This window comes from Pseudoxanthomonas koreensis, assembly GCF_041890415.1.
Taxonomy (GTDB): Bacteria; Pseudomonadota; Gammaproteobacteria; order Xanthomonadales; family Xanthomonadaceae; genus Pseudoxanthomonas; species Pseudoxanthomonas koreensis_A.
Genome location: NZ_CP169056.1, coordinates 1,064,660 through 1,120,965 on the forward strand (window position 1 = coordinate 1,064,660; position 56,306 = coordinate 1,120,965).

At 69.6% G+C, this 56,306-nt stretch carries 50 protein-coding genes and 1 tRNA gene (1 of these 51 cut by a window edge); 30 read left to right on the top strand and 21 right to left on the bottom strand.

All coding sequences use genetic code 11. The features are described 5' to 3' along the window. On the top strand, positions 1-3,031 hold the 3' portion of the coding sequence (locus ACEJ41_RS04920; RefSeq protein ID WP_374014070.1) for an alpha-2-macroglobulin. 1,940 nt of this gene lie to the left of the window's left edge; only the last 3,031 of its 4,971 coding nucleotides appear in the window; its start codon lies off the left edge, out of view; its stop codon occupies positions 3,029-3,031. Next, complete coding sequence (gene yfcF, locus ACEJ41_RS04925) at positions 3,028-3,660, top strand: glutathione transferase (RefSeq protein WP_374013676.1); 633 nt, start codon at positions 3,028-3,030, stop codon at positions 3,658-3,660. The genes ACEJ41_RS04920 and yfcF overlap by 4 nt, the downstream gene beginning before the upstream one ends. 767 nt (positions 3,661-4,427) lie before the next feature. On the opposite strand, the gene ACEJ41_RS04930 is transcribed toward yfcF, so the two are convergent. From ACEJ41_RS04930 to ACEJ41_RS04950, 5 genes are all read right to left on the bottom strand, one after another. Then, positions 4,428-4,634: a cold-shock protein gene (locus ACEJ41_RS04930; RefSeq protein WP_374013677.1), complete on the bottom strand. Its 207-nt coding sequence runs from the start codon at positions 4,632-4,634 to the stop codon at positions 4,428-4,430. Positions 4,635-4,771: 137 nt separating this feature from the next. Further along, positions 4,772-5,515: an S-methyl-5'-thioinosine phosphorylase gene (locus ACEJ41_RS04935; RefSeq protein ID WP_374013678.1), complete on the bottom strand. Its 744-nt coding sequence runs from the start codon at positions 5,513-5,515 to the stop codon at positions 4,772-4,774. Positions 5,516-5,565: 50 nt separating this feature from the next. Next, positions 5,566-6,150, bottom strand: a complete 585-nt coding sequence (locus tag ACEJ41_RS04940) for a hypoxanthine-guanine phosphoribosyltransferase (protein ID WP_374013679.1) — start codon at positions 6,148-6,150, stop codon at positions 5,566-5,568. A 30-nt stretch (positions 6,151-6,180) separates the two neighbouring features. After that, positions 6,181-7,182, bottom strand: a complete 1,002-nt coding sequence (nagZ, locus tag ACEJ41_RS04945; RefSeq protein WP_374014071.1) for a beta-N-acetylhexosaminidase — start codon at positions 7,180-7,182, stop codon at positions 6,181-6,183. Between the two features lie 120 nt (positions 7,183-7,302). After that, positions 7,303-7,821, bottom strand: a complete 519-nt coding sequence (locus ACEJ41_RS04950; RefSeq protein WP_374013680.1) for a CYTH domain-containing protein — start codon at positions 7,819-7,821, stop codon at positions 7,303-7,305. 147 nt (positions 7,822-7,968) lie between these two features. Here ACEJ41_RS04950 and ACEJ41_RS04955 point away from each other — a divergent pair, with 147 nt between their 5' ends. Beyond that, a complete protein-coding gene (locus tag ACEJ41_RS04955) occupies positions 7,969-10,035 on the top strand; it encodes an EAL domain-containing protein (RefSeq protein ID WP_374013681.1) in 2,067 nt (688 codons plus the stop codon). Positions 10,036-10,107: 72 nt separating this feature from the next. Here ACEJ41_RS04955 and ACEJ41_RS04960 read toward each other — a convergent pair whose 3' ends face one another. After that, on the bottom strand, positions 10,108-10,713 hold the full coding sequence (locus tag ACEJ41_RS04960; protein WP_374013682.1) for an FMN-dependent NADH-azoreductase: 606 nt from the start codon (positions 10,711-10,713) through the stop codon (positions 10,108-10,110). Positions 10,714-10,830: 117 nt separating this feature from the next. On the opposite strand from ACEJ41_RS04960, the gene ACEJ41_RS04965 reads away from it, so the two are divergent. From ACEJ41_RS04965 to ACEJ41_RS04975, 3 genes are all read left to right on the top strand, one after another. Continuing rightward, complete coding sequence (locus tag ACEJ41_RS04965; RefSeq protein WP_374013683.1) at positions 10,831-11,802, top strand: LysR substrate-binding domain-containing protein; 972 nt, start codon at positions 10,831-10,833, stop codon at positions 11,800-11,802. A 71-nt stretch (positions 11,803-11,873) separates the two neighbouring features. After that, positions 11,874-12,101, top strand: a complete 228-nt coding sequence (locus ACEJ41_RS04970) for a hypothetical protein (protein ID WP_374013684.1) — start codon at positions 11,874-11,876, stop codon at positions 12,099-12,101. A 140-nt stretch (positions 12,102-12,241) separates the two neighbouring features. Then, positions 12,242-12,331, top strand: a tRNA-Ser gene (locus tag ACEJ41_RS04975). 167 nt (positions 12,332-12,498) lie between these two features. Here the strand turns inward: ACEJ41_RS04975 and ACEJ41_RS04980 are convergent. From ACEJ41_RS04980 to ACEJ41_RS04995, 4 genes are all read right to left on the bottom strand, one after another. Beyond that, positions 12,499-12,780: a hypothetical protein gene (locus tag ACEJ41_RS04980; protein WP_374013685.1), complete on the bottom strand. Its 282-nt coding sequence runs from the start codon at positions 12,778-12,780 to the stop codon at positions 12,499-12,501. A gap of 495 nt (positions 12,781-13,275) precedes the next feature. Further along, a complete protein-coding gene (locus ACEJ41_RS04985) occupies positions 13,276-13,782 on the bottom strand; it encodes a hypothetical protein (RefSeq protein WP_374013686.1) in 507 nt (168 codons plus the stop codon). Between the two features lie 1,006 nt (positions 13,783-14,788). Continuing rightward, positions 14,789-15,175, bottom strand: a complete 387-nt coding sequence (crcB, locus tag ACEJ41_RS04990) for a fluoride efflux transporter CrcB (RefSeq protein WP_374013687.1) — start codon at positions 15,173-15,175, stop codon at positions 14,789-14,791. A 53-nt stretch (positions 15,176-15,228) separates the two neighbouring features. Then, a complete protein-coding gene (locus ACEJ41_RS04995; protein WP_374013688.1) occupies positions 15,229-16,140 on the bottom strand; it encodes a M28 family peptidase in 912 nt (303 codons plus the stop codon). Between the two features lie 100 nt (positions 16,141-16,240). Here ACEJ41_RS04995 and ACEJ41_RS05000 point away from each other — a divergent pair, with 100 nt between their 5' ends. Further along, positions 16,241-16,888 (top strand): response regulator, encoded by a 648-nt coding sequence (locus ACEJ41_RS05000; protein ID WP_374013689.1) that lies wholly within the window; start codon positions 16,241-16,243, stop codon positions 16,886-16,888. An 87-nt stretch (positions 16,889-16,975) separates the two neighbouring features. Here the strand turns inward: ACEJ41_RS05000 and ACEJ41_RS05005 are convergent, their stop codons facing one another. Beyond that, on the bottom strand, positions 16,976-20,251 hold the full coding sequence (locus tag ACEJ41_RS05005; protein WP_374014072.1) for a ribonuclease E/G: 3,276 nt from the start codon (positions 20,249-20,251) through the stop codon (positions 16,976-16,978). A gap of 431 nt (positions 20,252-20,682) precedes the next feature. Here ACEJ41_RS05005 and ACEJ41_RS05010 point away from each other — a divergent pair, with 431 nt between their 5' ends. Continuing rightward, positions 20,683-21,666 carry an RluA family pseudouridine synthase gene (locus ACEJ41_RS05010; protein WP_374013690.1) on the top strand — a complete coding sequence of 328 codons (984 nt, stop codon included), beginning with the start codon at positions 20,683-20,685 and terminating at the stop codon, positions 21,664-21,666. 544 nt (positions 21,667-22,210) lie between these two features. Here the strand turns inward: ACEJ41_RS05010 and zupT are convergent. The 3 genes from zupT to ACEJ41_RS05025 are packed head-to-tail and all read right to left on the bottom strand — an operon-like array spanning position 22,211 to position 23,837. Continuing rightward, positions 22,211-23,020, bottom strand: a complete 810-nt coding sequence (gene zupT / locus ACEJ41_RS05015; RefSeq protein WP_374013691.1) for a zinc transporter ZupT — start codon at positions 23,018-23,020, stop codon at positions 22,211-22,213. 47 nt (positions 23,021-23,067) lie between these two features. Then, entirely contained in the window at positions 23,068-23,487 is a 420-nt protein-coding gene (locus ACEJ41_RS05020) for an energy transducer TonB (RefSeq protein WP_374013692.1), read from the bottom strand. Positions 23,488-23,492: 5 nt separating this feature from the next. Further along, complete coding sequence (locus tag ACEJ41_RS05025) at positions 23,493-23,837, bottom strand: 4a-hydroxytetrahydrobiopterin dehydratase (RefSeq protein ID WP_374013693.1); 345 nt, start codon at positions 23,835-23,837, stop codon at positions 23,493-23,495. Positions 23,838-23,926: 89 nt separating this feature from the next. Between ACEJ41_RS05025 and ACEJ41_RS05030 the strand changes: the two genes are divergently transcribed. The 6 genes from ACEJ41_RS05030 (at position 23,927) to ACEJ41_RS05055 (ending at position 32,590) form a co-directional block, all read left to right on the top strand. Next, positions 23,927-24,523: an NfuA family Fe-S biogenesis protein gene (locus ACEJ41_RS05030; protein WP_374013694.1), complete on the top strand. Its 597-nt coding sequence runs from the start codon at positions 23,927-23,929 to the stop codon at positions 24,521-24,523. A gap of 16 nt (positions 24,524-24,539) precedes the next feature. Next, the gene (locus ACEJ41_RS05035) at positions 24,540-26,297 is read left to right on the top strand and encodes a hypothetical protein (RefSeq protein ID WP_374013695.1); all 1,758 of its coding nucleotides are present in this window, start codon (positions 24,540-24,542) and stop codon (positions 26,295-26,297) included. Positions 26,298-26,363: 66 nt separating this feature from the next. Then, positions 26,364-27,492 (top strand): peptide chain release factor 2 gene (gene prfB, locus ACEJ41_RS05040; protein ID WP_374013696.1). Its coding sequence is split into 2 segments (ribosomal slippage): positions 26,364-26,438 and positions 26,440-27,492, totalling 1,128 coding nucleotides; the frame shifts between segments, so codons are not numbered across the junction. 128 nt (positions 27,493-27,620) lie between these two features. After that, positions 27,621-29,138 (top strand): lysine--tRNA ligase, encoded by a 1,518-nt coding sequence (gene lysS / locus ACEJ41_RS05045; protein WP_374013697.1) that lies wholly within the window; start codon positions 27,621-27,623, stop codon positions 29,136-29,138. 211 nt (positions 29,139-29,349) lie between these two features. Beyond that, complete coding sequence (locus ACEJ41_RS05050) at positions 29,350-30,417, top strand: HD-GYP domain-containing protein (RefSeq protein ID WP_374013698.1); 1,068 nt, start codon at positions 29,350-29,352, stop codon at positions 30,415-30,417. Beyond that, positions 30,410-32,590 (top strand): response regulator, encoded by a 2,181-nt coding sequence (locus ACEJ41_RS05055; protein ID WP_374013699.1) that lies wholly within the window; start codon positions 30,410-30,412, stop codon positions 32,588-32,590. Before ACEJ41_RS05050 ends, ACEJ41_RS05055 begins: the two co-directional genes overlap by 8 nt. Positions 32,591-32,599: 9 nt before the next feature. On the opposite strand, the gene ACEJ41_RS05060 is transcribed toward ACEJ41_RS05055, so the two are convergent. The 3 genes from ACEJ41_RS05060 to ACEJ41_RS05070 form a co-directional block, all read right to left on the bottom strand. Then, complete coding sequence (locus tag ACEJ41_RS05060) at positions 32,600-33,466, bottom strand: crotonase/enoyl-CoA hydratase family protein (protein WP_374013700.1); 867 nt, start codon at positions 33,464-33,466, stop codon at positions 32,600-32,602. Between the two features lie 177 nt (positions 33,467-33,643). Continuing rightward, positions 33,644-34,492, bottom strand: a complete 849-nt coding sequence (gene asd, locus ACEJ41_RS05065; protein ID WP_374013701.1) for an archaetidylserine decarboxylase — start codon at positions 34,490-34,492, stop codon at positions 33,644-33,646. Then, on the bottom strand, positions 34,489-35,145 hold the full coding sequence (locus ACEJ41_RS05070; protein ID WP_374013702.1) for an SCO family protein: 657 nt from the start codon (positions 35,143-35,145) through the stop codon (positions 34,489-34,491). Before ACEJ41_RS05070 ends, asd begins: the two co-directional genes overlap by 4 nt. 118 nt (positions 35,146-35,263) lie before the next feature. Between ACEJ41_RS05070 and prmB the strand changes: the two genes are divergently transcribed. From prmB to ACEJ41_RS05105, 7 genes are all read left to right on the top strand, one after another. Continuing rightward, positions 35,264-36,196: a 50S ribosomal protein L3 N(5)-glutamine methyltransferase gene (prmB, locus tag ACEJ41_RS05075; RefSeq protein ID WP_374013703.1), complete on the top strand. Its 933-nt coding sequence runs from the start codon at positions 35,264-35,266 to the stop codon at positions 36,194-36,196. A gap of 270 nt (positions 36,197-36,466) precedes the next feature. Continuing rightward, on the top strand, positions 36,467-37,597 hold the full coding sequence (gene aroC, locus ACEJ41_RS05080; protein ID WP_374013704.1) for a chorismate synthase: 1,131 nt from the start codon (positions 36,467-36,469) through the stop codon (positions 37,595-37,597). 3 nt (positions 37,598-37,600) lie between these two features. Further along, positions 37,601-37,795, top strand: a complete 195-nt coding sequence (locus ACEJ41_RS05085; protein ID WP_374013705.1) for a hypothetical protein — start codon at positions 37,601-37,603, stop codon at positions 37,793-37,795. Between the two features lie 121 nt (positions 37,796-37,916). Beyond that, positions 37,917-38,942 carry an aspartate-semialdehyde dehydrogenase gene (locus ACEJ41_RS05090; protein ID WP_374013706.1) on the top strand — a complete coding sequence of 342 codons (1,026 nt, stop codon included), beginning with the start codon at positions 37,917-37,919 and terminating at the stop codon, positions 38,940-38,942. Between the two features lie 85 nt (positions 38,943-39,027). Then, positions 39,028-40,860, top strand: coding sequence for a FimV/HubP family polar landmark protein (locus ACEJ41_RS05095; protein WP_374013707.1), 1,833 nt, complete (start codon positions 39,028-39,030; stop codon positions 40,858-40,860). Positions 40,861-40,880: 20 nt separating this feature from the next. Then, on the top strand, positions 40,881-41,654 hold the full coding sequence (truA, locus tag ACEJ41_RS05100; RefSeq protein ID WP_374013708.1) for a tRNA pseudouridine(38-40) synthase TruA: 774 nt from the start codon (positions 40,881-40,883) through the stop codon (positions 41,652-41,654). Then, positions 41,651-42,307: a phosphoribosylanthranilate isomerase gene (locus tag ACEJ41_RS05105; RefSeq protein ID WP_374013709.1), complete on the top strand. Its 657-nt coding sequence runs from the start codon at positions 41,651-41,653 to the stop codon at positions 42,305-42,307. Before truA ends, ACEJ41_RS05105 begins: the two co-directional genes overlap by 4 nt. A 78-nt stretch (positions 42,308-42,385) precedes the next feature. Here the strand turns inward: ACEJ41_RS05105 and ACEJ41_RS05110 are convergent, their stop codons facing one another. Continuing rightward, the gene (locus tag ACEJ41_RS05110) at positions 42,386-42,772 is read right to left on the bottom strand and encodes a helix-turn-helix transcriptional regulator (protein ID WP_374013710.1); all 387 of its coding nucleotides are present in this window, start codon (positions 42,770-42,772) and stop codon (positions 42,386-42,388) included. A gap of 340 nt (positions 42,773-43,112) precedes the next feature. On the opposite strand from ACEJ41_RS05110, the gene ACEJ41_RS05115 reads away from it, so the two are divergent. From ACEJ41_RS05115 to ACEJ41_RS05140, 6 genes are all read left to right on the top strand, one after another. Further along, positions 43,113-44,378, top strand: a complete 1,266-nt coding sequence (locus tag ACEJ41_RS05115) for an HlyD family secretion protein (protein ID WP_374013711.1) — start codon at positions 43,113-43,115, stop codon at positions 44,376-44,378. A gap of 143 nt (positions 44,379-44,521) precedes the next feature. Next, positions 44,522-46,636 carry a peptidase domain-containing ABC transporter gene (locus ACEJ41_RS05120; protein WP_374013712.1) on the top strand — a complete coding sequence of 705 codons (2,115 nt, stop codon included), beginning with the start codon at positions 44,522-44,524 and terminating at the stop codon, positions 46,634-46,636. Between the two features lie 108 nt (positions 46,637-46,744). Next, complete coding sequence (locus ACEJ41_RS05125; RefSeq protein WP_374013713.1) at positions 46,745-46,897, top strand: hypothetical protein; 153 nt, start codon at positions 46,745-46,747, stop codon at positions 46,895-46,897. Positions 46,898-46,961: 64 nt separating this feature from the next. Next, entirely contained in the window at positions 46,962-47,954 is a 993-nt protein-coding gene (locus ACEJ41_RS05130) for a hypothetical protein (protein ID WP_374013714.1), read from the top strand. After that, the gene (locus ACEJ41_RS05135) at positions 47,951-48,922 is read left to right on the top strand and encodes a hypothetical protein (RefSeq protein WP_374013715.1); all 972 of its coding nucleotides are present in this window, start codon (positions 47,951-47,953) and stop codon (positions 48,920-48,922) included. The genes ACEJ41_RS05130 and ACEJ41_RS05135 overlap by 4 nt, the downstream gene beginning before the upstream one ends. 163 nt (positions 48,923-49,085) lie before the next feature. Then, positions 49,086-50,360 carry a hypothetical protein gene (locus ACEJ41_RS05140; RefSeq protein WP_374013716.1) on the top strand — a complete coding sequence of 425 codons (1,275 nt, stop codon included), beginning with the start codon at positions 49,086-49,088 and terminating at the stop codon, positions 50,358-50,360. 112 nt (positions 50,361-50,472) lie between these two features. Here the strand turns inward: ACEJ41_RS05140 and ACEJ41_RS05145 are convergent, their stop codons facing one another. Then, positions 50,473-51,360, bottom strand: a complete 888-nt coding sequence (locus ACEJ41_RS05145) for a LysR family transcriptional regulator (protein WP_374013717.1) — start codon at positions 51,358-51,360, stop codon at positions 50,473-50,475. 101 nt (positions 51,361-51,461) lie between these two features. Between ACEJ41_RS05145 and trpB the strand changes: the two genes are divergently transcribed. Both trpB and trpA read left to right on the top strand, forming a co-directional pair. Beyond that, positions 51,462-52,673 carry a tryptophan synthase subunit beta gene (gene trpB / locus ACEJ41_RS05150; protein ID WP_374013718.1) on the top strand — a complete coding sequence of 404 codons (1,212 nt, stop codon included), beginning with the start codon at positions 51,462-51,464 and terminating at the stop codon, positions 52,671-52,673. A gap of 26 nt (positions 52,674-52,699) precedes the next feature. Further along, positions 52,700-53,503 carry a tryptophan synthase subunit alpha gene (gene trpA, locus ACEJ41_RS05155; protein WP_374013719.1) on the top strand — a complete coding sequence of 268 codons (804 nt, stop codon included), beginning with the start codon at positions 52,700-52,702 and terminating at the stop codon, positions 53,501-53,503. Positions 53,504-53,540: 37 nt separating this feature from the next. On the opposite strand, the gene ACEJ41_RS05160 is transcribed toward trpA, so the two are convergent. Both ACEJ41_RS05160 and ACEJ41_RS05165 read right to left on the bottom strand, forming a co-directional pair. Then, entirely contained in the window at positions 53,541-54,050 is a 510-nt protein-coding gene (locus tag ACEJ41_RS05160) for a methylated-DNA--[protein]-cysteine S-methyltransferase (protein ID WP_374013720.1), read from the bottom strand. Positions 54,051-54,084: 34 nt separating this feature from the next. Further along, a complete protein-coding gene (locus ACEJ41_RS05165) occupies positions 54,085-55,614 on the bottom strand; it encodes a DNA-3-methyladenine glycosylase 2 family protein (RefSeq protein WP_374013721.1) in 1,530 nt (509 codons plus the stop codon). A 156-nt stretch (positions 55,615-55,770) separates the two neighbouring features. On the opposite strand from ACEJ41_RS05165, the gene ACEJ41_RS05170 reads away from it, so the two are divergent. Then, positions 55,771-56,223, top strand: coding sequence for a hypothetical protein (locus tag ACEJ41_RS05170; RefSeq protein WP_374013722.1), 453 nt, complete (start codon positions 55,771-55,773; stop codon positions 56,221-56,223). Positions 56,224-56,306: the final 83 nt, after the last annotated feature.

The following is a 56,306-nucleotide window of genomic DNA, read 5'->3' on the forward strand; positions in this document are numbered from 1 at the left end:
GGATGCGCAGGGCACGCCGCAGCCGGCAACGGGGCTGAAGGTCACCCTTGTGCGCGAACTGCGCGACTATCACTGGCGCTATGACGACGGCGGCGGCTGGGATTACGACTTCACCCGCCGCTTCGAGAACGTGGACACCCGCACCATCGACGCCGGTGCCACGGCTGCGCGCTTCGACTTCCCGGTGGAGTGGGGCGAGTACCGGGTGGACGTGCTGGACCCGGCCACCGGCCTGACCATGCGCTATCCGTTCCGCGCCGGCTGGAGCTGGGGCGACGACAACCGCGGGCCGGATGCGCGCCCGGACAAGGTCAAGCTGTCCCTGGACCGCACTGGCTACCGTGCCGGCGACACCCTCAAGGTCACCGTGACTCCCCCGCACGCCGGCCGCGGCGTGCTGCTGGTGGAGAGCGACCGGCTGCTGTACGTGCACGACATCGACGTGCGCGGCGCCGACGGCAAGGCCTCCGGCACCTTCGAGATCCCGGTGACCAGCGACTGGGAGCGGCATGACGTGTACGTCACCGCGCTGGTGTTCCGTGGTGGCTCGGCGACCAGCCAGGTGACCCCGGCGCGCGCGGTCGGCGTGGCCCACGTGCCGATGCGGCGCGAGGACCGGCACGTGGCCGTGGGGCTGAAAGTGCCGGCGCAGTCGCGCCCGCAGCAGGACCTGCCGGTCACCGTGAGCGTGCCGCAACTGGCCGGACAGAAGGCACACGTCACCGTGTCGGCGGTGGACGTGGGCATCCTCAACATCACCCGCTTCCCGGTGCCCGACGCTGCCGCGCATTTCTTTGCCCAGCGCCGCCTGGCCACCGATGCCTACGACGTCTATGGCCGCGTGATCGAAAGTTTTGCCGGCGGCAGTGCGCGCCTGCGCTTCGGTGGCGACATGGCGCTGGAACCGCTGCCGCAGGCGCGCCGCCCGACCGCGCGGGTGCAGACGGTGGACCTGTTCTCCGGCCCGGTGGTGCTGGATGCGCAAGGCAACGCGCGGATCAGCCTGCCGCTGCCGGACTTCAACGGCACCCTGCGGCTGTCGGTGCTGGCGTATTCGGACGAGCGCTATGGCAAGCGCGATACCGAAGTGCTGGTACGCGCACCGGTGGTGGCCGAAGCCGGCATGCCGCGGGTGCTGGCCCCGGGCGACCGGGCCACGGTCAGCCTGGATGTGCAGAACTTCAGCGGCAAGGCCGGGCGCTTCCGGGTCCGGGTCGAAGGCGAGGGCCCGCTGGCGGTGGCCGAGGGCGAACGGTCACTGGAACTGGCCGATGGCGCCAAGGCCACCCTCGGCTTCCCGCTGACCGCCCTGCCCGGGCACACGGTGGCAGCAGTGCGCGTGCGCGTGGATGGCGGCGGCTACGCCGTGGACCGCCGCTACGAACTGCCGGTGCGCGCGGCCTGGCCATCGGTGCTGCGCACCCAGACCCGGGTGCTGGAAGGCGGCGCCCCGCTGGTGCTGGACGGGTCGTTGATGGATGGGCTGATCCCGGGCACGGTCAACACCCACCTGCGGATCAGCGCGACACCGCCGATCCCGTTCGCCAGCGCGCTGCGCGGCCTGCTCGAGTATCCCTATGGCTGTGCCGAGCAGACCACCAGCAAGGGCTATGCAGCGCTGGTGCTGGACCCGGACAACGCGCGGCGCCTGGGCGGGCCGGTGCTGGACCCGACCGTGCGCAGGCAGCGCCTGGAAGGCGCCTTCGGCCGCCTGGCCGCGTTGCAGGCCGGCAGTGGCCATTTCTCGATGTGGAGCGGGGACGACAACGAGCCGGCGCTGACGCCGTACATCGTCGACTTCCTGCTCGACGCGCGCGAGGCCGGCTTCGCCGTGCCCGAGGCGATGCTGCAGAAGGCCTTGGACCGCCTGTCCGAGGACCTGCTTTCCGGCGGCCCGCAGTTCTACGGCCATGACCGCCGCGAGCACCTGCGCTTTGCCAACCGTGCCTATGCCGGTTACGTGCTGGCGCGGGTGAACCGCGCGCCGCTGGGGACGCTGCGCGCGCTCTACGACCAGGAAAAGGCCAACAGCCTCACCGGGCTGCCGCTGGTGCAACTGGGCCTGGCCCTGACCCTGCAAGGTGACGGCAAGCGCGGTGCGGCCGCCATCGCCGACGGCTTCGCCCGCGATCCGGACACCCGCCCGGCGTGGCTGGGCGACTACAGCAGCCGGGTCCGCGACGACGCGCTGATGGTCGCCCTGCTGCACGAGCGTGGCCACGCCGACGCCAAGTACGACGCGCGTGCGGTGGATCTGGCGCGCGCACTGCAGACCCGGCGCGACGGCGACGGCCGGCTGTGGCTGAGCACCCAGGAGCAGATGGCGCTGGCGCGGCTGGGGCGCGCGCTGGAGGCCGGCGATGGGCGCAAGGTCAGCGGCCGCTACCTGGCCGGTGGCGAGCCGGAGCAGGTCGAGCCGGCCGGCGTGTTCGCGCGCAGCCTGGATGCCGATGCGCTGGCCGCCGGCGTGCGCTTCGAGCCGGAAGGCGGCCCGTTCTTCGCCAGCGTGGAGGTGGCGGGCATCCCGCGCCAGGCGCCGGTCGAGGACAAGCGCAAGGTCGGCATCGTGCGCGACTGGTTCATGCCCGATGGCAAGCCGTGGCGCGGCGATACCCTCAAGGAAGGGCAGGTGCTGGTGGTGCGGCTGAGCGTGCAGGCGCAGGAATCCATGCCCGACGCGCTGGTCACCGACCTGCTGCCGGCTGGCCTGGAGGCGGAGAACCTCAACCTGGGCGACAGTTCGCAGTGGGACGGCATCGAGATCGAGGGCGTGACCCTGTCCCGGCGTTCCGGCGCGGCCAACGTGCGCTACGAGGAATACCGCGACGACCGCTACGTGGCGGCGCTGTCGCTGCGCGGCGGCACCGCGCGCCTGTTCTACCTGGTGCGTGCGGTCACTCCGGGCAGCTACACGGTGCCGCCGCCGCAGGCCGAGGACATGTACAGGCCGACCCTGCGCGGGACCGGCGCATCGCGTCCGGCGCGGATCACGGTGACGCCGCCGGGGCGGCAAACAGGAGACCAGCCTTGAACCAGACTTCGCTGCGCTTGTATGTCGATTCGCGTTTCCTCAGCCCGTATGCGATGCAGGCGTTCGTCGCCCTGCACGAGAAGGCGCTGGCCTTCGACCTGTCCACCGTGGACCTTGAAGGCGGCGCCCAGCATGCGCCGGACTATACCGAGCGTTCGCTGACCGGGCGGGTGCCGACCCTGGTCCATGACGGGTTTGCGCTGTCGGAGTCCTCGGCCATCACCGAGTACGTGGACGAGGCGTTCCCGGGCACGGCGCTGTATCCGCGCCTGCCGCGCGAGCGTGCGCGGGCGCGCCAGGTGCAGGCATGGCTGCGCAGCGACCTGATGCCGATCCGGCAGGAGCGTTCCACGGAGGTGGTGTTCTGTGCTCCGGTTCCGGCGGCACTTTCGGCGCAGGCGCGGGCGGCGGCGGACAAGTTGTTCTTCGTGGCCGACCGCTTGCTGGATGAGGGCGCGGCAAGCCTGTTCGGTGCATGGAGCATCGTCGACCTGGACCTGGCGATCATGCTCCAGCGGTTGCTGCGCAATGGCGATCCGGTGCCGCCGAAGCTTGGCGACTACGCCCGCGCGCAATGGCAGCGTCCGTCGGTGCGACGCTGGGTGGAGATGGAGCGCGCGGCATCCTGAGCGGCGTTGGGCGCAAGGGCGTAAGGGTGTGCGGCTTCGGGCGACGTCCATCGGTGTATTGATGGCCCGGCTTCGTTTGCGACGGCAACGGCTCCCGCAAACCGCGCGCCCCCAATCACCGACCCGTCCACGTGTAGGAGCCGGTCTTGCCGGCGACCGCGGCGCGGTGTGACGCGACGCGGTGCGTGGACGTGCGGGTGTACCGGGGTTCGGCTTCGGATGGGGCTGCCGTCCGACCGGGGGGATGGTGCACCCCTCGGGCGCACATCCATGTGCGCACTCGGGGCCGTGGCACATCCCTGTGCCACTTGCCCCATCCCCCCGGCCGGGCGACGTCCATCGGTGTATTGATGGCCCGGCTCCGTTTGTGAAGGCAGCGGCGCACGCAAACCGCGCATCCCTTCACCGACGTGTGCTGCACCCGTGTAGGAGCCGGTCTTGCCGGCGACCGCGATGCAGGCTGCGGCATCGCGACACACCGCACCGTGCCGCGGTCGCCGGCAAGACCGGCTCCTACAACGGGGGGACATCGACACGCCGAAGACGTGGACGTGCGGGTGTGTCGTGGCAGCGGCCATGGATGGCCGCGGTAGCGAGTGCGCACATGGATGTGCGCCCGAGCGGTCACGCCACACCCGCACGTCCACGGCTCCCTCCGAAGCCGACCATCACCCCGATCTCGGCCGTCCACGGCTCCCTCCTCGACCGCGATCCAAAAAAAACCCCGCCGTGCGGCGGGGTTCCCCTGATACGACTGTCTGGCGGGATCAGTCGAGCGGGACGATGTTGGAAGCCTGTGCGCCCTTGGGACCCTGGGTCACTTCATAGCTCACACGCTGGCCTTCCTTCAACGAGCGAAAACCCTTCGCATTGATCGCGGAAAAGTGCGCGAACACGTCCGCGCTGCCATCTTCCGGCGAGATGAAGCCGAATCCTTTGGCGTCGTTGAACCACTTGACGGTACCGTTGGCCATGATGCTGCGTAATCCTTGCGTTTGACGGAAAGTGCGGCGGCGGGCCGCGTGGCGAGTATGCAAAGCCGCGCGGCGGCTGACAATCCGTGCTGCGTCATTGCCACCCCAGGTTAGCGCTAACTCGGCCGCGCTCCGGCTCAGCCGGCGGCCAGGTGGGCGATCAGGCCCGGAAGCCCGGACGAGGCGGCGGCCACGTTTTCCAGCACCTCCGCCAGGGTGATCTCGCCGGCGTCGGTGCAGCCGGCCGCCCAGTTGGCCACGATCGCCAGGCAGGCGTATTCCAGGTCCAGTTCGCGCGCAAGGCCGGCCTCGGGCATGCCGGTCATGCCGACCAGGTCGCAGCCGTCGCGGCGCATCCGCGCGATCTCGGCATTGGTCTCCAGCCGCGGGCCCTGGGTGGCGCCATAGCAGCCGCCATCGACCACCGGCACCTGCGCGGCCCGCGCCGCAGCCAGCACCCGGTCGCGCAACGCGGGCGTGTAGGGATGGCCGAAATCCACGTGCAGCGGCTCGCCCTCGCCATCCCAGAAGGTGGATTCGCGGCCCCAGGTGTAGTCGATCAACTGGTCCGGGCAGGCCAGCACGCGCGGGCCGTAGGCCTGCGTGATGCCGCCCACGGTGTTGAGTGCCAGCACCCGGCGCACGCCGGCCTGCTTGAGCGCGTGCAGGTTGGCGCGGTAGTTGACCCGGTGCGGCGGCAGCGCATGGCCCTCGCCGTGGCGGGCCAGGAAGGCCACGCTCGCCTGGCCCAGGCGGCCGACACGCAGCGGGCCGGAGGGCGCGCCCCAGGGCGTGTCGATGTGGCGGGCCTGGGCCTGGTTGAGCTCGGCCAGGCGGTAGATGCCGGTGCCGCCAATGACGGCCAGGTCGATCGCACTCATGCTGCGGGGCTCCGGAAGCGGGCGCGGGGACGGCGGGCGATGCGCCGGCTCTAGTCCTTGAGCGCGTGGATGGCCGGCAGGTTGCGGCCCTGTTCGTGGTAGTCCATGCCGAAGCCGAACACGTAGCGGTCGGGAACCGTCACGCCCACGTAGTCGGCGCGCACGCCCTCCACGCAGCGGTCGTGGTCCTTCACCGCCAGGGTGGCGATGCGCACGTCGGTGGCGCCCTGTTCCAGGCACCAGCGGCGCACTTCCTCCAGGGTGTGGCCTTCGTCGAGGATGTCATCGGCCAGCAGCACCCGGCGGCCGTACAGCGGGGTGGCAGGGCGGTGCTTCCACACCAGCTCGCCGCCCTGGTTCTGGCCGCGGTAGCGGGTGGCATGCAGGTAATCGAACTGCAGGTCCAGGCCGCGCGTGCCCAGCTCCAGCGCCAGTTGCCCGGCGAACGGCAGGCCGCCGTGCATGACCGTCAGGAACACCGGCACGGCGCTGCCGCCCGGGTGGCCGGCCGGCGCATCGCCGATGTAGTCGCGTGCGATCTGGTCGGCGATGCGGGTGATGGCCGCATCCAGCACCGGGCGGTCGATCAGCAGCTCGGACGCTTCGAGGATCTCGGAGATGGAAAGGTTGGGCATGGGACAAAGGTTACCGGAACCAATGGGCGATCAGCAGTCGGCGGGGCCGGGCATGCGCGACTGCACGGCAGCGTGGCGGGCGTCGGCCAGCAGCCCGTCCCAGCCCAGCGCACCACGCCCGATCAGGCCGATCAGCGCAGCGGTGTTGAGTGCGCGGCCTTCGACTGCGCGCAGGGATTGTTCGACCAGCTCCGGGTGGCACACCAGCACCGCGTCGCAACCGGCGTCCAGGTGCGCTTCCACCCGTGCCCTGGCCCCGCCGGCCGAGGACGCGGCGGCCATGCCGATGTCGTCGGAGAACACCACGCCGCGGAAGCCCATCTGCTCGCGCAGCACGGTCTGGATCCAGAACCGCGACTGCCCGGCCGGCTCCGCCGCCACCTGCGGGTAGACCACGTGCGCCATCATCACCGCGTCGGCCCCGGCGTCGATGCCGGCGGCGAACGGGACAAGGTCGGTGCCACGCAGCACGTCCAGCGTGCGCGGATCGATGGCCGCGTCCACATGGGTGTCCTCCAGCACGGTGCCGTGGCCGGGGAAGTGCTTGAGGGTGGCGGCCATGCCGACGGCGTGCATGCCGCGCACATAGGCGCGGGTGAAGTCCGCGACCACCTGCGGGTCGTCGCTGAAGGCGCGGTCGCCGATCGCGCGGTTGCCGCGGTCCAGGTCCACCACCGGTGCGAAGCTCAGGTCCACGCCGCTGGCGCGCACCTCGCTGGCCATCAGCCAGGCGTGTTCCCCGGCCAGGTCCAGCGCGGCCTGGCGGTCGCGCGCGTACAGCTCGCCAAACTGCCGTAGCGGCGGCAGCGCGCTGTAGCCGTCGCGGAAGCGTTGCACCCGTCCGCCCTCCTGGTCCACGCAGACCAGCTGCGGGCGCGGGGCGGCGGCGCGGATCGCGGCGGCCAGCTCGGCAACCTGGTCGCGCGAGGCGACGTTGCGCTTGAACAGGATCACCCCGGCCACCGCGTCGTGCTGCAGCCAGTCGCGCTCCTGCGCGGTCAGTTCGGTGCCGGCCACGCCGATCACGAGCATGCGTTGCATCTCCGCCATTGCGCGGGACCGCGCGTGCGCCATTGTCGCAGATGCGTGCTGGGCGGCCGCGGCTGCGGGCGGCTGCCCGGCAGCAGGCCCGGTCACGCGCGAGCGGCGCTGCTACCGGCGTGCCGCAGGATCGCGCTCGTCGTGGCTCCATTGCGCATAGGGGCGGGTGGCCAGCGCAAGGTTGTAGTAGCGGGGCAGGTCGGTGACCTCGGCGCCAAGCCAGGGCGGGTGCGCAAAGGCCTCGTCCACCGATTCCAGTTCGATCTCGGCCACCACCAGGCCGGTGTTGTCGCCGCCGAACTCATCCACCTCCCACAGGTGGCCGGCGTGGCGCACGTAGTGGCGATGCTTCTGGATCCGGCCGCCGACACACAGCGCCAGCAGCTGCTGCGCATCCTGCACCGGGACCGGGTACTCGAATTCCTGGCGGCTGCGCCCGGGTTCGGCCGACTTGATGTTGAGGAAGGCGGCCGGGCCCTCGATGCGCACCCGTACCGAGGCACGCTGGCTGCCGCGCTCGATCGCGCCGGCATCGTTGAGATAGCCCTGGGCCATGGTTTGCACCCGTTCGGCGGCCGCCCGCCAGCCCTCGCCGCTGACCAGGAACTTGCGCTCGATCTCGATGCCCACGCCTGCCGCCTCCCTCCGTCCAGGCAGGCAATGCTAGCGGAATGCCCTGGCGCCAGCGCTGCCTGCAAAACGGGCCGATCATGGACGCTCCGGCGGCCTTGGTGTATTAACCCTGTTCCCCTTTCATTCACTGTTCCGGCCAGCCGTATGCAGAAAGACACCGCGATCCGCCTGATCATCGTCGATGACCGTGTGGAGGATGCCGAGGCCATCGTCAGCGCCCTGCGCAACGGTGGCATCGCGGTCCGCCCGCTGCGGCCGCAGGATGCCGACGAGCTGGCGCAGATGGTGGCCAGCCAGCCGGTGGACCTGGTGCTGGCGGCCGATTCGTCGGCCATGCCGCTGGACCAGGTGATCGCGCGGGTGACGGCCAGCGGCAAGGACCTGCCGTTGCTGGCGCTGATGGACGTGATCGACGAGGCCGCCGTGCTCGGTGCGCTGGGCGGCGGGGTGCGGGCACTGGTGCTCAAGCACCGCCCCGAGCACGTGCTGGAAAGCGTGCGCCGCGAATGGGCCGACCTCGATGCGCGCCGCGCCCTGCGCCGGCTGGAAGCGCACCTGCGCGAGACCGAGCGCCGCTGCGATGCGCTGATCGCCTCATCGCGCGACCCGATCGCCTACATCCACGAGGGCATGCACATCCGCGCCAACGAGGCGTACCTGGAAATGTTCGGGTTCGAGGACTTCGAGGACGTGGAGGGGATGTCGCTGCTCGACCTGGTCGGCGCGCAGCACATCGAGGATTTCAAGGCCCTGCTCAAGTCGCTGTCAAAGGGCGAGCCGCCGCCGCCGCAATACCTGATGGAGGCGCGCCACGTGGACGGCAGCACCTTCCCGGCGAAGATGGAATTCGTCACCGCCACCTACGAAGGCGAGCCGTGCGTGCAGGTGGTGTTCCGCCGCCGCGAGGAGGTGGACCCGGAACTGGCGCGCGAGGTCGAGGAACTGCGCCAGCGCGACCAGGTCACCGGCCTGCTCAACCGGCCGACCTTCATGCACATGCTGGAAGGCGCGGTGGCCCAGGTCGGGCGCGACGGCGGCCAGTACGGCTTCCTGCTGGTCGAGCCGGACCACTACGCGCGGTTGCTGCCGGACATCGGCCTGGATTCGGCGGATGCGCTGGTGGCCGCACTGGCCGAGCGCGTGCGCGAAACGGTGGATGCCGACGTCAAGGTCGCGCGGTTCGGCGAGCACAACTTCGCCCTGCTGCTGGAAGGCAACCATGACCGCACCAAGGCCGTGGCCGAAGCATTGCGCGATGCCTTCGCCACCCACCTGTTCAACGTGGGTGCGCGCTCTGCGGCGGTCACCGCCAGCATCGGTGGCGTGCAGGTGGGCGAGAAGATCGCCAGCGTGGCCCAGGTCCTGGCGCGGGCCAACCAGTGCCTGCACGCGGCCATCGAGCTGGGCGGCAACACCATCCAGGTGTTCGATCCCGGCGCCGCCGACCGCGCCGAGGAAGAGCGCGTGCAGCGCTGGGTGGAACGCATCGGCCAGGCGCTGTCGGGCGAGGGCTTCGTCCTGCACTACCGCCCCGTGCAGAGCCTGCAGGGCGAGCCGGGCGAGCTGTACGAGGCGCACCTGCGGGTGGATGCCAATGGCGAGCTGGTCTCGCCCTCGGGCTTCCTGGACATCGCCCAGGAACACGGGCTGCTTGGCGAGATCGACAAGTGGGTGGTGCGCCGGGCCATCGCCGTACTCGGCGAGCGCGAGCGTGCCGGCAAGCTGACCCGCCTGATGGTGCGGATCGGGCCCGACTCGTTCGGCAGCGAGGCGATGATCGAGCTGATCCGCACCGAGCTTGCCGCGCACGGGGTGCCCGGCGAGCGTCTGTGGCTGGAGGCACCGGAGGCCAAGGTCTTCACCCACCTGCGCAGCGTCCAGGAGTTCGTGGCGGCGGTATCCCCGCTGGGCTGCCGGGTGGGCCTGGAGGAGTTCGGCTCGGGCCTGGACTCGTTCCAGTTGCTGGCGCACTTCAAGCCGGCCTTCATCAAGATCGACTCGGACCTGACCGAGGAGATGGGCAAGCCGGGCGAAGCCCTGGACAAGGTGCGCGACATCACCGGACGCGCGCAGGGCGAACAGATCATCACCCTGGCCGGCGACGTGGACGACGCGCAGGTGATGAGCCAGCTGTTCAGTGCCGGCGTGGAGTACGTGTGTGGCGATTTCGTCGCACCCGTCGGTGCCGCGATGAACTTCGACTTCGGCTGAGCCGGAAGGCGGGTGCCGCTTGCGCGCGTCCGCTGCCGGCGGCGTGCCCCTCGGCGCGCCGCCCACCCATGCCTATGCGGCCAACGGTTCGGCCACCCGTGCCTGCGGCCGCGGTGCCACCGCCGGGATCGAAGCGTGCGCCGCGGCCAGCGCCTCGGTGCGGTGTTGTGGCGACAGCGCCACGCCCTCGGCGCGGACGAACTGCACCTGCTTGATCCCGAGGAAGGCGAACACCGCCTGCAGGTAGGGTTCCTGGAAATCGGTTGGCGCCCCGGCATGCAGGCCGCCGCGGCCGCTGGCCACGATCACGGTCTTGCCGCCGGCCAGGCCCTGCGGGCCGTCGGCGGTGTAGCGGAAGGTGCGCCCCGCGACCGCAATGCGGTCGATCCAGGCTTTCAGCGTCGAAGGAATGGCGAAGTTGTACATCGGCGCGCCCACCACCACGACATCGGCGTCGAGAAACTGCTGCAGCACCCGTTCATCCTCCTCGGCGCGGGCCGGATCAGCCTTGGCCAGGCTGGCCCCATCCAGGTGGGGCAGGGGATCACGGTCCAGGTCGCGGTACTCCACCTGCAGGCCGTCCACGGCCTCGGACCACCGGGCGACGACGGCCGCCCCCAGTTCGCGGGTGATGGATGCGGCGCCCAGGGCGCTGGAATCGATGTGCAGCAGTTTCATGGCGTGTGCTCCGGATGCGGTGCGGCGGTGCCGCGTCGGGGAACACTATCTGGCGTTGCGGGCGTGGAATAAAGGTGATTGAATGTGCATGTCTGTTCCAAATATGGAAATACAGCCATGCAGGACCTGAACGACCTCTACTACTTCGCCATGGTCGTGGAGCACTCCGGCTTCGCCGCGGCCGAGCGCGCACTGGGCATCCCCAAGTCGCGCCTGAGCCGACGCATCAGCCAGCTGGAAAACGAGCTTGGGGTGCGGCTGCTGCAGCGCTCCACGCGGCGTTTCGCGGTGACCGACGTGGGCATGAGCGTGTATCGCCATGCGCAGACCATGCTGGCCGAGGCGCAGGCCGCGCGCGAGGTGGTGGACCGGCTCAGCGCCGAGCCACGTGGCCTGGTCCGGGTCAGCGTGCCGGTGGCGCTGGCCCAGCAGCAGTTGCCCAAGCTGCTGCCCAAGTTCCTCGACCAGTACCCACAGGTGCGCCTGCAACTGCACATCGGCAATCGCCGGGTGGACCTGATCAACGAGGGCTTCGACTTGGCCTTGCGGGTGCGCGCAAAGCTGGACGATGACGGCAGCCTGGTGATGCGCAGCTTCGGCCACATTCAGGAGCTGCTGGTGGCCAGCCCCAAGTACCTGGACCGCGCCGGCCGCCCCAAGGATCCGTCCGAACTGCCCTCGCACCTGACCCTGAGCATCCACGAGGACGAAGCCCACCAGCGCTGGGAGCTGCATGGCCCCGGTGGCGAAGTGCGGCGCGTGGACCTGCAGCCGCGCGTGTCCGGTTTCGACTTCCCGCTGCTGCAATCCATGGTCAAGGACGGTTTCGGCATCACCATGCTGCCGGAGACGGTGTGCGCCGAGGCCGTGCGCCGCGGCGAGCTGGAAGTGGTGCTGCCGGAGTGGTCGTTGTCGCAGGGCATCTGCCACGTGGTGTTCGCCTCGCGCCGCGGCCTGCTGCCGGCGGTGCGGGTGTTCATCGACTTCCTGGCCGAACACCTGCCGCGCCAGATCGAAGCGTCGCGGCTGGATTGCGGCAGCTGCGGGCACACCGACGCGGCCGTGCCGGCCACCGCCACCGGCAGCTGATCGCAGAACCCGCGCATGCGACAATCGCGCCCGCGTCGAGTGCAAAACCGGCGCCGATGCTTAGCATCGGCATGAAGTACAACGGAGAGATGGCCGAGCGGTTCAAGGCACCGGTCTTGACCCGCAGGCCGGAGGGCGCGTCGGCGGAGCCGGCGCAAAACCGGCGTCCGATGCGTAGCATCGGCATGAAGTACAACGGAGAGATGGCCGAGCGGTTCAAGGCACCGGTCTTGACCCGCAGGCCGCAGGCCGGAGGGCGCGTCGGCGGAGCCGGCGCAAAACCGGCGTCCGATGCGTAGCATCGGCATGAAGTACAACGGAGAGATGGCCGAGCGGTTTAAGGCACCGGTCTTGACCCGCAGGCCGCAGGCCGGAGGGCGCGTCGGCGGAGCCGGCGCAAAACCGGCGTCCGATGCGTAGCATCGGCATGAAGTACAACGGAGAGATGGCCGAGCGGTTTAAGGCACCGGTCTTGAAAACCGGCGTAGTGGCGACACTACCGTGGGTTCGAATCCCACTCTCTCCGCCAATTGACCCATAAATAATGGGGCATTTCGAGGGTATTTGGTTTTAACCCGCCTTTAATCCCCCCTTACGCGGGAGGCTGGTAATTGCACTGGCCGCGGCCAGCGGCGAGGTAAGAGTACCCGTTCCGGGGAGGTGAAATAGAAGGCCGCCCCGAAGGGCGGCCTTTTGTTACCGGACCATCCGCTTGTCAGGCGGATCAGACTCGCGGCGCTGCCGCCACGTCTGCGAACTCCGACTCCACACCACGTCGTCAGGCGTCAGCTCGCGGAATGCTTCAAGGATGCCCTTGTTGATTCCCCAGTTTCGCTGGCGGTTCTTGTAGACGTGATTCTCGCCGAAGGTCATACGGATACCGCGCGCAGCGGAAGACTGCACCAGGCGGTTGTTCCGCCGGTACTGGTCGAGCATCCACTGGGCTACGGTCTTCTCCTCGTCAGTCGAAGAAGCCATGTTTCCTCCAATTCCCGGGAGGCCCAATGTCCGGAATGACGGGAGGCGCCCCGAAGGGCGCTCCCGGGTGCTGCGCTTAGCCCGGAGGGCTGCGCCAATGCTGGCAAACGTACTCCAGACGGCCCTTCCGGACCCGAGTGTATGCGCAGACATGCACCGTCTTCTTCCCGGCCATAAGGCCTCCACAAGACGGGTTGTGAGGGCGATATCACATTCCGGGGCCGGGACGGGGTTATACTCCCGCTGCTGTACCGGGCCTCGGACTACCGGCAGAGGGCTCCCGCTCACTGCCATGCCGTGATGCCGGTGCGGGCGATCCGGACCACCGTTGAGCCCACCTTTGCAGAGGTGAACCTGACGCCGAACCGCACCGCACCAGCGTTTGCCTACCTAGCGCCTCAACTCAAGCCCGTGTCGCAATGGGGAACTTGGGTTGGGGCGTTGCTTTGTCTGGGCCACCCGCGGCGGTAGTCAGAGGGTGGCCGCGACCTAATGTCATGACGCGCCCTCCCCACCATGCTCCGGCTTGCCGCCGTTGAGGTGATCGGCAAGGGCATAGACGCCCTTTTCCATACTCACGAGGTCGCCCTTATTCGCCATCCTGTAGAGGCGGGAATTGACGGTGGTTCGCTTGCTCACGTCCCCGAACTTGCGGAACAGCCCCACCATGATCTCGTTGATCGACAAGGGGCGTCCGGCGAGGCGCAACAGGTGCACCATGCGCACTTCATCGTTGTCGGACTTCGGAATCGTCAGTTCATTGACGAGTTCTTCCGGCAGATCGCTTACGTCGTAGGGGTCGATCCGGAACAGATCGCCTTGGGCAGGGGAGTGCTCGGGCTGCTGGGAACCGCTCAGAGCGGTGACGGCGTCCTTGAACTTGTTGGCCAAGCGGACGTGCTTGTTCTGCCTCTCCGGCTTGAGGTTCGAGCGGGTGGACTGCTTCTCGTGGAAGTCAGCCTGCTCTTGACAGAATTGCCTTACTTCATCGACACTTTTCATCGAAGTTGACCTGCCCGGTTGCTTCACGTGGGTGGCCCGCCGAAGGGCCTTAATGCAAAACCCGATCCCTGAAACGGCCCTGTTAGCGCAGGGCCGTTTCTCTTTGCGCACGGTCACAGTAACCGATGATCGAGGGCAGTGCAAGCGAAAAGATGAGCGAGTTGTTGAGTAGGGATTGTGTAGCCAAATCCCTGCCTTATTGGGGTCGGGCTCAATCGTCAACCACTACATATAGTGGATTTCCTGTGAATAACTTTGTCTCACGCGCTGAGATACGCTAGACCGACTAGCAAAAAGAGCCGAATCTTTGGCTTAAGCCAGCTAATGAGCAGAGTGTTTAGTGAGTAGAGCTGCGCCGTCTCATTTGTTGACGAGACTATGACGGCTAGGTGTTCAAGGAAATCTCCACCTCGGCGCTTCGCCCAGCGGGGATCGCGGCGCGAGGCGCCAGCCCCCGGAGGTCTGGATACGTCCGGCCACGAGGCCGTCCAGCGATGGAGGCCGAAGGCCGTACTCCTCGCGCATTTCGAGCTTGGTCCGGGTGACAATCCGCCCGGACGAGACGTGCTGCCAGCGATAGGTGCGTTCGTCGCGGTGGAAGCCCCGGGCGCGCTCCCGGTAGCCCGGGTCCGCCCATCGGGCCTTCATCTGCGCGGATATGCGCGCGCGGTGTTCGGGATCAGCCCATAGCCGGGCCATCGTTTCCCGCGTAGCGGTCGCCTGTCGTGAGGCAGCTTCCCCCGGCGCGGTCGCCTACGGCGTCATTCCCGTCCGCGCCGGGGGGCGCTGGTTGGTCAGGGTGCCCCGGCGGCACGAGGCGGGCGCGACACGTCACCGCCGGGACACCCCGATTCGGTCAGCGTCCGCGGCGATTGGTCGCGTGCGCTTCTTCATCTTGCTGGCCGTAGCGTTGCGCCCATAGATGAGCTCGGGTCACGCTAGATGACGCGAGAGTCCGGTAGACTCACCTCTAGGCGGACATTTTCTCCGCCACCCAATCCCCCTCCTACGACAGCGGCCGCAGCCACTGGCAGGTGGCGATGCCGGCCACGGTCATGAGCACAGATCCGCATACGTGGATGCCGATCAGCCCGGCGGCCCAGCCCAGCGCGCCGCGCTGGAGCAGTGCCACCACTTCCATCGAGAAGGTGGAGAAGGTGGACAGCCCGCCGCAGAAGCCGGTGATCACCAGCAGCCGCCATTCCGGGGAAATGCCTGGAGCCATGGCGAACCAGGCGATCGCCAGGCCGACCACGTAGCCGGCCACCAGGTTCGACGCGAGCGTGCCCAGCGGCACGTTGGGCAGCAGCGCATTGAACTGCGTGCTCAGCATCCAGCGCAGCAGCCCGCCGATGGTCGAGCCGACGGCGATGGCCAGGACGGGTTTCCACATGGCGCTGTCCAGGTCAGGCGGAGGGTGGGGGCGTTGTCATCGGGCAGCGGAGGTCAGCGTGGCGCCGGGGCCGTGCCGTCCCAGGTACGCAGTGCGCTTTCCAGTGCGCGCAGTGCCGCCGGCACGTGCTGGGCATCCAAGTGGGTGGCGTCGTCCAGCGGGCTGTGGATCACCTGCATCACCTTGGGCGCCTGCAACGGCGGGCGCCCGGCGAACACGTCCAGGATCCCGGCGATCTCGTCGCCCCCCACCAGCGAGAACGATACCGCCGGCCAGCCGGCCTGGAGGAAGGCGCGGTGATCGGTGGGCGGATATTCCTGGCCCGCCTGCAGGCCGATGCCTTCGGCGGTGCTGGCGCGGCGCAGCGCGTCCACCAGCGGGTGGGCGGCATCGGGCGTCATCATCCACAGGGTGTTGCCCCAGCCGAACACGTCGAAGTTCACGTACAGCGCCGGCTGTTCCTGGCCGGCTGCGGCCACCCACGCGCGCGAGCCGAGCAGGCCGTGCTCCTCCAGGTCCCAGAACGCCAGCTTTACCCGATGCGCGGCCAGCGGGGCGGCCTGCAGCGCCTGCGCCAGTTGCAGCACGGCGGCCACGCCCGATGCGTTGTCGGTGGCACCGTGGCCGACGTCGACGCGGTCGTAGTGGGCGCCGATCAGCAGCAACGGCGCGGCGGCGTCGCCGCCCAGCGTGGCCACCAGGTTGCGTCCGCGCTTTCCGTCCGATTCGAATTCGTGCACCTGCCAGGCAATCCCCAGCGCGTCCAGGCGGTCGGTGATTGCCGCCGCGCGTGCGCGTGCGTCGGCACCGTCGCTGATCCGCACCACTTGCGCCTGCCACGCGTGGCCGGTATCGCTGCGCGGCGCATCGGCGGTGGCCGAAAGCGGAGCCAGCGCGGCGGTTGCCAGCAACAGGCCGAGCAGGGTGCGGATGCGCGCGTTGCGCAACGGTACGGTCGGATTCATGCGGGGCTTCCTCGGGAGACGGCCGAAGTATGCACCCTGGCTGCTTGCCCTGGAGCCGTGGCCGGGACTAGTCTGGCCTGGGACATACCGAGGGAGCGGCATGACCATTCGTGTTTTTCTGGTGGATGACCATGCGCTGGTCAGGACGGGCCTGCGCATGATCCTGTCGGCCGAGACCGACATCGAGGTGGTCGGCGAGGCCGAAAGCGGCGAGGAGGCACTGCCGCTGGTGCGCAAGCTGGAGCCCGACGTGGTGTTGTGCGACCTGCACCTGCCCGGCATCAGCGGGCTGGAGGTGACCGAGCGCATCGTGCGCAGCGGGCTGCAGGCGCGGGTGCTGGTCGTATCGGTGCTGGAGGACGGGCCATTGCCCAAGCGCCTGCTCGACGTGGGCGCCCACGGCTACGTGGGCAAGGGCGGTGATGCACGCGAACTGCTGCGCGCGGTGCGTGACGTGGCCCGCGGCCGGCGTTGCCTGGGCAGGAGCATTGCCGAGAACATCGCACTTGCCAGCGTCGATGGTGAAGGTTCGCCGTTCGACCAGCTTTCCACGCGCGAACTGGAAGTGGCGATGCTGCTGGTGCAGGGCCTGCGCCAGGACACCATCGCCCGGCGCCTGAGCCTCAGTGCCAAGACCATCAACACGCACAAGTCGCGGCTGTTCGAGAAGCTTGGCGTGCAGGACACCATCGCCCTGGCACGCCTGGCCACCCGCTACGGGCTGATGGATCCGGGCAGCTCGCTGTAGCGTTGCCGGTCAAACGGCCCGTGAGAACGGGACGTGTGCCGGCCGGGCGCACCTTCGCGGGTGCGCAATCCGGCCGGCAGTTGCCGGTCAGGCGTCCTGGTGCGGCTTGCCTTCGTTGGCGGCGGCGTTGGCCGCCTGCACCGCATGCGCATGCGGCTGCGTTGCATCGTCCCCGGCATCGTCGGCATCGTCGGCATCGCTGTCGTCGAGGTCGAGGTCGAGGTCGGTGTCGGCGGTCGCCGTGGCGGCAGGCGGATCCTGGGCCGGCATCTGCTCGAACAGGCTGGCGGTGGCGAACCGGGGTGCTGCAGGTGCCGGCTCGGCGGGTGCCTGGGCCACGCTGTTGCTGTCCGTGGCGGGAGCCGATGCCTCGACGCTTGCGGCTGCGACCGGCGGCGCGATGCCGGCATCACTGACGGCAATGGCGGCGGCATCGGCCGGCGCGAGGCTGGCTTCGGGCACAGGGTCGGCCGCGTTTCCAGCCGGAACCGGCTGGGCGGAACCGGGGGTCGCGGCGGCGGTGGATGCCGGCGCTTCTGCAACCGGATCGACAGACGGCACCGGGCCGGCATCCGCGACCTGGCGCGGGGCCTGGGTGGATGGTGCGGCATCGGTTTGCTGCGGCGAGGGTGCCGTTGCCGGCGGCGCGGGCTGGGCGACTGCAGTCATGACCGGTGAGGATGCGACCGGTGCGGACGCCGGCGCATCGGCCGCATTGCCTGCCGGAGCGTGGCCGGTTCCGGAGTGTGCATGGCCGGTGTCGGCCGCCGCAGTTGCGGGTGCGGCCTCGACGTCGGCCTGCCCGGCGCTCACCGCGGCGCGCGCAGGCTGTGCCGGGGCTGCTTCGGCCTTGGTGGCCGCGACCGGCGTCGGCGCGGGCGCTGCCGGCGCGGCGGGCACGATGTCGTCGAAGTCGAACTCCGGCTGGCCGGCGATGGTCGCTGCCTGGGTGGGCGCCTCGTCGGCACCCGATCCCGCATCGCTACCGTCGTGTTCGGCCTGCGTGCCTCCGGTCTCCTGGCCGTTGTCGGCCAGCGCCGCTGCGGACTCGCCACCGCGACGACGGCGACGGCCGCCACGACGACCGCGACGACGGCGGCTGCTGCCGTCGGCCGTGGCGCCTTCGGCACCATCGTCCTGGTCGTCGCGCTCGTCCTGCGCGGTCTGCCCGGTGCTGCTGGTCGCGGCGGTCGCTGCCGGAAGTCCTGCGGCGGCGGGGATGGCTGCGGCGGTGCTCAGGGTGGCGGTGTCATCCGCTGCGCCCTGGATCACGCTCGTTGCTGGCTCCTCGTCGCGCGAGCGCGGCGAAGGCTGCGCCTGCACCGGCCTTGCGGCAGGCGCAGTGGCGGCGACATCGGCCGCTGCGGCCACGGCCGGCTTGGGTGCGCGGCCCTGCTTCTGCGTGGAGGGCTGCGCATTCGCCGCGCCGCCACCCTTGGCCTGCTGCGCGCGCGGCTGCGACTGGCGCTCCTGCTTCTGTGCCTTCTGCGCCTGCTCGCCATTGCCGCCCTTGCGCTGCTTCTGGCCACGGTTGCCCTGGCCCTGCTGGCTGCCGCCGTCGCTGCGTGCATCGCGGCGCGGGCGATCGCTGCGGTTGCCGCGGCCTTCCCGGCTCGGACGCTCGGGCGGGGCGGCCGGGGCGGCCTCGGCCGCGCCGAACAGGCGCTTGAAGAACCCGATCACGCCACCGGCCGCCGCTTCCGGCGCCGCCGGGACGTGCGCGGCCACTGGCGCTGCGGCCGGCGCTTCCTCGCGCTCGTCACGGACCGGTGCCGGGCGCGGCGGGGCCACGCGGGTCACCGCCGGCGGCGGGATGTTGAGCTGGGACTTGGTCAGTGCATGCACCGGCAGCTTGCGCGGAGTGCCGCGCTGGTAACTGGGCCGGCCGCTGTCCTCGCCCAGTTCGTTCTCGCGCAGGCGGGTGACCTCGTAATGCGGGGTCTGCAACTGCTCGTCGGCAACGATGATGATCGGCGCGCTGTGGCGGGCCTCGATCTCGCGCAAGGCGCCGCGCTTCTCGTTGAGCAGGAAGTTGGCGATCTCCACCGGCGCCTGCACCAGCACCTGCCCGGTGCTCTCCTTCATCGCGTGCTCTTCGGCCACGCGGATGATCGACAGCGACAGCGACTCAACGCTGCGCATGCGGCCATGGCCTTCGCAGCGCGGGCACACGATCTGGCTGGATTCACCCAGGCTGGCGCGCAGGCGCTGGCGGCTCATCTCCAACAGGCCGAAGCGGCTGATCCGGCCGAGCTGGACCCGGGCGCGGTCGTACTTGAGCGAACCCTGCAGCCGGTCTTCGACCGCGCGCTGGTGCTTGGACGAGGACATGTCGATGAAATCGATCACCACCAGGCCGCCCAGGTCGCGCAGGCGCAACTGCCGGGCCACTTCCTCGGCCGCTTCCAGGTTGGTGTGGAACGCGGTTTCCTCGATGTCGCCGCCCTTGGTGGCGCGCGCGGAGTTGACGTCGATCGCGGTCAGGGCTTCGGTCTGGTCGATCACCAGCGCGCCGCCGGAGGGCAGGCGGATGGTGCGCTCGTAGGCGTTCTCGATCTGCGACTCGATCTGGAACCGGTTGAACAGCGGGATGTCGTCGGTGTAGGGCTTGAGCTTGCGCAGCGACTGCGGCATCACCTGTTCCATGAACTGGCGTGCGTCCTGGTACATCTCGTCGGTGTCGACCAGGATCTCGCCGATGTCGGCGCGCAGGTAGTCGCGCAGGGCGCGGATGATCAGCCGGCTTTCCTGGTAGATCAGGAACGGGGCCGGCTTGCTCAGCGCCGCCTCGGCGATCGCGCGCCAGGCCGCCAGCAGGTAGTCCAGGTCCCACTGCAGTTCTTCGGCGTCGCGGCCCACGCCGGCGGTGCGGATGATCACGCCCATGTCGTCGGGGATCTGCAGCGCATCCATGGCGCGCTTGAGTTCAGCGCGGTCCTCGCCCTCGATCCGCCGCGAGACGCCGCCGGCGGACGGCGAGTTCGGCATCAGCACCATGTAGCGGCCGGCCAGGGAGATGAACGTGGTCAGCGCCGCGCCCTTGTTGCCGCGCTCGTCCTTGTCGACCTGGACCACCACTTCCTGGCCCTCGCGCAGCAGCTCGCGGATGCCGGCCTTGTTCGGGTCGACACCGGCCTGGAAGTAGTCGCGGGAGATTTCCTTCAGCGGCAGGAAGCCGTGGCGCTCGGCGCCGTATTCGACGAAGGCCGCTTCCAGCGAGGGCTCGAGCCGGGTGATGCGGCCCTTGTAGATATTGGACTTCTTCTGTTCCTTGGACGGCTGTTCGATGTCGATGTCGTACAGGGTCTGGCCATCGACGATGGCCACGCGCAGCTCTTCGGCCTGCGTGGCGTTGATCAGCATTCGCTTCATGGTGCGTTCCTCGCGCTCTACGCGCGGAACGCCGGGTGCTCGCGTCCTGGAATCCCGCCCATTCCCTGGCATGTGTGGCCGGGAAGCGCGGGTCTTGCCGTCCGTCGCGCAGGCGCGTCCGGAAGGATCGTTGTTTCCAGCGCTGCAACACCACGGCGGGCCGCGGGAGCGCTTTTTCCATTGTTTTTGAGTACAGCAGGCCGGCGGCGCGGGCGCCGCACGGGACGTGTTCAGCTACCGGTGCTCTGACCCACCGGGCCATGGCCGGATTTGCCTGCAAGCCGCTAACATGGCCGCCCCGAGGGCGGTGGCCGCGCACTATGCCGGGATCGCGGGAAGCCGGGGCTTCTGGCCTGACAGCTTCTTCCAGCGGAATCAAACCCTTACATTGCCGGCCGAGTCTAGCAGAAAATAAACCGCCAATGACCGATACCGATCCAGCCCGGTCCGTCGCCCGCGCCCACACCGTCAAGGTGCCCGAAGACCGCGAGGGCCAGCGCCTGGACAACTTCCTGCTGGGCCAGCTCAAGGGCGCCCCGCGCAGCCTGGTGTACAAGCTGGTGCGCAGCGGCCAGGTGCGGGTCAACGGCGGCCGGGCCAAGGCCGAACGCAAGCTGGCCGGCGGCGACGAAGTGCGGATCCCCCCGGTGCGGCTGGGCGACGAAGCCGAGCGCGGCACCCCCGCCCCCGGCCTGCTGCAGCGGATCGAGGCCGCCATCGTGTTCGAGGATGCCCGCCTGCTGGTGCTGGACAAGCCCTCCGGCGTGGCCAGCCACGGCGGCAGCGGGATCAGCTTCGGCGCGATCGAGACCCTGCGGGCGCTGCGTCCAGGCCAGACCCTGGAACTGGCCCATCGCCTGGACCGGGACACATCCGGGGTGCTGGTGATGGCCAAGAAGCGCTCGGCCCTGGCCGAATTGCAGGCCCTGATGCGCGATGGCGGAAGCGGCGGCGGCATTCGCAAGCGCTACCTGGCGCTGCTGGCCGGGCGCATGCCCGACGGCACCATGAGCGTGGACGCCCCACTGCACGTGGGCCTGCGCCAGGGCGGCGAGCGCCACGTGCAGGTGGCGACCTCGATCAAGGGCGTGGACGGCAAGCCTTCGCTGAGCCATTTCAAGCTGCTGGAACGGCGCGGCGGCCAGTCCTATTGCGAAGTCCGGATCGAAACCGGCCGCACCCACCAGATCCGCGTGCACGCGCAGCACATCGGCCATCCCGTGGCCGGCGACGACAAGTACGGTGATCCCGAAGCCAACCGCCGCTTGCGCGACAAGGCCGGACTGCGGCGGCTGTTCCTGCACGCCGCCTCGCTGGAGTTCGCACTGGACGACGGACGCACCCCGTACACCATCAGCGCCCCGCTGGCCCCCGAACTGCGCGAAGTGCTCGACCACCTGGACTGATACCGCCCGCGCAACAGGCAACACAGGCGTCCGCACCATGCCAGCGTTCGCCGGCAAGACCGGCTCCTACAAAGGTGGACCTGGCTCGTCACCGAAGTGCACATGGATAGGATGAGCCGCGCCCCGGTAAACGCAGGTGTCGCCGCCGCCAACATGCCGTTGCCGTCAGATCGTTCCGAAGGCACATCCCGTGACGCTCGCGCGTCCGTTGTCCAGCGCGGATTGGGCGCAAGAGGCGCATGGAGGCGTCCCGTCCCAGTCAATCAGGGGGGCGCCGCCATGTTGTTGCCGTCAGGTCGTTCCGAAGGCACATCCCGCGACGCCCGCGCGTCCGTTGTCCAGCGCGGGTGGGGCGCAAGTGGCACATGGATGTGCCACGGCCCTGAGTAAAGACAGGATGTCGTCCCGAAGGGTGCGCCCCATCCGCGCTGGACGACGGACTCCCTCCGGAGCTACGCATCCTGCCGTTGCCGTTGCAGTTGCAGTTGCAGTTGCAGTTGCCGTTGAAGCCGCCGTTGAAGCCGCAGCCCTCAGCCGCAGCTCGTCACCACTTGAACAGCACCAGGCTCAGGGCCAGCACACCCATGCCGCTGACCAGACCATAGACCGTCTCGTGGCCCTTCGCATAGCGCTTGGCCGCCGGCAGCAACTCATCGATCGCCAGGAACACCATCACCCCCGCGATCACCCCGAACACCGCACCGAACACCGCCTCGGACAACATGCTCGACAACAAACCGTAGCCGATCACCGCACCCACCGGCTCGGCCAGGCCCGACAGCAAACTGGCCACGAACGCATAACGCTTGCTGCCCGTGGCGTAGTACACCGGCACCGCGATGGCGATGCCCTCCGGAATATTGTGGATGGCGATTGCGAAGGCCAGCGGCAGACCCACCGCCGGATTTTCCAGCGTCGCGAAGAACGTGGCCAGACCCTCCGGAAAATTGTGCGCCGTGATCGCCACGGCCGTCATCAACCCCACCCGGCGCACATACTCACGGTTCTGCTCGCGCAGCGCCGGATCGTCGGTGGTCAGGCTGTCGTGCGGGTTGGGCACCAGCCGGTCGATCAACATGATCAGCACCATCCCCGCCAGGAACGCGAATGTCGCCAGCGCAAATCCCGTGCGCGCATCGTAGGCCAGCGTGAACGATGCGATCGACTTGTTGAGGATCTCCGACAGCGACACATAGACCATCGCACCACCGGCGAAGGCCAGGCCGAACGCCAGCAGCCGCGGATTGGGCCCGCGGGCGAAGATCACCAGCAGGCTGCCCAGGCCGGTGGCCAGGCCGGTGGCCAGCGTGACCGCCAACGCGGCCAGGACATTGGGCGTGGAAATTTCGACCATGGATCAGGCGTCTTCCTTGAACGGATGCGGGCGGAGCAAGCGTGCCGTCAGGGCGCGCGGCCGGCATCCAGCGCGAAGCAGGCGTCCGGCCGCACCGCCGGCGCGGTGAAGTTCACCGGCACCTGGATCACCTGCGGCACGGCCTGGCCGGCGCGGGTGGCGGCGCGGAACTTCCAGCCCTGCACGGCCTTGCGTGCCAGCCGGTCCAGCTCGTCGTTGCCACTTCCGCGGGTCAGCACGATGCGGGTGGGGCTGCCTTCCGCACCCACCGTCACCTGGAGCACGCTTTGCCCGCCCACGCCGGCACACGCCAGGGCCAGCGGGTACTCCGGTGGCGAGGTTTCCACCGCGGCCACGGGCGTGGAACGCGGAACCGGCGGCGCATTGCCGGTGTCGCCGCTGCAGCCGGCGGCAAGCGCACAGCACAGCAGTGCGGCAATCGTCGCGAAGGTGGGGTGTCCGGCCATCGGGTTCATTCCTCGAGCAATGCCGCGGCCCTGGCCGCACAGATAAAGTCGTTTTCGCTCAGCCCCCCGACATCATGGGTGGAGTAACGCACCACGCAGCGGTCGTAGTGCACGCCCAGGTCGGGATGGTGGTCCTGGCGGTGGGCGACCCATGCCAGGGCATTCACGAAGGCGATGGTGCGGTGGTAGTCCTTGAAACGGAACGTGCGCACCAGTGCACGGCCGTCCTCGGCCAGCTCCCAGCCGGGCACCTGCGGCAGCAACTCGGCGGTGCGGGCCTGGCCGAGGCGGTGCCCGTGGCCTTGCCGGGGCGTGCAGTGGGCCTGTGCCAATGGGATCAGGTCGGACATGGTGTGCCTCCAGGAGCCTGGCTGAACAGGCGGACGGACTGTTGCGCCAAGGCAGCGGACCGTTGCCGGGTCAGGGCTAGAATACCCGCATGATCAACATTTCCGACACCGCGCAGGCCCATTTCCGCAAGCTGATCGAACGCGAGGCGATTCCCGGCCTGGGCGTGCGCCTGAGCGCGGCCGACCCCGGGACCTCGCGCGCCGATGCGCGGCTCGAGTTTGCCGAGCCAGCCGAATTATCCGGTGACGAGTGGGCGGTGGACTGTGAAGGTTTCACCTTGTACGTCGCCGCCGACAGCGTGCAATGGCTGGACGGGGCCGAGATCGACTACGTGCAGCAGGGTGCCGGCGCGCAGCTGACCATCCGCGCGCCGAAGATCAAGGGCGAGGCGCCCGGGGCGGCCGCGTCGCTGGTCGAGCGCGTGCGCTGGGTCATGGAGAACGAGGTCAATCCGCAGCTTGCCTCCCACGGCGGCCGCGCCACGGTGCAGGAGGTTTCGGCCGACGGCGTGGTGATCCTGCGCTTCGGCGGCGGTTGCCACGGCTGCGGCATGGCCGATGTCACCCTCAAGCAGGGCATCGAGAAGACCCTGATCGCGCGGGTGCCCGGCGTGACCGCGGTGCGCGACGCCACCGACCACGACACCGGCTCGGCACCGTACATGCCGCGCGGCACCTCCGCCTGAACCCCACGGTGCGCCGGTGACCGACGCGGCGGGCATCATCCAGGCGCTGATCGCGCGCATGCCGCAGCGCGTGCCGCACGAGCGCAGCACCGGCATGCCGCACGGATGGGCACTGTGGATGAAGGCCGAGTCGCCGCGGCCGGTGTCGACCCGCGCGGCGGAGATGGTCGCGGCGTTGTTGCGGCGGCCATCGGCTGCGCCGCAGCGCGAGCCGGAACTGGACCGCTGGCGCGCACTGCTGGCCCTGTTCCGCCAGGGCTGGTCGCCGGCGCCACACGACGAGCGGCCGATCCGCTGGACCTCGGGCAGCGGCAGCCTGGTGCTGCACCTACTGTTCATCGTGGCGATGGCGTGGATTGCCTGGCTGCAGGCACAGCTGCCGCCGCCCCCGCCGGAAGCCGGTGGCGGCGGGGGCGCACGGGTGGAGGTGGGATTCGTCGGCCGCGGCGACCCGGGCACGCCGCAGCCGGACCAGGGTGAGCAGGGCGCGGCTGCGCCCGCACAGCCCACGCCTCCGACGCAATCGGCGGCCGCAAGCGCAGCGCAGGCAGCGCCCGCGGACGCGGCCGAAGACGGCGCCCTGGTCGAGGTGGCGGTGCCTGATCCGGTGCGGATCAGCAGCCCGGTTCCGGTGCCATTGCCGGCGGCGGATATCCCGCTGGCGGTGCGCGAGGTGCCCGAACCGGCGCAGGTTCCTGCCCCTGCCGAGCAGCCGGCGCAGGTCACCGAGGTGGAGCGCCCCACCATCGACTACGTGTTGCCGCCTGCCACGCCGCGCCAGTTGCAGGCGCGGCCCTTGCCCGAAGCCCAGCTGCGGCCGCGCGAGGTGAGCGTGGTGCAGGCACCGCCGGTGCAGGTGCCGCGGCCGCGCGCCATCGACATCCCGGCACCGGAACTGCTTGAACCGCAACTGCAGCAGCGTCCGGTGGATGCGCCGTTGCCGGAGGTGGCCACGCCGATGGCGCAGGTGCGCGTGCCGCAGGTGGAAGCGCGGGTGCCTGGAGCACCGCAGGCCGCGGTGCGGCAGCGCGAACTGGCCATGCCATCGCCGGCACCTGCGGCTGCGCAAGCCGAAACGGTGGCGCGGCCCGCCACGCCGGCAGCGGCCAGGCCGGCGGCATCGGGACAGGCGCCGGCGCCGGCCACTGCCGCAGCGGGCCCCGGACGCACTGCGGCCACTGCGGCGCCCGGCACGGCTCCGGGCGCGGCGTCGCCGGCTACGACCTCGGCCCGCAGCGGCTGGGAAAGCGCGCTGGCCGGCGACGACTGGGGCCAGTCCAGCCGAGGCCAGGAACGCCCGGGCGGGGCACCGGGGTTGTACGACGGCCAGGGCCGGATCCGCCTGCCTGGCGACCGCGGCGCTGAAGGTCCCGGCCGCGGCCCGGGTGCCGGCCCTGCTGCCGGCGAGGGCACGGCCGAGCGTGGCGCCCCCGGCGGGCAGAACGACACCTGGACCCGCGACCGCATCGCCCAGTCGGGCACCTGGCTCAAGCGGCCGCCATACGACTACGAGCCGACCCGCTTCGACCAGTACTGGCTGCCGAACGAGTCGATACTGGCCGAGTGGGTGCGCAAGGGCATCAAGTCGGTTGCCATCCCGATCCCCGGCACCAATGGCAAGACCATCAACTGCGTGGTTTCGCTGCTGCAGCTGGGCGGCGGTTGCGGCCTGGGCGATCCCAACCTCAACGAGCAGCCAACCGTGGCCCGGCCGCCGCCGGATATCCCGTTCAAGCCGGAGCTGCAGGACGACAACGGCAGCGTCGCGCCGTAGCCGCCGGTGGCCGGCGCGCGCGTCCTGCTAGAATCTGCGGCCGATTTTCCTCTCCGCAGCCCTGCCATGATCGAGCTCAATCCCGTCCGCCAGCGCATCGCCGACCTCACCGGCCGGGTGCTTTCGCTACGGGGGTATCTTTGACTACGACGCCAAGAAGGAGCGTCTGGAAGAGGTCAACCGCGAGCTGGAGCTGCCCACCGTCTGGGACGACCCGGAGCGGGCCCAGGCCCTGGGCCGCGAGCGCGCGCTGCTGGACAAGACCGTCGGCGGCATCGCCACGGTGCTCGATGGCCTGAACGAATCGGCCGAGTTGCTGGAGCTGGCCGAGGGCGAACAGGACGAGGACACCGCCAATGCGGTACTCGCCGACGTGGGCCAGTACGAGAAGCACATCGAGGCGCTGGAATTCCAGCGCATGTTCTCCGGGCAGATGGACCCGGCCAACGCCTTCGTCGATATCCAGGCCGGTGCCGGCGGCACCGAGGCCCAGGACTGGGCCGAGATCCTGCTGCGCATGTACCTGCGCTGGTGCGAATCGCGCGACTGGAAGACCGAGCTGCTGGAAGTCTCCGGCGGCGACGTGGCCGGGATCAAGTCGGCCACCTTCCGGGTCGAGGGCGACTTCGCCTACGGCTGGCTGAAGACCGAAACCGGCGTGCACCGGCTGGTGCGCAAGAGCCCGTTCGACTCGGACAACCGCCGGCACACCAGCTTCACCTCGGTGTTCGTGGCGCCCGAGGTCGACGACAAGATCGACATCGAGATCAACCCGGCCGACCTGAAGACCGACGTGTACCGCTCATCCGGCGCCGGCGGCCAGCACGTCAACAAGACCGAGTCGGCGGTGCGCATCACCCATGTGCCGTCCGGGATCGTGGTGGCCTGCCAGACCGAGCGCAGCCAGCACGCCAACCGCGACCGCGCGATGAAGATGCTGGCGGCCAAGCTGTACGAGCTGGAGATCCAGAAGCGCAACGCGGAGAAGGACGCGGTGGAGGCGACCAAGTCCGACATCGGCTGGGGCAGCCAGATCCGCAACTACGTGCTGGACCAGAGCCGGATCAAGGACCTGCGCACCGGCATCGAGCGCAGCGACACGCAGAAGGTGCTGGACGGCGACCTGGACGAGTTCGTCGAGGCCAGCCTCAAGGCCGGCCTGGCGGTGGGCGCCAAACGCACCGACGCGGCCTGACCGTCGTTCCCGCGCAGGCGGGGACTCCAGCCCGGGCTGGGATGACGTTGGACACACCGGTTCCCGCCCGCGCGGGAACGACGCAGGAACGTCCCGCCTGGCGGGGCGATGCGCAAGACGGGCAAGAGATGAACGAAGCAACCGACACCCAGCACGCCGACGAGAACCACCTGATCGCCGAGCGCCGCGCCAAGCTTGCCGCGGTGCGCGCGCAGGGCGTGGCGTTTCCCAACGATTTCAAGCGCGCCGACTACGCCGGTGACCTGCAGGCGCAGTACGCCGATGCGGAGCAGTGGAGCGGCGAGGCGCTGGAAGCGTTGCCGCGCACGGTGGCGCTGGCCGGGCGGCTGATGGCCAAGCGGGTGATGGGCAAGGCCAGCTTCGCCCAGGTGATGGACGAATCGGGCCGGATCCAGCTGTTCCTGCAGGCAAGCGCGCTGGATGCGGCGTATGACGCGTTCAAGACCTTCGACGTGGGCGACATCGTGGCGGTGGAGGGCGGGCTGACCCGCACCCGCACCGGCGAACTGTCGGTGAAGGCGACCTCGCTGCGGCTTCTGGTCAAGTCGCTGCGTCCGCTGCCGGACAAGTGGCATGGCCTGAGCGACGTGGAGCAGCGTTACCGCCAGCGCTACGTGGATCTCATCGTGACGCCCGAGGCGCGCGAGGTGTTCGTCAAGCGCAGCAGGATCATCCGCGCCATCCGCGCCTGGCTGGACGCGCGCCGCTTCCTGGAAGTGGAAACGCCGATGATGCATTACATCCCCGGTGGCGCCACCGCCAGGCCCTTCGTCACCCACCACAACGCGCTGGACCTGGAGCTGTACCTGCGCGTGGCGCCCGAGCTGTATCTCAAGCGCCTGGTGGTCGGCGGCCTGGAGCGGGTGTACGAGATCAACCGCAACTTCCGCAACGAGGGCGTGTCCACCCGGCACAACCCCGAGTTCACGATGCTGGAGTTGTATGAGGCCTATGCCACCTACCACGAGGTCATGGACCTGACCGAGGACGTGATCCGCGATGCCGCCCGGACCGTGCTGGGGACCACGCAGGTGGAGTGGGAAGGGCAGGCAATCGACCTTGGCCCGCGCTTCCGCCGCTGGCGCATGGACGAGGCCGTGCGCCACCACAACCCGGAAATCAGCGCCGCCGACTGCACCGACCGTGACGCGCTGGCGCGCCACTGCGAGCGGCTGAAGATCCGGATCAAGCCATCCTGGGGCTGGGGCAAGCTGCTGCTGGAAGTGTTCGAGGCCACCGTCGAGCACACCCTGGTGCAGCCGGTCTTCATCACCGACCACCCGGTGGAGGTCAGCCCGCTGGCCCGTGCCTCCGACACCGAGCCCGGTTACACCGACCGCTTCGAGCTGTTCATCAACGGCAAGGAGATCGCCAATGGCTTCTCCGAGTTGAACGATCCGGAGGACCAGACCGCGCGCTTCCAGGCCCAGGTCACGGCCAAGGAGGGCGGCGACGACGAGGCGATGCACTACGACGCCGACTACATCCGTGCGCTCGAGTACGGCATGGCGCCGACCGGCGGGCTGGGCATCGGCATCGACCGCCTGGTCATGCTGCTGACCGGCAGCACCTCGATCCGCGACGTGCTGCTGTTCCCGTACATGCGGCCGGAGCAGGCTGGCTGAGGCAGGCCAGGCGGCCTGCACGAGGGCCTGCGTCCCCGCAGCACGGGGGCTTCTGGCATGTTTCCTGCGTGCCTGCATCCTCGGGGTGCAGCCCGCCGTATGACGCTTGCACGCCGGACCGGGCGCCACGCGGCGGGGGCCGGCAGGATGCGGACGCAGGCTGGCGCGCGCTATTCTCGTGGGCCCGAGCCGGGCGCAGCGGAGCAGGACCTTGGATATCGTCATCGTCGACGACCAGGCATCGGCACGCACGATGCTGCGCCACATCATCGAAGACATCGCCTCGGAACTGGCGGTGCACGATTTCGGCGACGCGCGCCAGGCGCTGGCCTGGTGCGACGACAACCCCACCGACCTGCTGCTGCTGGATTACCGCATGCCGGGCATGGACGGGCTGGAGTTTGCCCGCCGCTTCCGCCGCCAACCCAGGCACCGCGACATCCCGATCATCCTGGTGACCGTGGTCGGCGACGAGCCGGTGCGCCAGGCCGCACTGGAAACCGGGGTGATCGACTTCCTGGTCAAGCCGGTGCGTCCGCGCGAACTGCGCGCCCGCTGCCACAACCTGCTGCAGCTGCGCCAGCAGTCGGAGACGGTGAAGCAGCGCGCGCTGTCGCTGGAGCAGCACCTGCTGTCGAGCATGCACGAGGTGGAAGAGCGCGAGCGCGAGACGCTCTCGCGCCTGGCGCGGGCGATCGAATACCGCGATTCGGGTACCAGTGCATACCTGGAACGCATGTCGCGGGTGGCCGGGCTGATCGCCGAGGCCATGGGCCTGCCCGAGGACCAGGCGCGCACCATCGAGATGGCCGCACCGCTGCACGACATGGGCAAGATCGCCATCCCCGATGCGGTGCTGATGAAGCCCGGCAAGCTGGACGAGGATGAGATGGCGGTGATGCGCCGCCACCCGCGCATCGGCTACGAACTGCTGGCCGGCAGCCGCAACCGGCTGATCCAGGCAGGCGCGCTGATCGCGCTGCGCCACCACGAGCGCTACGACGGCAGTGGCTATCCCGACGGCCTGGCCGGCGAGGCCATTCCGCTGGAGGCACGGGTGGTGGCCGTGGCCGACGTGTTCGATGCGCTGATTTCGCCGCGGCCGTACAAGAAGGCATGGACCGTCGATGCCGCGCTGGCCTTCCTCTACGCCCAGCGCGGACGCCTGTTCGACCCGCAGTGCGTGGATGCCCTGGTGCGCAGCCACGACCGCCTGCAGCAGATCTGCGCGCAGTATTCGACCGCGTTCGCGCGGCCAGGGGGAAGCACGGATGCGTGAGGCGGCCGCCTGGGTGAAGGAGCGGCTGTCCGGCCGCAGCGACAGCGAGCACGCGCAGGCGCTGGTGCGCATCGCGCTGATCGCCCTGATCCTGGGCTACGTGCTGCTGCATGGCCCGCGCGACAACGCGGATCCGACCAGGTACCGCGACGTGCTGGCCATCGTGCTGGGCGGGCTGGTGCTGGGCCTGGGCCTGTTCAGTGCGCTGCTTGCCAACCCGGAGCGATCGGACGTGCGCCGCGTGCTGGGCATGCTGGCCGACTACGGGCTGATGGCCGCCGGCATGATCCGCATGGGCGAGCCGCTGGCCTGGGTCTACGTGGTGGTGATGTGGGTCACCGTGGGCAACGGCCTGCGCTATGGCAATCGCTATCTGCTGCTGGCCGTGGGCATGGCCATCTGCAGTTTCGGTGCGGTCCTGCTGGTGAGCGATTACTGGGCCGGTACCGGCGTGCTGGGCCTGGGCCTGCTTGGTGGCCTGGCCGCGATCCCGCTGTACCTGTCCAGCCTGCTGAAGCGCCTGACCAGTGCCACCGCCGAGGCGCACCGTGCCAGCGAGGCCAAGAGCCGCTTCCTGGCCAACATGAGCCATGAATTCCGCACCCCCCTCAATGGCCTGGCCGGCATGACCGAGTTGCTGGCCACGACCAGCCTGGACGACGAGCAGCGCGAATGCGTGCGCACCATCCAGGCCTCCACCCGCAGCCTGCTGGCGCTGGTGGAGGACGTGCTGGACATCTCCGCCATCGAGGCAGGCAAGCTCAAGCTCTATCCCGAGGATTTCTCGCCGCGCGAGCTGGTGGCCGGCATCGGCCTGGTGCTGCAGCCGCAGGCCCGGGCCAAGAACCTGGACTACCTGGTGGTGATCGACGAGCGCGTGCCCGAGCTGCTGCGCGGCGACGCCGGCCATCTGCGCCAGGTGCTGCTCAACCTGGTGGGCAATGCGGTCAAGTTCACCGAGCGCGGCCGGATCCGGGTGGACGTGGGCCTGGTGCCGGGCGCAGAGGCCGACGCCCGCCTGCGCTTGCGGTTTGCAGTCACCGATACCGGCGTGGGCGTGCCCGATGGCATGCGCGAACGGCTGTTCGATGCGTTCGAACAAGCCGACGCCGGCCTTGCCCGGCGCTACGGCGGCACCGGCCTGGGCACCACCATCGCGCGCGGCCTGACCGAGGCGATGGGCGGGCGGATCGGGGTCGAGAGCCGGGACCAGCAGGGCAGCTGCTTCTGGATCGAGGTTCCGTTCGACCATCCTGCCGCGCCGGCGCGCACCCCGGCCATCGACCTGGCCGCCGCCGACGGCACCACCCAGGCAGGCAGCGGCAACGTCATCGCGTTCACCGATCCGTTCCTGCGCCATCGTGCGCGGATCCGTTCGATGCACGTGCTGGTGGCCGACGACTACGAGGCCAACCGCACGGTGCTGCAGCGGCTCCTGCAGAAGGCCGGGCACCGGGTGACCGTCGCCGATGGCGGCGAGCGCGCGCTGGACCTGCTGGCAGATGCCGACTACGACGCGGTGGTGGTGGACCTGCACATGCCCGGGGTCAGCGGCCTGGACCTGTTGCGGCAACTGCGGGCGATGCAGGCCGGAGCCGGCGCGTCCACGCCGGTGATCATCCTCAGTGCCGATGTCACGCCCGAAGCCATCCAGCGCTGTACCCAGGCCGGCGCCCACGCGTTCCTGTCCAAGCCGGTGTCGGCCGCGCGCCTGCTGGACGTGCTTGCCGGCATCGCCATCCATCCCGGCCGCCGCCTGGAGCCGGCGGCCGTGGATGCCAGGCCCGGACCGACGGCCAATGGTCCGTTCGACCCCTCGGTGCTCGACGAGCTGGCGTCACTGGAGCTGGGCGCGGAGTTCGAGCGCGAGTTCATCGGCAACTGCCTGGCCGACGTCGCCGCATGCCTGGGGGCGATGCGCAGCGCTGGCGAAGCCGGCCATTGGGAGCAGGTGCGCGAGCAGGCGCATGCGCTCAAGGGCGTGGCCGCCAATACCGGCCTGGTCGGGGTGGCCGACCAGGGCGGGCAGATCATGCACCTGGCCGACTGGCAGGTGCGCGCCGAATGGCGCCAGCGCGTGGCCGCGCTGGAGACCGGCCTGGCACAGGGCCGCAAGCTCCTGGCCACGCGCCTGCGTGGCCCGGAGGCCGGGGCGCGCGACGGCGAGAGCTGAGCGCCGCGCTCAGGCGGCAGCGTCGGCCCTGCGGGTCTGTGCGCGCACGATGCGTTCCATGGTCCGCAGCGATTTGGCGTGCAGCGCCAGCGCGGTATCCACCCAGACTTCGGTGATCCGCATCAGCTCTTCGAGCGCCACCGGCTGGCCGAGCTGGCGAACCGCGTTCATCGCCAGGTACGCGTGCGGCGCGCGTTGCTGGCGGCGGACCAGTTCGTGCACCGCGCGCTCGCCCTGGCCGCGCGGCACCAGCACGTCGACGATGCCCAGGCGATACATCTCGGCGCTGTCGTGGATCTCGCCACCGAGGATCATCTTCTCGGCCACGCGCGCCGGCACCCGCCGGCACAGGAACGAATAGGCGCCCATGCCGGGGAACAGGCCGAACAGCACCTCGGGCAGGCCCATGCCCACGCCTTCCTCGGCCACGATGGTGTGGCAGGCCAGGGCCATTTCCAGGCCTCCGCCCAGCGCATCGCCCTGGATCAGGGCCACGGTGTGGATGTCACCGCCGAAGCCGGTATGCAGGTGGTGCACGCCTTCCACGCAGCGGCGTGCGTAGGCCAGCAGGCCCTCGCGGTCACCGTTGCGGATCAGGCGCATGAACAGGTCCAGGTCGCCGCCCAGGTTGTAGGCGTCGGCGGCCGAGGCCAGGACGAAGTGGCGCAGCCTGCCAGGCGCGGGGCCGGACCGCGGCGCAGTGATCGCGCGCATGTACCGCCACATGTCCTCGAGCATCTCGAAACGGCAGCACGGCCGCACGCCAGGACTGGCGTCGGCGTGCATGTACAGCCAGTGCGTGTCGCCGTCAGCGGGGTCGCTGGCGCGGATGGTGGGAAACCGGTCGCTACGCTGCAGCTTTTCGAGTGTGCTCATTGCGTCTTCTCCGAAGGGCAGGAGCCCGCCGGTCGGGGGTGGAGCAGCGGGCTTGGCGTTGCGCCGGCCATGCTACACCTCGGAAACGCGCGCACACGGGGCCGCCGGGCGTGGCCACGGCAGCCGGATGTGAAGACGCCGGACGGCCTTGCCCGGCCGCCGGAGCATACGTGCGGATCAGCCGGGCCGATGGGCCAGTGCCTGGCCCAGGCGCACCGGGGACTCCGCGCCAAGCCCGGCCGCCAACGTCGCCGCGCCGGGCGGCAGCAGCACGATCACGGTCGAGCCGTAGTTGAAGCGCGCCATCTCGGCGAAGCGCTCCAGCTTGATGCCGCGGCCGCGGTAGTCGGTGCGGGTGACCGCATCGCCATAGGCGGGGATCTCCACGCCGCCCCACACCGTTTCCACGCCCGACACCAGCAATGCACCGACCATCACCGAGACCATCGGCCCGAAGTCGGTGTCGAAGTGGCAGACCAGCCGCTCGTTGCGCGCGAACAGCCGCGGCACCCGGGCGACCGCCGCCGGGCCGACGCTGAACAGCCGTCCGGGCACGTGCACCGTCTCGCGCAGGATGCCGGTCCAGGGCATGTGCACGCGGTGGTAGTCGCGCGGCGACAGGTACACCGTCGCGAAGCTGCCACCAGCGAACACCCGCGCCGCTTCCGCATCGCCGAGCAGTTCGGCGGCGGTGAACGCGCGGCCCTTGGCCTGGAAGATGCGGCCGTCGGCCTCGATCGCACCGAGCTGGCTGATCCGGCCGTCGGCCGGCATCAGCAAGGCGCGCGGGTCCGGGTCCGGCACGCGCGCACCCGGCTTCAGGGCGCGGGTGAAGAATGCATTGAAGCTGGGGTAGGCGGCTGGATCCGGCTCTGCCGCCTCGTCCAGGTCCACGCCGAAACGACGCACCACCGTGTCGATGAACCACGCCTTCAGGCGCGGGTCCTGCGAGTACGCGGCGCGGCGCGCCAGGGTCGACAGCAGCCGATGCGGCAGCGCCCAGCTCAGCGTGGTGAGCAGGCTCATGGCGCAGGTTCCGCGGCGGCGTGCAGGCGCAGCAGGTCTGCGGCGATGGCCTGGGGATCGAACGGCGGGCGGATCAGGCCGGCCAGCCGCCCCTGCGGATCGAGCAGGGCGATGTTGGCCGAATGGTCCACGCTGTAGTCATCCGGGTTCTGCCCGATGTTCTTGCCCGGCACCTTCATGAACACGAAGCCCAGCGAGGTGGCGAACTTTTCCAGCGCCGGCACGTCGGCGGTGGCGGCCAGGGTGTCGGGATGGAAGGCGTGCGCATATTCGCCCGCCTTGGCCGGGGAGTCCCGCTCCGGATCGACCGAGACGAACAGTACCCGCGGACGGGTGGCTTCCGGCAGCGCCTCCCACTGCTTCTGCGCCTGGGCCAGCTGGGCCAGGGTCATCGGGCATACGTCCGGGCAAAAGGTGAAGCCGAGGAAGGCCAGGGTCCAGTGGCCGGCCAGCTCGCCCGGCACCAGCGGCGTGCCGTCGGACTGGCGCAGGTTGAAGGGCGGCAGTTCACGCGTCTGCGGCAGCAGGGTGACGGCCTGGAACGCGGGCGCCCCGGTGCCGGCGTCGCGGCCGAAGAAGTGGCTGGCGGCCAGCAGCCCCAGCCCGGCCGCCAGTGCGGCGGCGAGGATGTAGCCGAAGGTGCGGTTGAACATGCGGCGGGCGTCCGGTCTTGCGGGACCGGCCATGATACCGGGCGCGGCCGGGGGCGGGCCGGCCATCGCCTATAATCGCCGGCCTTTCCGAACCGGTGCGCCATCCGGCGCCGCGCCCATGACCACCGCCGACCCGGCCGCCGAGCTGCACACGATCATCGACCTGATCCGCTATGGCGGCAGCCGCTTCAACCAGGCCGGGCTGACCTTTGGCCACAGCTACGACAACGCCATGGACGAGGCCACCCAGTTGGTGCTGCATGCGTTGCACCTGCCGCACGACCTCAGCCCGGTGTACGGCCAGGCGCGGCTGACCGGCGCCGAAAAGGCACGTGTCCTGGCGCTGTTCCAGCGCCGCATCGACGAGCGCGTGCCGGCGGCCTACCTGGCCGGCGAGGCGTGGTTTGCCGGGCTGAGTTTCAAGTCCGACCCGCGCGCGCTGGTGCCGCGCTCGCCGATCGCCGAGCTGATCGAGTCCGGCTTCGAGCCGTGGCTGGGCGGGCGCGAGGTGAGGCGCGCGCTGGACCTGTGCACCGGCTCGGGCTGCATCGCCATCGCCATGGGCCACTACAACCCGGACTGGCAGGTGGACGGGGTCGACATCAGCGACGATGCGCTGGCCCTTGCGGCGGAAAACAAGGCGCGCCTGCACGCCGACAACGTGGAGCTGGTCAGGTCGGACCTGTTCGCCGGGCTGGGCGGGCGCCATTACGAGCTGATCGTCAGCAACCCGCCCTATGTCACCGACGCGGAAACGGACGCACTGCCACGCGAGTACGCGCACGAGCCCGAGCTGGGCCTGCGTGCCGGCCACGATGGCCTGGACCTGGTGCTGAAGATCCTGCGCGATGCGCCGCTGCACCTGTCCGGCGACGGGCTGCTGATCTGCGAAGTGGGCGAGTCGGAGCAGCATCTGGTCAAGCTGCTGCCGGAGCTGGACCTGGCCTGGATCGAGTTCAAGGTGGGCCAGATGGGCGTGTTCGCGGTGGAGTGCCGCGAGCTGATCGCGCACAACGCACGGATCACCGAACTGGCCGCCGCCCGCGCCTGAGCCACGGGCGCGGGTTCTTCCGGCACCGGCCCGCGCCTGAGCCACGGGCGCTGGTCCTTCCGGCACCGGCCACCATGGCATCGGGCGACCGGCCTCGGCCGACCGCTCCGTCCGTCCGGCCGGCCGCTTTTCGTAAGAGCCGGCCTTGCCGGCGACCGCCGCGCATCCGTTGCCGCGGCAACGTTCCGCGGCCTGCCGCACTGCAGCAAGCAGCGCGCCGATATGCGATCCTTGCATCTTCCATGCATCCGGTCCTGCACGAGGTCCGTCTTGAGCAGCAACACCTTCGGCAAGCTTCTGTCGGTCACCACCTTCGGCGAGTCGCACGGCCCGGCCATCGGCTGCGTGGTCGATGGCTGCCCCCCGGGGCTGGAGATCGCGCCCGAGGAGTTCGCCCACGACCTGCAGCGCCGCGCCACCGGCAAGAGCCGGCACACCTCCGCCCGGCGCGAGGCCGACGAGGTCGAGATCCTCTCGGGCGTGTACGAGGGCCGCACCACCGGCACCCCGATCGCGCTGCTGATCCGCAACACCGACGCGCGCAGCAAGGACTACGCCAACATCGCCGCGCAGTTCCGCCCCGGCCATGCCGACTACGCCTACTGGCAGAAGTACGGCATCCGTGACCCGCGCGGTGGCGGCCGCAGTTCGGCGCGCGAGACCACCATGCGCGTGGCCGCGGCGGTGATCGCCAAGAAGTGGCTCAAGCAGCGTCATGGCGTCAGCGTGCGCGGGTTCCTGGCCCAGCTGGGCCAGGTGCAGCCGGCGGGATTCGACTGGCGCGCGGTGGAGGACAACCCGTTCTTCTGGCCGCACGCGCCGCAGGTGCCGGAACTCGAGATCTACATGGATGCGCTGCGCAAGTCCGGCGACTCGGTCGGCGCGCGCGTGACCGTGGTCGCCGACGGCGTGCCGCCGGGTTGGGGCGAGCCGATCTACGGCAAGCTCGATGGCGATCTTGCCGCCGCGCTGATGAGCATCAACGCGGTCAAGGGCGTGGAGATCGGCGACGGTTTCGACGTGGTGGCGCAGAAGGGCACCGCGCACCGCGACCTGATCGCCCCGTCGGGGTTTTCCAGCAACCATGCCGGCGGCATCCTCGGCGGCATCTCCACCGGGCAGCAGGTACTGGCCTCGATCGCGCTCAAGCCGACCTCCAGCCTGCGCCTGCCCGGGCCGACCGTGGACATCCACGGCAACCCGGTGGAGGTGATCACCACCGGCCGCCATGACCCGTGCGTGGGCATCCGCGCCACGCCGATCGCCGAGGCGATGGTGGCGCTGGTGCTGATGGACCAGGCGCTGCGCCATCGGGCCCAATGCGGCGACGTGGGCCAGGTATCCCCGCGCATTCCGGCCGGAGCCGGGCTGGGCGATGGCGGGCCGGGAGTACAGGACTGAGCCATGGCGCAATCGCGTCCGCGCGTGTGGGTGTCGCAGCCGCTGTTCGACGACATCGTCGGGCAGGTGGCGAAGCATTGCCACGTGCACGCCGCCGGCGAGGTCACCGCGTACACCCCGGAACTGATCGCCGATGCGCTGGCCCATGGCCGCCTGGCCGCGGCCGTGCTGGACGAAAAAACCATCGCCAAACGATAGGGAGCCTCCGCCGGCGCTCCATGAGCGGCTGCAGGAGGAGGTTCCCCGAACACGGCCGGTCCGTGCGCAGGGCGCGCGACTTTCCACCCATTCCGATTATCCCTATCAGAGAGAAACATCCATGAGCACTGCAGAACGTCGTTTCACCGTCGCCGTCGTCGGCGCCACCGGTGCGGTCGGCGAAACCATGTTGAACATCCTGGCCGAGCGCCGCTTCCCGGTCGGCGAGCTGGTCGCGCTGGCGTCCTCGCGCTCGGCCGGCGGCGAGGTCGAGTTCGGCGGACGCACCATCAAGGTCCAGGACCTGGCCACGTTCGATCCCAAGGGCGTGGACATCGCCCTGTTCTCGGCCGGCGGCAGCGTGTCCAAGGAGTATGGCCCCAAGTTCGCCGCTGCCGGCGCGGTGGTGATCGACAACTCCTCGGCCTTCCGCTACGACGACGACGTGCCGCTGGTGGTCAGCGAGGTCAACCCGGAAGCGGCGAAGAACCGCCCGCGCGGCATCATCGCCAACCCCAACTGCTCGACCATGCAGATGCTGGTGGCGCTGGCGCCGCTGCACCGCGAGTACGGCATCGAGCGGATCAACGTGGCCACCTACCAGTCGGTGTCCGGCGCAGGTCGTTCGGCGCTGGAGGAGCTGGGCCGCCAGACCGGCGCGCTGCTCAACTTCCAGGATGCCGACCCGCAGCGCTTCCCGGTGCAGATCGCCTTCAACCTGATCCCGCACATCGACGACTTCATGGACAACGGTTTCACCAAGGAAGAGATGAAGCTGGTCTGGGAGACCCGCAAGATCCTCGGCGACGACAGCATCCAGGTGAACCCCACCGCGGTGCGCGTGCCGGTGTTCTACGGCCACTCCGAAGCGGTGGCGATCGAGACCAGGCAGAAGGTGACCGCCGAGGCCGCGCGTGCACTGCTGGAGAAGTCGCCAGGCATCGAGGTGGTGGACGACCGCAAGGCCGGCGGCTACCCGACTCCGGTCACCCATGCCTCCGGCAAGGATGCGGTGTACGTGGGCCGCATCCGCGAGGACATCTCGCATCCGCGCGGGCTGAACCTGTGGATCGTGTCGGACAACATCCGCAAGGGCGCCGCGCTCAATGCGGTGCAGCTGGCCGAGCTGGTGGCCGCCGAAGGCTGAGCATGGCCGCGGCGGGCGCCAGCCGGCGTCCGCCGCCGGACCCGGGCTGTGCACGGGGAGCGGCCGACCCGCTATAGTGCGCCGCATGGAATCAAGGGGACGGGGCGCCAGGCGTCCATGGCACTGGCTGGTGGCGATTGCGCTGTTGCTGCTGAGCAGCAGCGCGATGGCGCTTGGCCTTGGCCAGATCAAGGTGCTCTCTGCGCCCGGCCAGCCGCTGCTGGCCGAGATTCCGATCATTTCCAATGCGCCGGGCGAGCTGGAAAACGCGCGCGCGCGTCTGGCTTCGCCGGAAACCTTCGCCCGGGTCGGCCTGCAGCCGCCGGCCGGGCTGGTGCGCGACCTGCAGTTCGAGATCACCGCCGATGCCCAGGGCAGGGCGGTGGTGCGGGTGACCAGCCGCGCGCCGGTGACCGTGCCGGCCGTCGGCTTCCTCGTCGAGGTCGATTGGGGCCAGGGCCGGCTGGTGCGCGAATACTCCGCGCTGGTGGCTGCCCCGCAGACGGCGGTGGCGATCGAGCCGGCGCAGGTCGACGCTCCGCAGGCGCTGCCATCGGACACCATCATCCACGAGCTGCCGTCCGCGCCGGTGGCCGTTGAGGACGATATGCCCGAGTCGGTGGCCGACGCCCCGGCGCCACCTGCGGACATCGAATCCAGCGAGCCGCCGCCCCCGGCACCGCCGCCGGCACCGATGCCGGCACCAATGCCAGTGCCCGCCGCCCCGGCACCGGCCAGTGCCGCGCACAGTGTCGATGCCGGCGAGGTGCTGGCACGCGTGGAGCGTGGCCAGACCCTGTCGCAGCTGGCGGTGTCCATGGACCGCGGCGGCTACACCCTCAACCAGACCATGCTGGCCCTGCTCCAGGCCAATCCGCAGGCGTTCATCGGTGGCAACATCCACCGCCTGCGCAGCGGCGCGGTGCTGCGCATGCCGGCGGCCGACGATTTCGCGCCGCTGGATGTTGCCGGCGCCAACGCACTGGTGCGCGAGCAGACCGAGCAGTGGCGCCAGGCGATGCGTCCGGTGCCGCAGCCGGCCGACCCATCCGCCGCACCCGGCACGTCCACGGCCACCGCCCCGCCTCCCGCTGCACCGGCCACCGCCGGCAGCACCGGTGCGCGGCTGGAAATCGCACCGGCCGTGGCCGCGGCCGGTACCCAGGCAACTGAATCCGGTCTTGGCGCCGGTGGTGAGGGCGACATGCTGGCAAACCAACACCTGCGCCAGGCCCAGGAAGACCTGGCCGCGCGCGACTCCGAACTGCAGGAACTGCGCAGCCGGGTCGATGAACTGGAACAGCTGCAGCAGCAGCAGATGAAGCTGATCGAGCTCAAGGACAGCGAGCTTGCCGCCGCACAGCAGCGCCTGGCGCAGGTGCAGCAGCCTGGCGCCACGGAGGCGGGGAGCAGCACCGCGGCGGTGGACCCGATGTGGTGGTGGGGCGGGCTGGCGCTGATCGTGGTCACCGCAGTGGTGTGGTGGCTGGCACGGCGGCCCAAGCCGCTGCCCATTCCCAGCGCCGGTGGCCGGCGTGCGGCCGGCTGGGACGCGGCCACCCTTGCCGCGGCGATGCCTGCGCCTGCCGGCACTGCCGCGTCCGATGCCGATGCCGATGACGCGGCGTCCGCGCAACAGGACCACGCGCATTCGCCGCACGCGCCTGACGCAGCTCCCGCCGCGTCGGCACCGGAGCAGGAAATGCTGCGCATCCCCGGTTGGCACGACGCCGATGCGGCGGTCGAACTGGGTCCGCTCAATCCCGCTCCGGCAGGCCGCGAGCGGCTGGAACTGGCTATCGCCTACCTGGACCTGGGCGACACCGAAACCGCACGCACCTTGTTGCACGAAGTGGCTGCCGGCGAAGACGCGGACGCGCGTGACGAAGCAGCGCAACTGTTGCGCGAGATCGGCTAGGGCCCGCACCGGGACCGACGATGCGTTACGCGTTGGGCGTGGAATACGACGGCGGCGGCTTCCAGGGATGGCAGGGCCTGGGGCCATCCGGTCCCCCGACCGTACAGGCAGCGCTTGAACGCGCATTGTCGGCGGTGGCCGACCAGGCCATCACCGTCAGCTGCGCCGGGCGCACCGATGCCGGCGTGCACGCGCAATGCCAGGTGGTGCATTTCGACAGCACCGCCACCCGTGACCCGCGTGCCTGGACCCTGGGCACCACCGGGCGCCTGCCGCCGTCGGTGTGCGTGCGCTGGTGCGTGCCGGTAGCCGACGATTTCCACGCCCGCTTCTGCGCGCGTGCACGCCGCTACCGCTACCTCCTGCTCAACCGCCTGGTGCGGCCGGCGCTGTACCGCCACCACATGGCCTGGGAGCGGCGTGCGCTGGATGCCGATGCGATGCACCGCGCCGCCCAGGCGCTGCTGGGCGAGAATGACTTCAACGCGTTCCGGACCGTGCATTGCCAGGCCCCGCATGCGCGCCGCAACCTGCAGGACATCGTCGTGCGCCGGGATGGCGAAACGGTGGAAGTCGAGATCCAGGCCAACGCCTTCCTTCACCACATGGTGCGCAATATCGTCGGCTCGCTGCTGGAAGTCGGCGCCGGCGCGCAGGACGAGGGCTGGATCGCGCAACTGCTGGCCGGCCGCGACCGCACCCTGGCCGGGCCGACCGCGCCGCCACAGGGGCTGGTGTTCCTGCGTCCGCTGTATCCGCCAGAATGGGGCCTGCCCACGGAGGTGACCCTGTGACCCGCACCCTGTATCGCACCCGCATCAAGTTCTGCGGCATGACCCGCCCCGGCGATGTGCGCCTGGCCGGCGAACTGGGCGTGGACGCGGTGGGCTTCGTCTTCGCCGCCGGCAGCCCGCGTCAGGTCAGCCCGCTGATGGCCCGGCAATTGCGCATGGCACTGGCACCAATGGTGGGCGCGGTGGCGCTGTTCCGCGACAACACCGCCGAGGAGGTGCGCGAGGTGGTGCGCCAGATCAGGCCGGCGGTGTTGCAGTTCCACGGCGACGAGGAAGACGCGTTCTGCCGCGCATTCCGGGTGCCGTACATGAAGGCCGTGCCGATGGGCGGCGGCGAAACCTGGGATGCGCGCACCCTGCAGCAGCGCTGGCCCAACGCGGCCGCGTTCCTGTTCGACAGCCACGGCACCGGCGGCGCCGGCGGCACCGGCCACGCCTTCGACTGGAGCCGCATCCCCACCGGCCTGCATCGCCCCTTCGTGCTGGCCGGCGGCATCACTGCCGACAATGTCCACGACGCGATCCAGGCCACCTTGCCATGGGCGGTGGACGTGGCCAGCGGCATCGAGGCCGCGCCCGGCATCAAGGACGGCGAGAAGATGCGCCGCTTCGTGGCCGAGGTGCGCAGGGCCGATTGCGCGGAGATGGATTGAGGGCGCCGGGCCCAGGTCGGCTCACGGGCGCCCGGTGACGTGGTGCGCCGTTTCGCGCGGGGCAGACTCGGGAAGCCGTCAGGCCCTGCCCTGTCCCCCGGAGGCGCTTTGCGCCTCCACCATGTTCAGCAGCAAGCGCTGCATTTGCCGACCGGCCGCGCGGAACGCGGCCAGCAGGCGCATTTCATCGGGGTCGTATACCAATTCAGCCTCCACGGCCGGGATGTCGTCGGGATCGTTGCGATAGGCGACCGGGCCACGGCCCGTGGCCAGCCATTCGAAGCACACGCCTGCAGCATGCGCGATCACTTCCAAGCGCGAGGTGGCGGGGGAAGCGCCCTGCGGGCATTCCCAATTGGCAACTGCGCCGCGGCTGACGCCTATCCGGGATGCCAATGCCTTTTGCGAGAGTTGCGCCCGCTGGCGGGCGATACGGATCCGTGTCGATAGTTTTATGTAATTCACCCGACATCTCCTTGTCCGATGGCTTAGTGAGGCTAACTTTGCGCGCCATCCCCTGCAAGTATGGGAATGCAAGCGATATTTGCGCGAACTTGTCCAGATTCGTTTGCACGCGGGTACAAAAACCGATGGGTCCCGGAGCAGTCAAGGCGATGCAAGCGACCTTGGCACCGATGGGCATCCCAGCTCTCTTGCGGATCCCGTCCTTCGTATCGAATATCGCCCGTGCCCTGCGCGAAGCCACTGCGCCTTGCATCGAGGACGCAGACACGGATGGGCGGTGTCGGGGGCAACATCCAGCGAAAAGGGTGATATCTGAGATGGGTACGGTGTCGGGCCAGGCATGAAACAGACGTTGTTCCGTCCGGAAGTGCTGGAAGCACGGCGTGCGAGCTGGCTCGGCTCGATCTCCCTGGTTCAGCCGTTGCGACTGTGGGTGCTGGTCCTGTCGGCCGGGTTCGCGGCGGCGTTCGTCGTCGCGTTCCTCGTGTTCGGTACCTATACCCGGCGTTCGACCGTCGTGGGCCGACTGGTGCCAGCTTATGGATTGGCCACCGTGCTGGCGCCCGCCACCGGCGTGGTGGAACGGGTCGAGGTTCCCGAAGGCGAGCGCGTCCGTGCCGGGCAGATCCTGGCCGTGGTGAACGTGCCACGGTTCACGCTGGACAGCGGCGACACCTCGGCGGCCCTGGAGCGGCGTCTGCAGCGCAGGCACGAGAGCCTGCAGGCCGCACAGGCCGCCCAGCGCGGGCAATGGGACGCGCAGGAAGCGGGCCTGCGTAGCCAATTGGCCACGGCCGAGCGCGAACTGGTCCAGGTCCAGGCCGAGATCGCCACCCGGCGCGAACAGATACGTATCGCCCAGGAAACGCTGGACCGCCTACGGCAGTTGCAGGACGAGCGCTACGTCAGTCTGCTGCAGATCAAGCAGCAGGAATCGGCGGCTCTGGCCCAGATGGGCGAGACGCAGGCGTTGCAGCGCCAGGCGAGCGCGACGGGCCGCATGATCGCGCAACTGCGCCAGGCGCTGGCCGAACTGCCGACGCAACGCGATAGCGGCGAGGCCGCCTACGCACGCGACCTGGCTGTGCTCGAACAGGAGAGGGTGGAAACGCGGGCGCGAGGGGAACTGGTGGTGGTCGCTCCGGTCGACGGGGTCGTATCGGTGCAGTTGGCCAAGCCCGGGCAGGCCGTGCAGGCTGGACAGCCGATGCTGAGCATATTGCCGGGGGATGGCGGGCTGGAGGCGGAGTTGCTGGTGCCGAGCCGCGCCATCGGTTTCATCGAGCCAGGCGACAGAGTGATGCTGCGCTACCAGGCGTATCCGTACCAGAAGTTCGGCCATCACACGGGGACGGTGGTGCGGATCAGCCGGAGCGCATTGGAGCCGGGCGGTCCGGGCGCGATGCCCGGAAGCGCGCAGCAGGGTGAGCCCTTCTATCGCGTCACCGTGGCGCTGGCGCGCCAGGCCGTGACCGCCTATGGGAAGGCGGAACCGCTGAGGCCGGGCGCGCTGCTAGATGCGGACGTCATGGGCGAGAAGCGGCGGTTGATCGAATGGATATTCGAGCCGTTGTACTCGATCAAGGGAAGAGTGGGCGATGGCTGAGCGCCCATGGGGATCCTCCGCCGTGTCCCGGTTCCGCCGTGCAGGCCGCCAGGAGACGTGCGGGAGCCAAAGGCGCGCAGGTACCCATGGCTACCAGGGTTTCCGCGGGTTCTGCCCCATCATGGAGTGAACGTGCTGTGGCGGTGAAGCCCATCATCCAGTCCGAAATGTCCGAGTGCGGGCTGGCCTCGCTGGCCATGGTGGCATGCGCGCATGGCATGCGGCTTGGCTTGCAGGAGATGCGTTGCAGGTTTCCGCATTCCCTGAAGGGGGCCAGGCTCGACCGCCTGATCCAGGTCGCGCAGAAACTCGGGTTCTCCACGCGCCCGTTGCGGCTGGACATGGAGCACCTCGGGCAGCTCAAGCTGCCCTGCATCCTGCACTGGGATCTCAACCATTTCGTCGTCCTGGCCAGGGTCGGGAAATCCTCCGCCACCATCCTCGATCCGGCCGCCGGCGAGCGTAGGCTGTCGCTCGACAAGGTGTCCGAGCATTTCACCGGCGTGGCGCTGGAATTGACGCCCGCCGCCGATTTCAGGCCGCGGAAGACTTCGCCCGCGGTATCGGTCCGACAACTGGCCGGTCGCGTGCGCGGGCTGGGGCCCGCGCTCGGGCAGATACTGCTGCTCTCGATCGCGCTGCAGGTGTTCGTGATCCTGGCGCCGTTCTTCATGCAATGGGTGGTGGACCAGGTGCTGGTCTCCGCCGACCGCGACCTGCTCGCCGTGCTGGGGCTGGGCTTCGTGCTGGTGCTGCTGCTGCAGGTCGGCATTGGCCTGCTGCGGGGCTGGTCGGTCGTATACCTGTCTTCCCGCCTGGGCCTGCAGTGGATGGGCAACGTGTTCGCGCATACGCTGAGGTTGCCGCTGGATTTCTTCGAGAAGCGGCACCTGGGCGACATCACTTCGCGCATGTCATCGGTGCAGGCGATCCAGAAGACGCTGACCACCAGCTTCGTGGAAGCGCTCATCGATGGGCTGATGGCGGTGGCCACGCTCGGGCTGATGCTGCTGTACAGCTGGAAGCTGACGTTGGTGACGCTGCTGGCGGTGGCGCTGTACCTGGGCATCAGGGGCCTAGCCTACCGGCCGCTCCGAGAGCGCACCGAGCAGCAGCTTGTGGCCTCGGCCAGGCAGCATACCCACCTGCTGGAGTCGCTGCGCGGCATGCAGAGCCTGAAGGTGGCCGGGGAGGAGCCGCAGCGGCGTTCAGCCTACGAGAACCTGATGACGGACACGGTGAACCGGGAGGTAGGCCTGGCCCACATGGGCCTGGGCTTCAGCGGCGCCAGCCAACTGGTGTTCGGCGTCGAGCGGATCGCGGTGATCTGGATCGGCACGGTCCTGGCCCTGCAGAACGTATTTTCGGTGGGCATGCTGATCGCCTACCTGGCCTACAAGGACCAGTTCGCCGAGCGCGTGTCGGCGCTGATCGATAAGTGGGTGGAGTTCCGCATGCTGCGCCTGCATGGCGAGCGCTTGGCCGACATCGTGCTGACGCCGCCGGAGGAGGATTCGGGACCGGCGGAACTTCCGCCTCCGCCGGATACCCGGATCGAGGTCGACGGGTTGTCGTTCCGCTATGGCGAAGGCGAGCGATGGGTGCTGCAGGATTGCAGCTTCACCATCGAGCCGGGCGAGTCGGTGGCCATCATCGGCGCGTCCGGATGCGGAAAGACCACGTTGGTCAAGCTGTTGCTGGGGCTGCTGAAGCCCTCGCAAGGGCGCCTGTGCATCGGCGGCTACGACCTGCACAAGGTGGGCCCTCGCAACGTGCGCGCCATCGTGGGCGCGGTGATGCAGGACGACCAGCTGTTCGCCGGCAGCATCGCCGACAACATCAGCTTCTTCGACCCGCATGGCGACCAGGCGAGGATCGAGGCGGCCGCGCGCCTGGCGGCGATCCACGATGAGATCGCTGCCATGCCGATGGGCTACCACGGCTTGATCGGCGACATGGGCAGCTCGCTGTCCGGCGGACAAAAGCAACGCATCATCCTGGCGCGCGCCCTGTACCGCCAGCCCAGGCTGCTGTTCCTCGACGAGGCTACCAGCCACCTGGACATGGCCAACGAGCGCCTGGTCAACGACGCGGTCAAGAGCCTGGCGCTGACCAAGGTGATCGTGGCCCACCGTCCCGAGACCATCGCCAGCGCCGACCGGGTGCTGGTGATGGCCGGCGGGCGCATCGTGCAGGAATTCCAGCCGTGCGCCGCGCAAGAGGCGCCAGAAGAGGAATCGGTCGTGGGGACAGGGTGATGGCCAGCCATGCGGAATGGGCCATGAATCTTCCGGACATCGTTTTCTCGGCCATGGGCCGGGCCCGAGGGTGCAGGGGAACTGCGCCGACCATGAAGGAGCGAAGCAATGGAAGAGCTGTCGATGGATGAAGGAGCAATGGAAGAGCTGTCGATGGATGAAGAAGTGATGGTGACGGGCGGCGTGCGGTGCCGGGACGACCAGCTGACCCTGACGGTGACGGGCAACAGTGGCTGGGACGGTTCCAGTTGCGACCCCTGAGTTGATCGGCGGAGGGGCGGCTTGCCCCTCCGCCTTTGTATCGCCATGTCTACGGAGGGGCGGAATGGAATCTACTGGATATCGTCTTGGGAACCAGGTCGTTCTGGTACATGGTGCGCACGCTTCCGCGCTCTACGACCTGTTCGATGGCCGGATCCAGCGAGTATCGAGCGGATTGGGGAAGGTGCTGGAGGGTGTCGACGGGCATGCGGATGTCCCGGGGAAATACGATGCCTCGGTGCTGGAAAGCTTGCTCAGGCGCCTGGCCGAAAGGGGATTCCTGGAGCGCTGCCAGGGAAACGGGGGGCAACGCTATTCGTTCGACAGCAAGGTGCCGAGGTTCCCACCGCTGCGCACGCTGTCGTTCGAGATCGGGAGCGGAACAACCGCCGAAGACTTCGGCCGGATCCTGAATTTCATCGCCGACGCTTCCCGTCGCTTCAGCCTGGGCAGCTTCGCTTTCCTGGTGGGTGGCTCCTGTGATCCCGCAGGCGGACTGGAGGCAGTGGTCGCATCCGGTCTCAGGCATGCGCGATTCAGCATCTGCGAGCTTTGGTGCGCATCCGAAGCGGTCGGGCGATTCAAGGCCCTGCGGTCGAGGTTGCCGCACCCCGGCCGGGTTTTCGTGTCGGAGGCGTGCGATCCGGTACACGGCACCATCGGAGTGGATGAGGGCGGTGTACGGTCCGTATGGGACTGGGACGCGGGGTTGTTGCCATCGGCGATGGTGTGCCGTGCGGATTACTACCATCTGCTGGGGATGTACGCCGAATGCTACGGCTGCCTCCATTTCGACCGCGACTGGAACGTGTTCCCCGACGTGTCCGAGATGGACTTCTTTATCGGCCGGCCTGGAGCGGGCGTGGGGCTGGATGACTTGCTCCGGGACGAGCGGCTCTTGGGCTACTGGAAGGTCGGCAAGGACCGGCGGGACAAGTGCCGGGACTGCGAACTGCGCTATGCCTGTCCGAATCCGTTGTCCCGGCGCTCCAGGCCGGACCGGCTGGGCAGCGCGCCTGCGAACTGCAGCTACGACCTGGAGCGCGGAAGGTGGTGACCCGGCCGGTTGTGGCGCTGGTGTCGGAGGATTCCGACCTCAACCTGTATCTGGTGACCCAGGTCCTTCAGCACCGGCGCGTTCCCTATCTGTGGATCGATCCCGTGGTGGAGGACAGGAACTTCGATTTCAGGTTCGCGGTGAGCGACCATCGCGGGAACTGCGCAGGGGAGATGATCGACGCTCGCGGCGAGGTGCTGCCCCTGGGCAGCATCAGGTCGGTATGGAGCCGTGGCGCATCTTACTTCGGCGGTTTGACCACGCGCCCGGGGACGTCGGCCAATCTGGTCCACTATGAGTCCATATATGCGTACGAGTATCTTTGGTGGATGCTGCGCGATCGCGTATGGGTGAACCCGATTCTGGGCAATCGCGTTTTCTGCAATCGCTTGGTGCAGACGCAGATCGCGGTGCAATGCGGAATGGACGTGCCCCGGCAGATGGTGGCGACGCGGGGCCAGGACGTGCTGGCGTTCGCCCACGACGGCCGACGGATCATCAAGGGGATATCCCAGGGCGGCTATCGCGAGACCGGCCCGCGGCAGATCAAGACCGAGTACTTCCGCGACGACGGCCCCGGGCTGGATGGGCGCCTGGCCGCACCCGTGCTCCTGCAGGAATACATCGAGAAGGACCACGAGCTGCGGGTGGTCGTGGTCGGTGAAAGCGTCTACGCAGCCGCCATCGATTCGGCGAAGAACGAGGCAACCGCCCTGGACAGCCGGTTGTGGAACCAGGTGGGTCTGACTTACTACCGGGTGAAGCTCGCCGATGCCGAGCGGGAGGCGTTGGTGGACATCAATCGGCGCCTGGGCCTGGTCTATTCGTCCGTCGACCTGGTGCGGGGGCTGGACGGCAAGCTCTATTTCCTGGAGGTCAATCCGGCCGGGCAATGGAGCTTCATAGAGATGCTTACTGGATTCCCGATCACCGAGCGCATCGTCGAGGCGCTCCTGGAGGAAGCATGAACGCGCGGAAGCGGAAGAAGGCATTGATAGAAAGCTATGGGGGAGGACGGATCATGCCGGTCAGGCAGGAACTGGAGTGGCGCAGAAGCCGGATCGAAGGCGCCAAGAGAGGTTTCTGCGCGCCCTATCCGTTCCTGGTGCCCGGCCTGCGGAGGCCGGCGAAGTGAGCCGCCGATTCCTGTCGTGCCTCCTGGTGGCGATGGTGCCAGCAACGGTAGGGGCGGCACCGGCCGAACCGGCGGAAACTTGCCTGGACGAATCCTGCCTGCTGCCCGCAATCCGGGACTTGTCGGTTTCCGATGCGCACCGGTACTTCCGGGGCCATCGTGCGATCTCCTACGGCTTCGATGCCGAGCGAGCTTCCGGCATGTTCAGGCAGAACTACGCCACGCTGTCGAGCTTCGTGGGCAACTACGAGGAGGCCGAGCGGCTGTACCCGCTCCGGGAGAACCAGGAGGATCCCGTGTCGCTGGGCTACACCGAGGCCACGTATGCCAATCCGCTGATCGTGGAGATGGCCCGCGGGCGGCAGGCGGTCTTCCTCAACGAGTCCCATGCCCGGCCGCGCACGCGGGCGGCGCTCCATACGTTGCTGCGTCCCTTGCGCGAGGCGGGGTTCGGGTACCTCGCCATCGAGGCCCTGACCACCGATGTGCCCGGCGAGGCTGGCACCTGTTCCGATGCCGCGATGTTCGATGGGGAGCTTCCCGCGCGCGGCTATCCGGTGAGGGCCAGCGGTTTTTACCTGCGTGAGCCGGTGTTCGGGGAAATCGTGCGCGAAGCCCTGCGCCTGGGCTTTCGCCTCGTCGCCTACGAAACCCGCGATACCAGCGGCACGATGGAAGGCCGCGAGCAGGGCCTGGCCGGCAACCTGGCGTGCATCTATCGCCAGGACCCGGACGCGAGGGTCCTGGCGATCGCGGGATTCGGGCACGTGGCCAAGAGCGGCGGGCCCGTCCCCATGATGGCGCAGCGGTTCAGGGAAATGACCGGTATCGATCCGTTGACCGTGGACACCACGCGCCTGCTGGGCATGGGCAAGGAGGGCATCCGCTTTCCCGAGGCGGGCCCGCCCCGGTTTCCCTCGCAGGCCTATGTGCTGTCCGATGCGTCCGGTAGGTTCTATGGCTCAACGGCCTATGATCTGATCGTGTTCGTGCCGGGTACCGGCGGCAGGCACGGGGAGGGGGCCTCCTGGCTGGAACTGGACGGTGCGCGCCGCCGCATGCCGGTGCCTGCGGAAGGATGCGGCGCCGCCCGGCCCTGCCTGGTGCAGGCCACCGTCATCGCCGAGGACGAGGGCATTCCCGCCGACAGTTGCGTGCTCGATGAGGGCGAGGAACGATGCGTGCTGTTCCTTGCGCCGGGCATGTTCCGTGTCGACTACCTGGATGCGCGGATGCGCCCACTGGCGTCGCGGTCGGTCACGGTCGAATGATGTCGGGAGCCATCGGCGACGGTTGCGGATGCGTGTGGGCAGGTGTCGGGCTGGCCGCGTTGCGGTGCTGGTCCGCGATGTCGCTTGAGGGTGCGAGTCCGGCGGGTCGTGCTCAGGCTCCCAGCTCGCCCCGCATCCACCCGGCCAGCGCGGCGATGCGCGGATCGCTGTTGCCGCGCACCGTGCACAGCGCCCATTGGCCGCCGGTATCGGCGAATCCCCACGGTGCGACCAGCCGGCCGGTGTCCAGGTCGGCCTGCACCAGCTCGCGTGGGGCGATGGCCACGCCCAGGCCGGCGGCGGCTGCTTCCAGCAGGTAGGTGAGGTGGTCGAAGCCGGTGCCCTGGCGCAGGCTGTCGGCATCCAGCCCCTGCGCGGCGAACCAGCGCGGCCAGGCCTGTGGGCGCGAGGCGGTGTGCAGCAGCGGTTCTTGCAGCAGTGCGGCCGCTGGGGCATCGCGCAGGGCGTCGAAGCGCGCATGGCGCGGGCTGAGTACCGGGCCGATGCGTTCCGGTGCCAGCGCGTGCACCTGCCAGTCGGCCGGCCACGGTGCCTCGCCCAGCAGCAGCGCCGCGTCCAGGCCGGCGAGGGCGGCGTCGAAGCCGCCTTCCTGTGCGGACAGGTGCAGCTTCAGGTCCGGCAGGTCGATGGCCAGCCGTTCCAGGCGCGGAATCACCCAGCGCGCCAGCAGGCTGCCGGGGCAGCCCAGGACCAGCGCGGTGGAGCGGCCGTCGCGGCGCAGGGCGCTCCAGGTTGCCTGCAGGCCGGCGAAGGCATCGCCGGCGGCGTCGCGCAGGCGCAGGCCGGCAGCGGTCAGGGCCAGGCCGCGGCCCTCGCGTTCGAACAAGGGCGCGCCCAGCGCGTCCTCCAATGCGCGCACCTGGCGGCTGACTGCGCCGTGGGTGACATGCAATTCCCCGGCGGCGCGGCTGATGCTGCCCAGGCGGGCAGCGGCCTCGAAGGCGCGCAAGGCGTTCAGCGGTGGCAGCGACCGGGGCATGTGTGAGTTTTTATCACACGAACGGCAGGTATTGTCGATTAAACACGCAGGCATCTGTGCGCTAGGCTGAGGGCCTGCCACCGTGCCCTGATGGATCCGCCATGAATGCTCCCGCCGATTTCCACGCCTTTCCCGATGCCAATGGCCACTTCGGCCGCCACGGCGGACGCTTCGTCGCCGAGACCCTGATCGGCCCGCTGCAGGAGCTGACCGCCGCCTACGACGCGGCGCGGGTGGACCCGGAATTCATTGCCGCGTTCGAGAAGGACTTCAAGCACTACGTCGGCCGGCCCAGCCCGATCTACCACGCCGAACGCCTCAGCCGCGACGTGGGTGGCGCGCAGATCCTGCTCAAGCGCGAGGACCTCAACCACACCGGCGCGCACAAGATCAACAACACCATCGGCCAGGCGCTGCTGGCGTCGCGCATGGGCAAGAAGCGGATCATCGCCGAGACCGGCGCCGGCCAGCACGGCGTGGCCAGCGCCACCGTGGCCACGCGCCTGGGCCTGGAATGCGTGGTGTACATGGGCGCCACCGACATCGAGCGGCAGAAGATCAACGTCTACCGGATGAAGCTGCTGGGCGCGACCGTGGTGCCGGTGAGCAGCGGTTCGGCCACGCTCAAGGACGCGCTCAACGAAGCCATGCGCGACTGGGTGACCAATGTGCAGGACACCTTCTACATCATCGGCACCGTGGCCGGGCCTGAGCCGTACCCGCGCATGGTGCGCGACTTCAACGCGGTGGTCGGGCGCGAGGCCCGCGCCCAGATGCTGGCCGAATACGGCCGCCTGCCCGATGCGATCACCGCCTGCGTGGGTGGTGGCAGCAATGCCATCGGCCTGTTCCATGCCTTCCTCAACGACGCCGGCGTGCGCATCGTCGGCGCCGAGGCGGCCGGCGAGGGCATCGACACCGGTCGCCACGCCTCCTCGCTGTCGGCCGGCCGGGTGGGCGTGCTGCACGGCAACCGCACCTACGTGATCTGCGACGACGACGGCCAGATCACCGAGACCCACTCGATCTCCGCCGGCCTGGACTACCCGGGCGTCGGCCCCGAGCACGCCTTCCTCAAGGACACCGGCCGCGCGCAGTACGTGGGCGTCACCGACGAGGAGGCGCTGGCCGCCTTCCATCGCCTCACCCGCAGCGAGGGCATCCTGCCGGCGCTGGAGTCCAGCCATGCGGTGGCCCAGGCGATCAAGCTGGCGCGCGAGCTGCCCAAAGACGCGCTGGTGCTGTGCAACCTGTCCGGCCGTGGCGACAAGGACGTGCACACCATCGCCGCGCGCGAAGGGATCGAGCTGTGACCCCCGACCAGGACCGGATGCCCGCCATGAGCCGTATCGAAAACAAGTTTGCGCAGTTGCGCGCGCAGGGCCGCAAGGCGCTGATCCCCTTCATCACCTCCGGTGATCCCTCGCTGGAGGCCACCGTGCCGGTGATGCACGCGCTGGTGGAGGCCGGTGCGGACTGCATCGAGCTGGGCGTGCCGTTCTCCGACCCGATGGCCGACGGCCCGGTGATCCAGCGCAGCTCCGAGCGCGCGCTGGCCCGCGGTGCCGACAGCGCCTACGTGCGCGAATGCGTGCGCCGCTTCCGCGAACGCGATGCCCACACCCCGGTGGTGCTGATGGGCTATCTCAACCCGGTGGAGATCCGTGGCGCCGCGGCGTATGCCGCCGACGCGGTGGCCGCCGGCATCGACGGCGTGTTGCTGGTGGACCTGCCGCCGGAAGAGGCGGCCGATTTCCTGGAGCCGTTCGGCCGCGCCGGGCTGGCCCTGGTGATGCTGGCCTCGCCGACCACGCCGCCGGAGCGCGCGGCGATGCTGTGCGCCAGCGCGCAGGGGTACCTGTACTACGTCAGCTATGCCGGTGTGACCGGCGCCGACCGGCTGGATGCGGGCGAGGCCGGCAAGCACCTGCAGGCGCTGCGCGCGCAGGCCAGGGTGCCGGTGGTGGCCGGGTTCGGGATCAAGGATGCAGCCAGCGCCGCGGCGATGGCGTGCGATGCCGATGGCGTGGTGGTCGGCAGCGCACTGGTCTCGGCGATGGATGGCGCGGCTGATGCCGCCGAGGCCGCGCGCCGCGCCGGCGCGTTCCTGGCACCGCTGCGGCAGGCACTGGACGCGGGCTGACGCTGCAGCATCGCCTCTCGGGCGATGCCTTTGCGGCTCACTCAAACAGGTCCGGCGCGGGCCCCGTGCGCGGCAGCGCCCCTTCCAGTTCCAGCAAAAAGCGCTTGGTCGGCAGGCCGCCGCTGAAGCCGGTGAGTGCGCCATTGGCGCCGATCACCCGATGACAGGGCAGGACGATGGGCAGCGGGTTGCGGCCATTGGCCGCGCCGACCGCGCGGGTTGCGGTGGGCCGGCCCAGTTGCGCGGCCAGTTGCGCGTAGCTGACCGTGCGGCCGAAGGCAATGGTGGCCAGCGCGAACCACACCTGGCGCTGGAACGGCGTGCCCTGCGGAGCCAGCGGCAGGTCGAACACGCGCCGGCGCCCGGCAAAGTAGTCGTCCAGTTGCGCGCGGGCCCGGTCCAGCAGCGGGTGGTCGCCGCGCTGCCAGCCATCGCGAGGCAGGAACCAGCGATCAGCCGGAAACTCGATCGCATGCAGGCCGGCGTCGCCGGTTGCGATGGTCAGGGTGCCGACCGGGCTGTCGATGTCACGGTAGTAGATGGTCATCGGCGTGCTCCCCTGGGTGCGTTCCTGGGTGCGTTCATCGGGATGCTCTGGCGGAGGCGGCGCGCGCGATGGCGTCGCGCCACAGGTGGATGACGGCGTAGCCACGCCAGGGTCGCCATGCCTGGGCACGGTCGCGCAGTGCCCGCGTTCCCAGCCGCTGGCCGTCACCTCCGGCAATCTTCTGCAGCACCAGATCCTCGGCCGGGAACGCATCGGGATGGCCGAGCGCGCGCAAGGCCAGGTAGTGCGCGGTCCACGGGCCGATCCCGGGCAACGCGGTCCAGGCGGCGGTGAAATCCTCCAGGGTGCGGTCGGCGCGGAAGTCGACCCGTTCGTCCAGCAAGGCCGCGGCCACGCCGCGCAGGGTGTCGGCACGCGCACCGGTCAGGCCCAGGCCGTGCAGGTCGCCGTGGGCCAGCGTGGCCGGCGTGGGGAACAGGTGCGACAGGCCGGGCGCACCGGCGATGTCCACCGCCTGCCCATGGCGCTGCACCAGCCTGGTGGCCACGGTGCGTGCGGCGGCCACGCTGACCTGCTGGCCGATCACCGCACGCGCGGCGATTTCGAAACCATCCCAGCCGCTGGGCAGGCGCAGGCCCGGGCGCTGGCGCAGCAGCGGGCGCAGGCGGGGATCGGCCGAAAGCGCGGCCGCGATCGCGTGCGGGTCGGCATCCAGGTCGAACATGCGCCGCACCCGCTGCACCGTTGCAGCCAACTGCGCAGGTGCCACGCCATGCAGCGCCAGCCGCAGCGCATGGGTGGCGCCATCGCGTCCTGCGGGCCATGCGCAGACCTGCAGCCACGCGGGGGCGTCAGCACTGCCGATCGCGCGTGCATAGCTGCGCGCATCCACCACCTCCACCCCGGGCAGGGCGCGGTCACGCAGGAAATCCAGCATCGCCGCCAGGTCGTACGGCGGCCGATACCCGAGTTTCAGGACAAGTGGACGGTCATGGGCGACATCGCCTGCGTGCGCCGGTTCGCGCGCGCGCCGGCGCAGGTCGCGCGGCGGCATGCGGTAGGCATCGAGGAAGGCGGCGTTGAAGCGGCGCAGGCTGGCAAAGCCGGCGGCCTGCGCCACTTCGGTGACGGGCAGTGCGGTCTCGGTCAGCAACTGCTTGGCAAACAGCAGGCGGCGGGTGCCGTGCACCCCCGCCGGGGCCGCACCCAGGCGCTGCACGAACAGGCGGCGCAACTGGCGCTCGCCCAGGTGCAGGCGCGTGGCCAGGTCGGCCAGCCGGTGTTCGGCAAGAAAACCGTGGTCGATCAGCTTCAGGGCGCGGGCCACGGTCTCGTCGCTGCGGCGCCAGGTGCCTTCGGCCGGCGCCAGTTCCGGCCTGCAGCGCAGGCAGGGGCGGAAGCCCGCAGCCTCGGCCGCGGCGGCGCTGGGGTAGTAGTCCACGTTCTCGCGCCGGGGCGGTGGTGCGGGGCAGACGGGCCGGCAGTAGATGCCGGTGCTGCGCACGGCAGTGAAGAACACCCCGTCGAAGCGCGGATCCCGGCTCAGCCTTGCGCGCTCGCAGGCGTGCTGGTCGGGCAGGGTGGGGATGGGTGGGGAGGTCATGGATGCAGGCTAGCACCGCGGCCCGGCCGCGACTGGCCGTTTTCGGACATGTATGCAGGGGCTGACGATCAGCTGAAGCGGCCGGCTGGTGTCACGCCCTGCGCGCTGTGTCCGCGCTATAACCCGGGGCAGGTCATGCACATGGAGCACAAGGTCATGGCAGTCACCACACGGGCCGGCCTGGCGGTGCTGCTGCTGGCGGCCACCATGCTGGCCAGTGCCGCGGCATTGGCGCAGTCGGTGCGGCCCAACCGCTACGGCACCGGGCCGGCGACGACCGGCAGCGACGCGCGCAGCACCTACCAGCGACAACGCGCACTGGCCGATGACGCCGAATCCAACCGGGCCGAGGCGGTTGGCCGCGCAGAGCGCGACCGGATCGCGGTGGCCATCGATTCCAACCGCCAGCGCATGCAAGCAGATCGCGCCCGTACCGACCGCCGCCGCGCGCATGCATCCCCCGCCGAGGCCGAGCGCCTGCGCCTGGACTTCGAACAACGCCGCCTGGCCTACGAGCGCCAGCGCGAGGACCTGGAGCGCCAGCGCGCCGAGGCCGAGTCGACGCGGGCTAACCCACAGCCACCGCCACCACCGCCGCCGCGACGCTGAGCGCTGCGTCGCTGGTCGGCCCGGTGCCGGCGCGCGGTGCGGCAAGCGCGGTGCGCTTGCGCCATCCCGGCATGCCAGCGGGG

What these genes read in the sequence shown, in the direction of transcription:
- ACEJ41_RS04930 (WP_374013677.1), bottom strand. Translation starts at nt 4,634, where the DNA reads ATGGCCAACGGTACCGTCAAGTGGTTCAACGACGCCAAAGGATTCGGC.
- ACEJ41_RS04935 (WP_374013678.1), bottom strand. Translation starts at nt 5,515, where the DNA reads ATGAGTGCGATCGACCTGGCCGTCATTGGCGGCACCGGCATCTACCGC.
- ACEJ41_RS04940 (WP_374013679.1), bottom strand. Translation starts at nt 6,150, where the DNA reads ATGCCCAACCTTTCCATCTCCGAGATCCTCGAAGCGTCCGAGCTGCTG.
- nagZ (WP_374014071.1), bottom strand. Translation starts at nt 7,182, where the DNA reads ATGCTCGTGATCGGCGTGGCCGGCACCGAACTGACCGCGCAGGAGCGC.
- ACEJ41_RS04955 (WP_374013681.1), top strand. Translation starts at nt 7,969, where the DNA reads ATGCAGAAAGACACCGCGATCCGCCTGATCATCGTCGATGACCGTGTG.
- ACEJ41_RS04960 (WP_374013682.1), bottom strand. Translation starts at nt 10,713, where the DNA reads ATGAAACTGCTGCACATCGATTCCAGCGCCCTGGGCGCCGCATCCATC.
- ACEJ41_RS04965 (WP_374013683.1), top strand. Translation starts at nt 10,831, where the DNA reads ATGCAGGACCTGAACGACCTCTACTACTTCGCCATGGTCGTGGAGCAC.
- ACEJ41_RS04970 (WP_374013684.1), top strand. Translation starts at nt 11,874, where the DNA reads ATGAAGTACAACGGAGAGATGGCCGAGCGGTTCAAGGCACCGGTCTTG.
- ACEJ41_RS04980 (WP_374013685.1), bottom strand. Translation starts at nt 12,780, where the DNA reads ATGGCTTCTTCGACTGACGAGGAGAAGACCGTAGCCCAGTGGATGCTC.
- ACEJ41_RS04985 (WP_374013686.1), bottom strand. Translation starts at nt 13,782, where the DNA reads ATGAAAAGTGTCGATGAAGTAAGGCAATTCTGTCAAGAGCAGGCTGAC.
- crcB (WP_374013687.1), bottom strand. Translation starts at nt 15,175, where the DNA reads ATGTGGAAACCCGTCCTGGCCATCGCCGTCGGCTCGACCATCGGCGGG.
- ACEJ41_RS04995 (WP_374013688.1), bottom strand. Translation starts at nt 16,140, where the DNA reads ATGAATCCGACCGTACCGTTGCGCAACGCGCGCATCCGCACCCTGCTC.
- ACEJ41_RS05000 (WP_374013689.1), top strand. Translation starts at nt 16,241, where the DNA reads ATGACCATTCGTGTTTTTCTGGTGGATGACCATGCGCTGGTCAGGACG.
- ACEJ41_RS05005 (WP_374014072.1), bottom strand. Translation starts at nt 20,251, where the DNA reads ATGCTGATCAACGCCACGCAGGCCGAAGAGCTGCGCGTGGCCATCGTC.
- ACEJ41_RS05010 (WP_374013690.1), top strand. Translation starts at nt 20,683, where the DNA reads ATGACCGATACCGATCCAGCCCGGTCCGTCGCCCGCGCCCACACCGTC.
- zupT (WP_374013691.1), bottom strand. Translation starts at nt 23,020, where the DNA reads ATGGTCGAAATTTCCACGCCCAATGTCCTGGCCGCGTTGGCGGTCACG.
- ACEJ41_RS05020 (WP_374013692.1), bottom strand. Translation starts at nt 23,487, where the DNA reads ATGGCCGGACACCCCACCTTCGCGACGATTGCCGCACTGCTGTGCTGT.
- ACEJ41_RS05025 (WP_374013693.1), bottom strand. Translation starts at nt 23,837, where the DNA reads ATGTCCGACCTGATCCCATTGGCACAGGCCCACTGCACGCCCCGGCAA.
- ACEJ41_RS05030 (WP_374013694.1), top strand. Translation starts at nt 23,927, where the DNA reads ATGATCAACATTTCCGACACCGCGCAGGCCCATTTCCGCAAGCTGATC.
- lysS (WP_374013697.1), top strand. Translation starts at nt 27,621, where the DNA reads ATGAACGAAGCAACCGACACCCAGCACGCCGACGAGAACCACCTGATC.
- ACEJ41_RS05055 (WP_374013699.1), top strand. Translation starts at nt 30,410, where the DNA reads ATGCGTGAGGCGGCCGCCTGGGTGAAGGAGCGGCTGTCCGGCCGCAGC.
- ACEJ41_RS05060 (WP_374013700.1), bottom strand. Translation starts at nt 33,466, where the DNA reads ATGAGCACACTCGAAAAGCTGCAGCGTAGCGACCGGTTTCCCACCATC.
- asd (WP_374013701.1), bottom strand. Translation starts at nt 34,492, where the DNA reads ATGAGCCTGCTCACCACGCTGAGCTGGGCGCTGCCGCATCGGCTGCTG.
- ACEJ41_RS05070 (WP_374013702.1), bottom strand. Translation starts at nt 35,145, where the DNA reads ATGTTCAACCGCACCTTCGGCTACATCCTCGCCGCCGCACTGGCGGCC.
- prmB (WP_374013703.1), top strand. Translation starts at nt 35,264, where the DNA reads ATGACCACCGCCGACCCGGCCGCCGAGCTGCACACGATCATCGACCTG.
- ACEJ41_RS05085 (WP_374013705.1), top strand. Translation starts at nt 37,601, where the DNA reads ATGGCGCAATCGCGTCCGCGCGTGTGGGTGTCGCAGCCGCTGTTCGAC.
- ACEJ41_RS05090 (WP_374013706.1), top strand. Translation starts at nt 37,917, where the DNA reads ATGAGCACTGCAGAACGTCGTTTCACCGTCGCCGTCGTCGGCGCCACC.
- ACEJ41_RS05095 (WP_374013707.1), top strand. Translation starts at nt 39,028, where the DNA reads ATGGAATCAAGGGGACGGGGCGCCAGGCGTCCATGGCACTGGCTGGTG.
- truA (WP_374013708.1), top strand. Translation starts at nt 40,881, where the DNA reads ATGCGTTACGCGTTGGGCGTGGAATACGACGGCGGCGGCTTCCAGGGA.
- ACEJ41_RS05115 (WP_374013711.1), top strand. Translation starts at nt 43,113, where the DNA reads ATGAAACAGACGTTGTTCCGTCCGGAAGTGCTGGAAGCACGGCGTGCG.
- ACEJ41_RS05125 (WP_374013713.1), top strand. Translation starts at nt 46,745, where the DNA reads ATGGAAGAGCTGTCGATGGATGAAGGAGCAATGGAAGAGCTGTCGATG.
- ACEJ41_RS05130 (WP_374013714.1), top strand. Translation starts at nt 46,962, where the DNA reads ATGGAATCTACTGGATATCGTCTTGGGAACCAGGTCGTTCTGGTACAT.
- ACEJ41_RS05145 (WP_374013717.1), bottom strand. Translation starts at nt 51,360, where the DNA reads ATGCCCCGGTCGCTGCCACCGCTGAACGCCTTGCGCGCCTTCGAGGCC.
- trpB (WP_374013718.1), top strand. Translation starts at nt 51,462, where the DNA reads ATGAATGCTCCCGCCGATTTCCACGCCTTTCCCGATGCCAATGGCCAC.
- trpA (WP_374013719.1), top strand. Translation starts at nt 52,700, where the DNA reads ATGAGCCGTATCGAAAACAAGTTTGCGCAGTTGCGCGCGCAGGGCCGC.
- ACEJ41_RS05160 (WP_374013720.1), bottom strand. Translation starts at nt 54,050, where the DNA reads ATGACCATCTACTACCGTGACATCGACAGCCCGGTCGGCACCCTGACC.
- ACEJ41_RS05165 (WP_374013721.1), bottom strand. Translation starts at nt 55,614, where the DNA reads ATGACCTCCCCACCCATCCCCACCCTGCCCGACCAGCACGCCTGCGAG.
- ACEJ41_RS05170 (WP_374013722.1), top strand. Translation starts at nt 55,771, where the DNA reads ATGGCAGTCACCACACGGGCCGGCCTGGCGGTGCTGCTGCTGGCGGCC.